This window comes from Streptomyces sp. C1-1 (assembly GCF_050214755.1).
In the GTDB taxonomy this organism is placed as follows: Bacteria; Actinomycetota; Actinomycetes; order Streptomycetales; family Streptomycetaceae; genus Streptomyces.
The window spans coordinates 2552217-2607948 of record NZ_CP189826.1; the positions used below are offsets into that span (position 1 = coordinate 2552217).

The window sequence follows — 55732 nt, forward strand, 5'->3', positions numbered from 1 at the left end:
CCGGTGAACGGCAGCCGGCTGGTGCGCCGGCGCGCGATGGCCGCGTACAGGCCGTGGTCCGGCAGCCGGTCGTCCGCGCCGAGCGGGCCGGTCAGCCGTACGGTGGCCAGCAGCCCCGGTTCACGCGGGTCCGGCAGGAGTGCCACCTCGGGACGCAGTCCGTGGTGCACGGCGGCGAGCCGGAGGTTGAAGACGGCGGCGCCCACGGACAGATGCCCGGCGCGATGGGTGGGGTCGGTCAGCGGCAGCGTCCGCTCCGGCACCGCGTGGACCTCCAACAGCCGGTCGCGGGCGTCCACGTGGAAGCGCCACGGCTGGGTGTTGTGGATCGACGGGGCCGCAACGGCCGCCGCGAGCAGCGACTCCACGGTCGCCGAGTCCAGGGCGTGGCTTGGGGCGTGCAGCACGGGTCCTCACTCCTTACGGTGCTCCCCGGTCCTTACGGTGCTCCCCGGCGGCCGGGCGGGCACGGGGGGCCGGCTCCGCGTCGGCTCCGCCGGACAGCAGCGCGGCCAGCTCCCGCTGGTGGGGGAAGGAACCGGGCCGGTAGCCGCACCAGGGCTCCTCGGCGAAGGGGTCGCCGGTGACGCCGTACGCCCGTGACCGGGAGCCGCCGCAGACCTCGCGGAACTCGCAGGCCCCGCAACGTCCTTGGAGCATGTCGGGTGCCCGAAGGCCGGTGAACAGCGGCGAGGTGCGATAGACCGACGTCAGCGGCGAGGTGCGCACGTTTCCCGCGCTCAGCGGCAGGAAGCCGCTGGGGTGCACGCTGCCCGTGTGGGAGACGAAGACGAAGCCGCGGCCGGCGTTGACGTCCAGCGGCGGGCGCCGCACCCGGCGCACTCCGCCGTCCAGGCCCAACTCGGTGACACGATCGCGCAGTTCGCGGTACAGCGGTCCCAGGCCGAGCGCCGCGACATGGTCGTCGCCGCGGTCCGCGAGGATCCGGCGCTGCAGGGCGACACGGCGGAAGTGGTGGGCCTCGGTGGTCTTGGCGGGCACGGTCAGGCCCACGTCGTGAACGAAGTTGAGCACGTCCTCGGTCTCGGCCGGGGTCAGTGCGCCGAGGTCGCGGCCGCGGCCGGTGGGCACCAGGAAGAAGGCGCTCCACAGCATCGCCCCGTGCTCGGCGACCAGCCGGACGATGTCGGGGAGGTCGTGCAGGTTGTGCCGGGCGACCGTGGTGTTGATCTGCACCTTCATGCCGAGGGAGCGGGCGGTGTCCCAGGCGTCGAGGGTCCAGCGGTAGACGCCGGGCACCCCGCGGAAGGTGTCGTGCACCTCGGCGGTGGAGCCGTCCAGACTGAGCGAGAGCCCGGAGGCGCCCGCGGCGTGCACGGCACGCAGCCGCTCCTCGGTGAGCGTGGGCGTGCCGGACGGCGAGACGGCGACCCGGACGCCGATCCGCCTGCCGTGGGCGATGAGTTCGGTGAGGTCGGGGCGCTGGAAAGGGTCTCCGCCGGTGATCACGAACAGCGGTGCGGGCTGCCCGAACTCGGCGACCTGACGCAGGAGGTCCTTGGCCTCGGCGGTGTCCAGTTCGCGGGGGTCGCGGCGCGGCACGGCCTCGGCCCGGCAGTGCAGACAGGCCAGCGGGCAGGCCCGGGTGGACTCCCAGATGACGATGAACGGGCGCTCCGCCGCGTCGTGCCGCTGGCGGCGCACGGCTCGTACGGCGGTGCTCACCTGCCCGCCCTCCCCCGTGCCCCGAGACTGTGTCCGGCCGCCCTGGAGTCAGGGCAGACGAGTCGGGCGGCCGGACGGTGACCGGCTCGGACCGTGCGCGGCGCCTGTGCCGAGGGACGGCGACGGAAACGGCCGCACAGGCGCGGGTTGCGGTGATGCACGGGATACCTCCGGGTCGGTCGCTGATCATCATGCGGAGTCGGAGCGGTACGGCGCCGCGGCCGACCAGTCCCTTCCGGGGGGCCGACGGTCCCTTGACCTACGGTCGGTCGAGTCAGCGCCGTTGCGTCCGCAGGGCGGTGGCTGTGGTCACGAGAGCCGCTCCCGTGCCGGTCAGCAGGGCGCCGAGGCCCATGACGAGGGTGGTGAGGTGCCAGGCCTGGCAGGCGGACAGCAATGAGCCGCGCAGGGTCTCGCCCATGAAGGCGGTCTGCCGCAGCCGGGTGAGCTTCTCGTCCTCGCCTCCGCCGGCGTGGAGTTCGTCGGTGATCTCCGCGTAGGTCCGGCCGCCGGTCGCGTGGGCGAGATGGTCCTTGATGAGATCGGCGTAGGCATGGGCTTCCTGACCGGTCTCCACCCGGCACCCGGTGTAGCGGGCCAGGTGGGCGGGGAGTCCGTGGTTGGGGAAGGTGATCCGCTGCGCGGTGAGTTCGGCTCGTATCTCCTTGCGGCCGCTGCGGCCTCGCAGCAGCATGACGGGCCCGGCGGCGGCCAGGGCGATGCCGACCAGGCCGATCAGGGTGTCGGTGTGGCGGGGCGCAGCCTTCATGACGGGTCTTCCTTCGTGCTCGGGGCGGTGTGAGGGGTGACGGGGGTGGCCGAGCCGGATCCGCCGGGCCTCGGGGCGTGCTGTTCCGCGCCCCGGGCCGACGGGAGGCGGTCGTGGAGTCGGGTGAGGAGGGTGGCCAGGGAGACGCCGGGGGCCATGGCCAGCAGGGGCAGTACCAGCCCGTTCTCCTTGGCGGTGTGCTCCTCGAACAGGACCTGCAACGCCCGGGCGTCGGCCACCGCGTCCGCGGGTGTCGCCTCGCGCAGCGCGTCCACGAGCGCGGCGAGACAGCGGTGTTCGGCCACCAGGCTCACGATCAGCAGCCGCGCGTCGGGCATGGTCCGCGCGGTGGGGTAGAGAACGGCCTCCTCGGCCGCCGCGTACGGCAGTACCTCACGGTCGCAGAAGGCCACGAGGCCGGCGCGGACCCGCTCGGCCGCACTCGGGTCGGTGGCGGCCGCGGTGGTCAGCAGTGCCACACGGCCGGCCAGTTCCACCGCCGTACGGGCTTGGTGTGCCTCGGCGGTCTCGAGAGCGATGGCGTCCTCGGGGGCCGACGCGACGGTGAGCGCGCTCATGACGGTGTCTCCAACGGGTCGACGGCCGGCGTGGCCGGCCGGTGCGGGCAGCGGCGGCGGCCAATGGATGCGCGCCGACGCGGGGCGGGTGCCGACGGCCGCCGGCGAGTACGGCGCGCGGTCGTGAACGCGCCTCGGCGTCCGCGGTTCGATCAGTGCTCAGAATGCAACGCCGGGGCCACCCTCCTCGCCCGCCGACCGGACCCCTGTCCGGGGACCATTGGGCCCTGTCGCCACCCCCGGAATGGGCCGGAAGGCCGCCCGGACAGGACCGCCGGCCCCAGGCGCACCAGGGGACGCGCCACCTAGCGTTCCGAGCCATGGAGAACGATCAAAACGCTCGGCGGGATCGGCCGCGCGGCGAGCAGGGCTGGCCGCTCGCGGCCCGGCGGCTGCTGACGCGGCGTGAGGTGTCGGCCGACGGCCGGGCCGTGTTCGGTGAGAACGACGGCAAGTGGGAGGGCTTCTACCGGGACCGCTGGGCGCACGACAAGGTGGTGCGCTCCACGCACGGCGTGAACTGCACCGGCTCCTGCTCGTGGATGGTGTACGTCAAGGACGGCATCATCACCTGGGAGCACCAGGCCACCGACTACCCGTCGATCGGCGCGGACTGCCCGGAGTACGAGCCGCGCGGCTGCCCCCGGGGCGCGTCGTTCTCCTGGTACACGTACTCGCCCAGCCGGGTGCGCTACCCGTATGTGCGGGGCGCGCTGCTGAAGCTGTGGCGCGAGGCCCGCCGGCGGCTGGGCGACCCGGTGGCCGCGTGGGCGGAGATCACCTCCGACCCGGCGAAGGCCCGCGCGTACAAGCGGGCGCGCGGCAAGGGCGGCCTGGTGCGTGCCGACTGGGACGAGGTGGCCGAGCTGGTCGCCGCCGCGCAGGTGCACACCGTCAAGGAGTACGGGCCCGACCGCGTCGCCGGGTTCTCCCCGATCCCGGCGATGTCGATGGCGTCGTTCGCCGCGGGGGCCCGGTTCATGTCGTTGATCGGCGGCACGCTGCTGTCGTTCTACGACTGGTACGCCGACCTGCCGATCGCCTCGCCGCAGGTGTTCGGCGACCAGACGGACGTGCCCGAGGCGGCCGACTGGTGGAACGCCGGCTATCTGGTCATGTGGGGCTCCAACATCCCCGTCACGCGCACACCCGACGCGCACTTCCTGACCGAGACCCGTTACAACGGCACCAAGGTCGTCGCGGTGAGCCCGGACTACGCCGACAACGTCAAGCACGCCGACGAGTGGCTCGCCCCGCACCCGGGCACGGACGGGGCGCTGGCCATGGCGATGGGGCACGTGATCCTGCGCGAGTTCCTCGTCGACCGCGAAGTGCCGTACTTCCGCGACTACTTGAGGTCGTTCACGGACGCGCCGTTCCTGGTGACCCTGCGCGAGAGCGCGAACGGTCTGGTCCCGGACGGGTTCCTGACCGCTGCCGACCTCGGGCACGACACGGAGCACGCGGAGTCCAAGACCGTGCTCCTCGACGCGGCCACCGGTGAACCGGTGGTGCCCAACGGCTCGCTCGGCTTCCGCTGGGGGGAGGCCGAGCGGGGCCGCTGGAACCTGCAACTCGGCGATGTGATACCCGAGTTGAGCCTGATGGAGTCGGCGGAGGAGACGGTCGGGATCGCCCTGCCGCGCTTCGACGAGGGCCCCACCGAGGGCGGTTCGGTGATGGTGCGCGGTGTGCCGGTCCGCACGGTCGGCGGCCGACTGGTGACCACCGTCTTCGACCTGATGCTCGCCCAGTACGGCGTCCACCGCCCCGGCCTGCCCGGCAGCTGGCCCGCCTCCTACGAGGACGCCTCGCAGCCGTACACCCCGGCCTGGCAGGAGACCGTCACCTCGGTGCCGGCCGAGCAGGCCGCGCGCATCGCCCGGGAGTTCGCCCGCAACGCGGAGCGCACCCAGGGCCGTTCGATGATCGCGATGGGCGCCGGCACCAACCACTGGTTCCACTCCGACACCATCTACCGGGCATTCCTGGCGCTGACGACCATGACCGGCTGCCAGGGCGTCAACGGCGGCGGCTGGGCCCACTACGTCGGCCAGGAGAAGGTCCGTCCCGTCACGGGGCTGCAGCATCTGGCGTTCGCCTTCGACTGGCAGCGGCCCACCCGGCACATGGCGGGCACCTCGTACTGGTACCTGAACACCGACCAGTGGCGCTACGAGGCCTTCGGGCCCGAGGAGTTGGCCTCGCCGCTGGGCACGGGACGCTTCAAGGGCAAGGGGTTCGCCGACACCCTCGCGCAGGCGGTGCGGCTGGGCTGGACGCCGGGCCACCCCGGGTTCGACCGCAACCCGCTGGACCTGGCCGACGAGGCCGCGGCCCAGGGGCGGCCGGTCGCCGAGCACGTCGTCGACGAACTGAAGTCGGGGCGGCTGAGGTTCGCCGTGGAGGACCCGGACGACCCGGCCAACTTCCCGCGCGTGCTGACGGTGTGGCGGGCCAACCTGCTGGGCTCCTCCGGCAAGGGCAACGAGTACTTCCTGCGCCATCTACTGGGCACGGACGCCGCCGTACGCTCCGCCGAGACGCCGCCGGAGCACCGGCCGCAGGAGGTGGTCTGGCACGACGAGGCGCCGGAGGGCAAGCTCGACCTGCTGGTCGCGATGGACTTCCGGATGACCTCCACCGGCCTGCTCGCCGACGTCGTCCTGCCGGCCGCGACCTGGTACGAGAAGGACGACCTGTCGTCGACGGACATGCACCCCTTCGTGCACGCCTTCACCCCGGCCATCGCTCCGCCCTGGCAGGCGCGCACCGACTACGACACCTTCCTGACGATCGCGGACCGGTTCAGCGAGCTGGCCGTCGAGCACCTGGGCACGCGCACCGACGTCATGGCGGTGCCGCTGCAGCACGACACCCCCGACGAACTCGCCCAGCCCGGCGGCGTGGTGCGGGACTGGAAGGCCGGCGAGTGCGAGCCGGTTCCGGGCCGGACCATGCCGAAGCTCGTCACCGTCGAACGCGACTACACGGCCGTGGCGCAGAAGATGCGGGCGGTCGGCCCGCTCCTCGACACGCTCGGCACGACCACCAAGGGCGTCACCGTCCACCCCGACCGGGAGATCGAGGACCTGCGCCACCGCAACGGCACCGTCCGCGAGGGCGTGGCCGCCGGCCGCCCGTCCCTGGCCACCGCCACCGACATGTGCGAGGCGATCCTCGCCCTGTCCGGCACCACCAACGGGCGGCTGGCCACGGAGGGCTTCCGGCGGCTGCAGGAGCAGACCGGCAGCGAGGGCCTGGTCGAACTGTCCGCCGAGCGGGAGGCCGAGCGGATCACCTTCGCCGACACCCGCACCCAGCCCCGGGCGGTCATCACCTCCTACGAGTGGTCCGGCTCGGAGACCGGCGGGCGGCGCTACTCGCCGTTCGTCATCAACACCGAGCACCGCAAGCCCTGGCACACCCTCACCGGCCGCCAGCACTTCTTCGTCAGCCACGACTGGATGACCGAGCTCGGCGAGCAACTGCCCGTCTACCGGCCGCCCTTGAACACGCCACGGCACTACGGGGACGAGCAGCTGCGCGACGGCCGGGCGGAGGTGACGGTGCGTTATCTCACGCCGCACTCGAAGTGGTCCATCCACTCCAACTACCAGGACAACAAGTACATGCTCGACCTGTCCCGCGGCGGTCCCGTGATCTGGATGTCGACCGCCGACGCCGAGAAGATCGGCGTGCGGGACAACGAGTGGATCGAGGCCTACAACCGCAACGGCGTCGTCGCCGCCCGCGCCGTGGTCACCCACCGCATGCCCGAGGGCACGGTGTACATGTACCACGCCCAGGACCGCAACGTGAACGTGCCGAAGACCGAGGTCAGCGGCAAGCGGGGCGGCATCCACAACTCCCTGACCCGGCTGCTGCTCAAGCCCACCCATCTCGCGGGCGGCTACGCGCAGTTCACGTACGCCTTCAACTACTACGGCCCGACCGGAAACCAGCGCGACGAGGTCACGGTCATCCGCCGTCGCTCGCAGGACGTGGAGTACTGACATGCCCCGTGACGGAGTCACTATCGGCCGGGTAATGGCACAAGTGGCGATGGTGATGAACCTCGACAAGTGCATCGGCTGCCACACCTGTTCGGTCACCTGCAAACAGACGTGGAGCAACCGCACCGGCGTCGAGTACGCCTGGTTCAACAACGTCGAGACCAAGCCCGGAGTCGGCTACCCGCGCCGCTACGAGGACCAGCAGCGGTGGAAGGGCGGCTGGATGCTCGACAAGCGGGGCCGGCTGGTCCTGCGCTCCGGCGGCCGGGTCAAGCGGCTGCTGTCGCTGTTCGCCAACCCCGACCTGCCGTCCATCGAGGACTACTACGAGCCGGTCACCTACGACTACGACAACCTCGTCGGCGCCCCGGCCGGGCAGGACATCCCGGTCGCCCGCCCCCGCTCCGTGCTGACGGGCCGGCCCACCGCCATCACCTGGGGCGCCAACTGGGAGGACGGCCTGGGCGGCGCACCCGAGCACGCCGGCGGCGACCCCAACCTCTCCGGCGAGTGGGCGCAGAAGGTGAAGTTCGAGTTCGAGCAGACCTTCCTCTTCCACCTGCCCCGCCTGTGCGAGCACTGCCTCAACCCCGCCTGCGTCTCCGCCTGCCCGTCGGGCGCGATGTACAAGCGGACCGAGGACGGCATCGTCCTGGTCGACCAGGACCGCTGCCGGGGCTGGCGGATGTGCGTGACGGCGTGCCCGTACAAGAAGGTGTACGTCAACCACGCCACCGGCAAGGCCGAGAAGTGCACGTTCTGCTTCCCCCGCATCGAGGCCGGCCAGCCCACCGTCTGCTCGGAGACCTGCGTCGGCCGGCTGCGCTACCTCGGACTTCTCCTCTACGACGCCGACCGCGTCGGCGAGGCCGCGGCCACCGCCGACGAACAGGACCTGCTGGACGCCCAGCGCGGGGTCTTCCTCGACCCGAACGACCCCGAAGTCGTCGCCGCCGCACGGGAGTCGGGCATTCCGGAGGACTGGCTGGCGGCCGCCCGCCGCTCCCCCGTGTACGACCTGGTCTGCCGCTACCGGGTCGCGCTGCCGCTGCACCCGGAGTACCGCACCCTGCCCATGGTCTGGTACGTGCCGCCGCTGTCCCCGGTGCTGGACGCCGTCACCGGTGCGGGCGGCGACCAGGACGACCCCGACCACGTCTTCGCCGCCGTCACCCGGCTGCGCATCCCACTGGAGTACCTGGCGGAGCTGTTCACCGCCGGCGACACCGACGTGGTGGCCGGCGTGCTGATGAAACTCACCGCGCTCCGCTCCCACATGCGCTCGCGCACCCTCGGTGAGCAGGCCGACGAGAAGGCGCTGGCGGCCGTCGGGCTCACCGCGGGCGAGGCCGAGGACCTGCACCGGCTGCTCGCCGTCGCCAAGTACGCCGACCGCTACGTCGTGCCGGCCGCCCACAAGGAGGACGCGGCCGCGCTGAGCGCCATGGAGAACCGCTGCCCGGTGGAGACCACCGGCGACCCCCAGCCCCGCAAGGTGATGCTCGGCATCCCCACCCTGCGCCGCGGATCCGACGGAGGACGAGCATGAGCCCCCTGCCGACGACCATTCCCGCACTCGTGCGCACCCGCGTCCGGGCCGCCGTGCGCCGCCCGTCCCGGCTCACGCCCGAGGAGACCGCCGGCCGGGCGCTGACCCTGCGGCTGGTGTCACTGCTGCTGCAGTACCCGGACGACGAACTGACCGACTCCCGGCGGGAGTTGGCGACCGTGGTGGCGGCCCTGCCGGACACCCCGGCGGCGGAGCACCTGGCAGGGTTCACCGACTGGTTCGCCGCGCAGGAGCCCGAGGCACTGCAACGGCACTACGTCGAGATGTTCGACCTGCGCCGCAAGAGCAGCCTCTACCTCACCTACTACCTGCACGGCGACACCCGGCGCCGCGGCATGGCCCTGCTCACCCTGAACCAGCGCTACCGCGCCGCCGGTTGGGACACGGACGGCGGCGAACTGCCCGACCACCTCCCGGTCGTCCTGGAGTTCGCCGCCCTGGCGGGCCCGGGCGGCGGTGAGGCGCCGCTGCGCCAGCACCGCCGCGGGCTGGAGCTGATCCACCGGGCGCTGACCGACGCCGACTCGCCCTACCGGCACGTCCTGGCCTCGCTGCTCACCCTGCTGCCCCCGCCCACCGAGGCCGACCGTGCCGCGGTCGCCCGGCTCGTCGCCGAGGGCCCGCCCAACGAGGACGTCGGACTCGACCCCTACGGCACCTACGGAGACGGCGAGTTCGCGCCTCCGGGCACGTTCGTGCCGCCGCCGCCCGCCCCGCCGACCCGGGTACCGCAAGCCCCGACCAGCCGCACGGAAGGCCTCCGATGAACGCCCCGCTCCCCCTGTCGGCCGGCGCCGCGGCGAGCAGCACCGATCTGCTGCTGTGGACCGCGTTCCCCTACATCTGCCTCGCCGTGTTCGTGGTGGGGCACGTCTGGCGCTACCGCCAGGACCAGTTCGGCTGGACCTCGCGCACCAGTCAGCTCCTCGAGCACCGCTGGCTGCGCTGGGGCAGCCCGCTGTTCCACCTCGGCGCCTTCGCCGTGATCGCCGGTCACGTCGTCGGTCTCGCCGTCCCCGCCTCCTGGACCGAGGCGGCCGGCATCGGCGAACACGCCTACCACACCACGGCCGTCGCCCTCGGTTCGGTCGCCGGGGTCGCCATGGTCACGGGCCTGGGCATGCTGTGCGCCCGCCGGCTGCTCGCCCGCCGGATCCGCCTCACCACCGACCGCAGCGACAAGCTGCTCTTCCCCCTGCTCTCCCTCACGGTCCTGCTGGGCTTCAGCGCCACCGCCGTGCACAACGTCCTCGGCGGCGGCTACGACTACCGGGAGACCGTCTCCGTCTGGTTCCGCGGCGTCTTCACCCTCCACCCGCAGCCCGAGGCGATCTCCGGGGCGCCGCTGCTGTTCCAGCTGCACGCCCTGAGCGCCTGCCTGCTCTTCGCCGCCTGGCCGTTCACCCGGCTCGTGCACGTGTGGAGCGCACCGGTCGGCTACCTGGTCCGGCCCTACCTGGTCTACCGACGGCGCGCCGGCACACCCCCGGCACCGGCGTCGGCCGTCCGTACGGAGTCCTCCTCCGGCTCGCGCCGCGCGGCATGAGCAGCGACCTCGCGCCCGCCCCGGACACGGCGCCCGCCCCGCGTACGCGCGCGGTGGGCGCCGGACGCCGTACCGGACTGGTCATGCTCCTGGCCGGGATCGTCGGCTGGTTCGCCTCCTTCCAGCTCACGGTGGACGACTGGCGGCTGCTGAAGAACCCTTCCTACCGGCCGCCGTGCAACATCAGTCCCGTGGTGAGCTGCGGCAGCGTCATGTCCAGCGCCCAGGGCAGTCTGTTCGGGTTTCCCAACATGCTGCTCGGACTGGGCGCCTTCGCCGCCGTGACCGCTCTGGGCGTCGCCGTGCTGGCCGGGGCCCGCCTGCACCCCCGGCTGTGGCTGGCGCTGGACGCCGGGGCGCTGGCGGGGGTGGTCTTCGTCCACTGGCTGATGGGCCAGTCCCTGTACGAGCTGAACAAGCTCTGCCCCTACTGCGCCGCCGTCTGGGTGGTCACCATCGCCCTGTTCTGGTACCTGACCCTGCACTGCCTGGAACGCCAAATCCTGCGCGCGCCACGCGGTGTGGTCACGGTCCTGCGGGACACCCACGGGCTGCTGCTCGCCGGCTGGTACGGGGTGATCGTGATGCTGGTCCTCACCCGTTTCTGGTCCTACTGGAGCGGCCTGCTCTGAGCGGCCCGCCGGACGGCGCGGCGCTGTCGCGGACCTCCCGCAGCGCGGGATGGCGCTGCCGTATCCGGCGCTCCAGCCGCTGGTGCAGGGTGAGCCAGGAGGCGGGGCAGCCGTGGCAGGCGCCGCGGAGGGAGACGGTGACGACGCCGTCGCGCACGCCGACGAGGTCGATGCCGCCGCCGTGGGAACGGACGAAGTCGCCCGTCTCCCCGGCCAGTACGTCGACGACCACGCCGTACAGCACGGCGTCCTCGTCTCGGGGGTCCGCGCCCGTCTCCACGATCCATCCGGCGGGGTCCTCGAGAGCCGTGTGCAGGGCGGTGCGCACCCGGGGGCCGTCCTCGGCCCAGGTGCGGCCGGGCCCGAGACGGGTGACGACCGCCGCGGCCTCCAGACGGACCCCGGCGAGGGTGCCGTCCGTGAGCAGCGCGGCCAGCGCCGCCGGTACCCGGGCGAGCGGGCCGGTGCCGGTGAGGGTCCCGGCCGGGACGATCCAGCGCAGCAGGTCGGGCCGGCCGGCCGTCGGCTGGGGGTGCAGGGGGACCATGGCGCGGCTCACCCGCCCCCCAGCAGGACGGTGACCGTGCGGGCCAAGTAGGCCATCAGCCAGGCCAGGACGGTCAGATAGCCGAGGGCGATCGCAGGCCACCGCCAGGTGCCGGTCTCGCGGCGCAGGACGGCGACGGTGGCCATGCACTGCAGCGCGTAGACGAAGTAGACCAGCAGGGCGGCGACGGTCGGCGCCGTGAACACCGGTTCCCCGGCGCGGGATTCGCCGGTGCGGGTCATGTTCCGCAGCGCCTGCTGCGGCTGTTCGGGGTCCTCGGCGGCGGCGACCTGCCCCAGGGTGGCGACGAAGGTCTCGCGGGCGGCCTGGGCGGACAGTACGCCGACGTTGATGCGCCAGTCGAAGCCCAGCGGGTCGAAGACCGGGGAGACCAGGCGGCCCAGGCCGGCGGCGTAACTGTGGTCGACGGTGTACGCGGACACCGCAACGGCGTCAGTGGTGTCCACGCCGGCCGCGCGCAACTGCGCGTCCGTGTGCAGGGGCAGGTTCAGCAGCAGCCACAGCAGGACGCTGGTGGCGACGATGACGGTCGAGCACTTGCGCAGGAAGGCCCGCGCGGAGGACCACATCGCCACCAGCACCGCGCGCGGCGCGGGCAGCCGGTAGGGCGGCATCTCCATGAAGAACGGCACGGCCGGGCCGCCGCGGTCGCCGATCCTCTTGAACGCCCAGGCGGCGAGCATCGCGGAGACGGCGCCCAGCAGGTACAGGCCGAACATGACCAGGCCCTGCGCGCCGAACGGGCCGACCCGGGTGGCGGGGTCGACCAGCAGGCCGATGAGCAGGACGTACACCGGGAGCCGCGCCGAGCAGGTCATCAGCGGGGCCGCCATCATCGTGGCCAGGCGGTCCCTGGCCGAGGGCAGGGTGCGGGTCGCCATGATGCCGGGGACGGCACAGGCGAACGACGACAGCAGCGCCACGAACGCGCGGCCCTCCAGACCGAAGCGGGACATCACCCGGTCCATCAGGAACGCCGCCCGCGCCATGTAGCCCACGCCCTCCAGCAGGGCCAGGAGCAGGAACAGCAGCACGATCTGCGGCAGGAAGACCACGACGCCGCCCACACCGCCGATCAGGGCGTCGCCCAGGAGTCCGGACAGCCATGGATTGCCGACGTGGGCGTGCACCCGGCCCGACAGCCATGCGAACAGCGCCTCGATCCAGTTCTGGACGGGGGCGGCCAGGGTGAAGACGGTCTGGAAGAACAGCGCCATCACCGCGAAGAACACCACGGTCCCCCACACCGGGTGCAGGAGCACGGCGTCCACGCGCCGGGTGACCAGGTGGCGTTCGGGGGGCCGGTAGCCGGCGTAGGCCAGGACCGATTCCGTCCAGGCCTCCCGCTCGCCCGCGTCGGTGGGCGGCGGCACGGCCGGCGTCGGCCAGGCGCGCCAGGTGGTGAGCAGTTCGCGCAGCCGCTCGATGCCCCGGCCGCGGTGGCCGACGACGGGCAGCACCGGCACACCGAGCGCCTGCGCGAGGGCGTCGACGTCCAACAGGCCCTGCCGACGGGCCAGTTCGTCGGTGAAGGTCACCACCACGCAGGCGGGCAGCCGGCGGGCCAGGACCTGGGCGACGAGTCCAAGGGAGCGGCGCAGCGTGGTGGCGTCCACGACGACCAGCAGCGCGTCGGGGCGCTCCGTGCCCGCCGACCGGCCGTCCAGGACGTCGACGGTGATCTGCTCGTCGGGGCTGATCGGCTCCAGGCTGTAGGTGCCCGGCAGATCCTCCACCACGTGGCGGTGCCGGCCCGACCGGGACGTCCCGACGAAACGGGAGACCGTCACGCCGGGGTAGTTGCCGGTCTTGGCGCGCAGGCCCGTCAGCCCGTTGAAGACGCTGGTCTTGCCCGAGTTGGGGGCACCGACCAGGGCGATCCGGGGAGTTCCGGTCAGGACCGGCCGGCCGCCGTCGGCGTCGTGGCAGCCGGCGCTCACCGCTCCGCCTCGGTGACGCGCACGCACGCCGCCTCGGTCCGGCGCAGGCACACCTCGTAGTCCTTGACCCGGTACAGCACCGGATCGCGCAACGGAGCACGGCGTACGACCTCCACCACCGCGCCGGGCGCGAAGCCGAGGTCGTGCAGACGCCGGACGACCGCGGGGGCTCCGTCGGCGACGACCTCGGTCACCGCCGCCCGCGCACCGGGGTCCAGATCCGCCAGGGAGCGCGGCGCGGCCGCCGCGACGGCGTTCCCGCGGCCGCCGCCCGCGTCCTCGTCGGTTTGGCCGATCCGGCCGATCTCGTCGGTGTCGTCGGTCTGGTCGACTGCCCTCATGTGCGTCTCCACCACATCGCGCCGGGAGCGTTGGTGAGGCAAAGCTAACCTCACTTGTCGAGCGGTGGTGTCGGTCTCCCGGCCCTGGAACACGGGTCCTTCGGTCCTTTGGACCAGGACCAGCGGGCCTTGCCCGACCCCCGGGGGCGAGCACATGGTCCGGCCGCCTCCCCGGCACGGGAGGCGGCCGGCCGTGACCGGGACGGCAGGCCGCCGCTCCCCTCCGCGGCCTTCAGGTATGGAGAACGCTCGGCGCACGGGTGACAGCGACCTTCGGCGGCTCCTGCCGTCCGGTTCCGGGAAGAAGCATCGCCGACCTCCGCGGGCGGCACACGTGCCGAACAGCCCTACCGGCAGGGGCTGTTGGTCCCGTGCGGGGCCGCCGCCGACCGTGTCCCCCGCTGGCCGCCGCCCCTCCCTGCGCGGACACTGGTCACCATGCGGAAACTGTCACTGGACGCACTCGCCCGCGAACACCTCGAACGCGCCACGGCCGCCACCACCGGCCGCAGTGCCACCACCGTGTACGGGGGCCACGAACACGTCCTCCGCCAGACCGTTCTCGCCCTGACCGCCGGCACCGAGCTGGCCGAGCACGAGAGCCCCGGCGAGGCCACGCTGCTGGTCCTGCGCGGCCGGGTCCGCCTCAGCAGCGGCGACACGTTCTGGGACGGCAGGTCCGGCGACCTCATCACCATTCCCGACGCCCGCCACAGCCTGACGGCGGTCGAGGACGCCGTCGTCCTGCTCACCGTGGCCAAGGCCTGACGCGCGAGGGTGGACGCCGAACGTGTTCAGAGGTCGTTCGGTGCGCCCAGGCCGGTGAGTGCTCCGACCGGGTCCAGGTCGGGTGTGCCACGGGGCCACCAGTCGTCGTGGCCCGGTTCGGACTCGTAGGCGTACCACAGGCCGTCGCGGCCGAGGCGGAGCTGGACGTGGCCCCGGGGGTGGGTGAGGTGGTTGTGCCAGGGTCGGAAGGCCGGGAGGTCCGCGGCGAGGAGCAGGGGGCGGGCACGGTCGAAGCGGCCGGCCGGCGGGTCCCAGGGCTCCTCCAGGACGGCGAGCCCTTCCGGACCGCCCTGCCGCCAGGCGGCGACGGCCCGTGCGAGCTCGGCCGGGGTACGGCCGGACGCGGAGGCCAACGAGGCGTACAGGGACCGGGTGGCCGCGGTGAGGCCGGAACCCGGGCGGGCGGCGGCGACACGGACCGCGTCCTGCCACAGCGTCAGCTCGGCCACGGGATCGCGGCCGGTGCTGAGCAGGGCGTGCGCGCGGGCCGCGGCGTCGGTCGCCAGCTGGTCCAGCGCGAAGGGGTCGGGGCCGCCCGGCGCCGCCGGGTAGACGGGGGGCTGCCCGGGGTGCGGGAGCGCGGGCAGCGGCGGCGGCAGGGGCGGGAGTCGACCGGCGGCCAGGACGGCCTCGGCGGCGCGGACACCGGGCAGTTGCGCCGGTTCCCGCTCCTGGGCGGCGCGGGCCGCCCGGGCCGCGTTCAGCCGGGAGAGGGCGTCGAGCAGTTCGCGCTCACCGCGGCCGCGCAGCAGGAGCAGCACGAAGGGGTCGGCGTCGAGCAGCCGGGCCGTCTGGTAGCACAGGGCGGCGGCGTGCTTGCAGGGGTGGCCGCGGTCGGGGCAGCTGCAGTGCGGGTCGAGGTCGCGCGGCCCCGGCAGCAACGGCACCCCGCAGTCGGCCAGCGAATGCGGCAGCTCCTTGTCGAGCAGCGCGGCGATGTGTCCGGTCCGCTCGACGGCGGCGTCCAGGAAACGCTGCCAGTCGGCGTCCTCCAGCGTGCGCAGCCGTACCTGCACCCGGTACGGGCGCGGGCGGCTGCCCTGGACGTACGCGAGCACCAGCCCCGGCGTGACGGTGATGGCGTCCACGTGCCCCTGCTCGGCATAACTCCGGCCCCGGGCGAGCCTCTTGGCGTCCAGCGCGCCTTCCTCCAGGGCCGTGACCCACGCGTTCCCCCACCAGGTCCGCGCGAACGCCCCGGAGGCCGGGGGCGGCAGCGCGGGGAACGTGCGCCGCAACTCCCCGTCGCGCGACGGGGCGGCCATCGAGAGGGACGCCGGAGGTGACGGCTCGGCGGAAGCGGGACCGCCGGAGCCGAGGCCGCCGGAAGACACCGCGTCCGGGCCGGGCACCACGGGGGCCGCAGGCCGAGCGTCCGCCTCGGCCGAACCTCCCCCGACGGTGGGGTCGTCGAGGTCGGTCCCGTCTTCCTGCGGGTCCTCGTCGGAAGGCATGCGGAACGCTCCGGCCAGCAACTCCCGCACGGCACGCGCCTGACCACCCGGCGCCCGCCCGGCCGCGACTCCCCGCGTCGCCTCACCCCCGGGAGCCCGCCCGGCCGCACCTCCGCGCGCCGTCTCGGCTGTCCGCTCGGCTCGACGCGGCCCCCACGCGGGCCTGCCGCCCGCCCGCTCACCGACCTCCTCGTTGCGGGCCGCCCGGCTGCGGGCTGCCCGCAACGCCTCCCGCGCGGCGTCGGCGCCCCGGCCCGACCGACCACCAGGCGATGTGCTCGACGGCTCCGCTCCTCCCGCCTCCGAGGCATCGCCCTCCTCCCCCTCGGGCGATCCATCCGCGGCGAGGGCCCGTCGCAGGGCCGCACGGGCGGCGTCACCGGGTCGCACCTCGGCATGCCGAGGCCCCTCGGACACCTCCTCGACGGCCTGACCGGGTACGGCCCCATCTCCCGTATCCGCGACGGTCGTTGCCCCTTGCGCCGAGGCGGGCCCGTCCGGCGGCGGCATCCGTGTTCCGGTCCCGGCGGCCTCCTCCTCGTCCCGGAGCCGTCGCTCCCGTGCCTCCCGCAGGGCGCGGCGGGCCTCGTCCGCCGGGCTCGGGGTCATGACGGCCTCCTGAGGGACACGAGGTCGGAGAGTTCACGGTCGGTCAGTTCGGTCAGCGCCGACTCGCCGGAGCCGAGGATGGCGTCGGCCAGGGCGCGCTTGGCCTCCAGCATCTCGGCGATGCGGTCCTCGACCGTGCCCTCCGTGATGAGGCGGTGGACCTGCACCGGCTGGGTCTGGCCGATGCGGTAGGCACGGTCGGTGGCCTGCTCCTCCACGGCCGGGTTCCACCAGCGGTCGAAGTGGACGACATGCCCGGCGCGGGTGAGGTTCAGGCCGGTGCCCGCCGCCTTCAGGGACAGCACCAGCACCGGGGTCGCGCCGTTCTGGAAGCGGTCCACCATGCGTTCCCGCTCGGGGACGGGCGTGCCGCCGTGCAGCAGGTCCACCGGGACCGCGCGGGCGGCGAGGTGGGCGGTGATCAGCCGGGCCATGCCGACGTACTGCGTGAAGACGAGCGCCGAGCCGTCCTCGGCGAGCAGCGTGTCCAACAGCTCGTCCAGGAGGGCGAGTTTGCCGGAGCGGGCGAGCAGGCGGCCGTCGGACACCGCGGCCGTCTCCTCCTTCAGGTACAGGGCGGGGTGGTCGCAGATCTGCTTCAGGGCGCCGAGCAGCTTCAGCACCAGGCCCCTGCGCGCGATGCCCTCCGACGTCTCGATGGCCAGCATCGACTCGCGGACCACCGCCTCGTACAGCGCGGCCTGTTCGCGGGTGAGCGGTACCGGGTGGTCCGTCTCCGTCTTGGGCGGCAGCTCGGGGACGATGCCCGGGTCGGACTTCTTGCGGCGGAGCAGGAAGGGGCGGACCAGGCGGGCGAGCCGCTCGACCGCCTCCGCGTCCTCGCCGTTCTCCACCGCGCGCGCGTGCCGGGCGCGGAAGGACTTCAGGGGGCCCAGGAGTCCGGGCGTGGTCCAGTCGAGGAGGGCCCAGAGCTCGGAGAGGTTGTTCTCGACGGGTGTGCCGGTGAGGGCGACGCGTGCCGGGGAGGGGATGGTGCGCAGTGCCTTCGCCGTCGCGGAGTACGGGTTCTTCACGTGCTGTGCCTCGTCCGCGACGACCATGCCCCAGCGCTGCTCGGCGAGCCGTGGTGCCGCGGTCCGCATGGTGCCGTAGGTGGTGAGGACGAAGCCGCCGGAGAGGTCCTCCAGGCTGCGGTCGGGGCCGTGGAAGCGGCGGACGGGGACGCCGGGCGCGAAGCGGGTGATCTCCCGCTGCCAGTTGCCGAGCAGGGAGGCCGGGCAGACGACCAGGGTCGGCTCGCGGTGGGCGCGCTCGAGGTGCAGCGCGATGACCGTGATCGTCTTGCCGAGCCCCATGTCGTCGGCGAGGCAGCCGCCGAGGCCGAGGGAGGTCATGAGGTCCAGCCAGGCCAGGCCGCGCAGTTGGTAGTCGCGCAGGGTGGCGTGCAGGCCGGCCGGGGGTGCGGCGGGCCGCACCCCGGTGGTGAGGCGGTCGCGCAGGGCGGCCAGCGCGCCGACCGGGACCGCCTCGACCGTCTCGCCGTCGACCTCCGCGCTGCCGGTGAGTGCGACGGACAGCGCGTCGACCGGGTCGAGCAGGCCGAGCTCCCGCTTGCGGGCCCTGCGGACCAGGGCAGGGTCGACCAGCACCCAGCGGTCCCGGAGGCGGACGACCGGGCGGTGCGCCTCGGCGAGGGTGTCCATCTCGGCCTCGGTGAGCGGATCGCCGCCGAGCGCCAACTGCCATCGGAACTGCAGGAGTTCCTCGCTCTCGAAGAAGCCCGTGCCGTCGGTCGCCGAGCCCGGGGCGGGGCGTACCACCGCGGCGGCGGAGAGGTCCTGGGCCAGGTCCCGGGGCCAGTGCACGGCGACGCCCGCCGCCGCGAGGCGGGTCGCCGCGACGCCGAGCAGGTCGCTCAGCTCCTCGTCGTGCAGGGCGAGGACGTCGGGCACGTCCTGTTCGGCGAGCCGGTCCAGGGGCGGCCAGATGCGGGCCGCGCGCCGTACGGCGAGGGCGGCGTCCACGCGTGCGCGCGGGCCGAACGCGGCGTCCGCCTCGCCCGCCCACAGGGCCGCCGCGTCGACGACGAGGGTGGGGTCGGCGAGGCTGTGCACCTGGACGATCGCGGCGCCCGCCGTGCGCACCGACTCCTCGCCGTCGAACAGCTCGTAGGCGGACAGGTCCAGGCGGAGGGAGACGCGCACGCCCGCGTCCATGCCGGCGGCGACCTCCGCGGCCCAGCCGTGGGCGTCGGGCAGGCGCTGCGGGCGGCGGTCCGCGAACGGCCTGCCGCAGGCGTGCGGGGCGGCCGGAGTGCGGGGCAGGGTGTCGGCGACGGCGTCCAGGAAGGCGCGCATCAGCGCCTCCGGCTCGGGCAGCAGCAGCGGCCCGGGGCCGGGCAGCGGGACCGCGTGGCCCTCGTGGGGCAGGGCGGCGGCGACCGCCCTGAGGTGCGCGATGTCGTCCGGGTCCAGGGGGCCGGCCCGCCAGGCGTCGTGGCCGGTGGCCGTCAGGCCGGGCAGCAGACGGCCGCGGGCGACGAGCCGCAGCGCGTGCAGTGCGGCCGCTCCCCAACAGGCGGTGGCGGGGTGGGCGGCCGGGTCGCGGCGGGCGCGGACCAGGAGGGGCAGGGCCTCGCCGACGGGAAGGGTCAGCGCGGGGGCGGTCCTGCGCCGTACGCCGGACGCTCCGTGCGGTCGTACGACCGTGAGCTCGGTGTCCTCGGCGGGCAGCGGGTCGCCGTCGGGGTCCCAGAAGGCGATCCGGCCGTCCCTGGGCAGGGGCGCGGGCAGGAAGACGGCCGCGAGTCGGACGGGGACCCGCGCTCCCGCGTGTTCGGCCACCACAGCCGTGTCGCCCATACGACCTGTCACCTCCCGGCCCGTGTGTCGGATCAGACGTCTTCGACTCTACGGGCGGGGTCTGACAATCGGCCCCGACGGCCCGGCCGGGGCCGTCGGGCTAGGGAACCGTGCGGGAGACGACGTAGAAGAACGGGTTGTTCGCGTCGGACATGTTCACGACGACGTCCTGGGTGGGCGCCGGGTCCTTCTGCTTGTGGACCAGGCCGTACCAGGGGCCGGGGCGGGTGAACCGCCAGCCGGTGATCTTCTGGTCGCGCGCGCTGATGGTGATGTCGTCGCGCTTGAGGTCGGCACGGCTGACGCCCATGTCGTGGAGGAAGACGTCGAGGTTGCGGACCGGGGTCTGGAACTGGACGTAGAGCCGGCTGGTCTTCCAGTTGTTCGTCTCGTAGTAGGCGACCTTGCCGGAGGGGTGCGGCATCGGCACCTGGTAGATGCGGCGCTGGACCTTCGACGGCCAGCCCCTGGTGAGGCCGGTCGCCGAGTACTTGGCCTCCTTGTCCTTGCCGCTGTTGCGGCTCTGGTTCGCGGAGATCACCAGGTAGCCGGCCGGGACGCCGATGAGCAGCACGATGATGATCAGGGTGATCGCCCGGCGGCGGATCATGTGGCGGCGGTCCTCGGAGGGCTGCCGGGGCTCGTCCGGGGGCGCCGCCTGACGCGGCAGCGATGCCGTCATGCGGTGTCCCGGGTGGAGCGGCGGCCCTCGGTGTACCGGGCGTACCGCTCGTAGCGCTCGACCCGGCGCCGGTTGGCGCGGCGGAAGCGGCGGGCGACGAGCCGGGCCAGGTCGGCGGCGCCCACCATGCCGGCCTCCGGGCCGAGCTGGGCGCGCACGATACGGGCCTCGGGGCGGTAGCCGCGGCCGGTGAGCTGGCGCTTGAAGGCGTCGCGGGCGGGGGCGATGAGCAGGTCGTCGGCCGCGGAGACGCCGCCGCCGATGACGAAGCAGGAGGGGTCGAGGGCCGCGGCGAGGTTGGCGATGCCGACGCCGAGCCACTGGCCGATGTCCTGGAGCAGCTCGATGCACATCGCGTCGCCCTCGCGGGCCAGCTCGGTGATCATCGGGCCGGTGATGTCGCCGATCTGCCCCTTGACATGCTCGATGATCCCGTACGCCACCGGCGAGTCGGCGGCGGCCAGCTCCTTGGCCTCGCGGACCAGGGCGTTGCCGGAGCTGTACTGCTCCCAGCAGCCGCGGTTGCCGCACGGGCAGCGGTGTCCTCCGGGGACCACCTGCATGTGCCCGAACTCGCCCGCCACTCCGTACTTGCCGCGCTTGACCTGGCCGTCCTCCAGGATCGCGCCGCCGATGCCGGTGCCGAGCGTGATCATGACCAGATGGTCCTCGCCGCGGCCGGCGCCGAAGCGCCACTCGGCCCAGGCGGCGGAGTTGGCGTCGTTGTCGACCAGGACGGGCACGGCGAGACGGCCGGCGAGGCGGTCGCGCAGGGGCTCGTTGCGCCAGGAGAGGTGGGGGGCGAACAGGACGCGGTTGCGGTCGGCGTCGACCCAGCCGGCCGCGCCGATGCCGACGGCGTGCACGTCGTGGCGGTCGGACAGGTCCAGGACCAGTTCGACGATGGTGTCCTCGACGACCTTGGGGCTCTTGGACTTGTCCGGGGTCTCCGTGCGGAGCTTCTCCAGGATGTTGCCGTCGGCGTCGACGACGCCTGCCATGACCTTGGTGCCCCCGATGTCGATGCCGACCGTCGGCACGCGGGGTGCGGTCAGGTGCGAGCGGCGCTCTCGCGTGCCGACCGTGCGCAGGGCCGGGGCGCGCCGGGAGCCTATGGGGGCCGTGAAGTTGCCGTAGGTGCTCATCAAGGCCCGATTGTGCCGCACGCTCACGCTGGGTGCCGAGCGGGGGAGCAACCGGAGGTGTGTGATGTGCGCCCGTCGGCGGTTCGACGGGGCTGGTCACACGGTTCTCGGGGCCCGCCCGACGTGCCATTGTCGTGACTTTATGACAACGGCCCGCCCGACCGCCCGTCCTCAGCCCCGCACGAGCAGCTGGAACTCGAAGGAGTAGCGGCTCGGCCGGTACGTGTGCGTGCCGTACTCGACCGCCCTGCCCGTGTCGTCGAACGTGACGCGCTGCATCGTCAGCAGCGGGGCGCCCTCCTGCTCCGCGAGGCGCTCGGCCTCCACCAGGGTGGCCGCGCGGGCGCCGATGGTCTGCCGGGCGCTGTGCAGGGTGATGCCGACGGCCCGCATCATCCGGTAGAGGCCCGTGGCCTCCAGCTGCGCCGTGTCCAGGTCGAGCAGGCCCGGCGGGATGAAGTTGCACAGGTACGCCATCGGCTCGCCGTGCGCCAGACGCAGCCGTTCCACCTGGTGGACCTCGCTGTCCTCGGCGACCCCCAGGGCCGCGGCGACCTCGGCGGTCGCCGGGACGACGGCGTTGACCAGCACCTTCGTCGCGGGGCGCTGGCCGGCCGCCTCCAGGTCGTCGTAGAGGCTGGAGAGTTCCAGCGGGCGTTTGACCTGGCTGTGCACGACCTGGGTGCCGACGCCGCGGCGGCGCACCAGGAGGCCCTTGTCGACGAGGGACTGGATGGCCTGGCGGACGGTGGGGCGGGACAGGCCGAGCCGGGCCGCCAGCTCGATCTCGTTGCCCAACAGGCTGCCGGGCGTGAGCGCTCCGTGCTCGATCGCCGCCTCGAGCTGCTGCGACAGCTGGAAGTACAGCGGGACGGGAGAGCTCCGGTCCACGCTGAGCTCGAGCGACACGGTCGGGTCCACTTCAGGTTTCGGCACGGGCCGAGCGTAGCTCCACACGTTGTTGACGGGAAGTTGTGTAGTTCGATTGTCCGGACATACACATTGACAGCGTGGCCACCAAACCCCCACTTTGTTTTCATGCGCATCGGGGTCATCGGTACGGGGCGGATCGGCGCCATTCATGCGAACACGCTGAGCCGCAATCGTGAGGTCGGATCCCTGATCCTCACGGACGCGGATCCCGCGCGTGCCCAGGAGCTCGCGCTCCGCCTGGGCGAGACGGCGGCGCCGGGAGTGGACGAGATCTTCAAATGGGGCGTCGACGCCGTGGTGATCACCGCCTCGACGGCCGCCCACGCCGAACTGATCGGTCGGGCAGCACGCTCGGGGCTCCCGGTGTTCTGCGAGAAGCCCATCGCCCTGGATCTGCCGGGCACGCTCAACGCGATCTCCGAGGTCGAAACCGCCGGGACGATTCTGCAGATGGGGTTCCAGCGCCGCTTCGACACCGGGTACGCGGGCGCCCGGGACGCGGTGCGCTCGGGCCGGCTCGGGCGGCTGCACACGGTCCGCGCTCTGACGTCCGACCAGGCCCCTCCCCCGCCCTCGTGGCTGCCGCTGTCCGGCGGGCTGTACCGGGACACCCTGATCCACGACTTCGACATGCTGCGCTGGGTGACCGGGCGCGAGGTCCTCGACGTGTACGCGGCCGCGTCGGACGCCGGGCCGCCCATGTTCCGGGAGGCGGGCGACGTCGACACGGGCGCGGCGCTGCTGACCCTGGACGACGGCACGCTCGCGACGGTCACGGCGACGCGGCTGAACGGCGCCGGGTACGACGTGCGCATGGAGCTGGCCGGGGAGCTCGACCAGATCGTCGTCGGCCTGGACGACCGTACGCCGATCGCGTCGACGGAGCCGACCGGACCGCCGGCCGCGGACAAGCCGTGGTCGGGGTTCCTGGAGCGCTTCGGGCCCGCCTACGAGACCGAGCTGGGCGCGTTCGTCGAGGTCGTGCTCGGGCAGCGGGCGAACCCGTGCGACGGCCGCGAGGCCCTCCAGGCCCTCAGGATCGCCGAGGCCTGCGAGATCTCCCGGCGGGAGCGCAGACCGGTGGCGCTCGCGGAGATCCCGGGGCGGGTGGAGTCGGCGTTCCGCTGAACGGCCCGGCGCGGGCCGGCGCCACGAGGGCCCGGCCCGGCACGGGCTGCGGCTACCAGCGCACGGGAAGGCTGCGCACCCCCCGCATCAGCATGCCCGGCAGCCAGTCGCCGGGCGGGCCGTCGGAGGCGAGACCGGGAGCCCGCTCCAGCAGGGTCCGGATCGCCGTACCGGCTTCCAGGCGGGCCAGCGGGGCGCCCAGGCAGTAGTGGATGCCGTGGCCGAAGGCCAGATGGCCGCGGGTGTCGCGGTGGAGGTCGAAGCGGTCCGGGGCGGGATAGCGCGAGGCGTCGCGGTCGGCGGCGCTCAGGCCGATCATCACGGCGTCACCCCGCACGATCTTCGTCCCGGCGATCTCCAGGGTCTCCGCGGCGAACCGGAACGTGGCGTTCTCCACCGGGCCCTCGTAGCGCAGGGTCTCCTCCACCGCCGCGTCGACGAGGCTCATGTCGGCGCGCAGGGCGGCGAGTTGGTCGGGGTGGGTGAGCAGGGTGTGGACGGCGCCGCTGATCAGGTTGACCGTCGTCTCGTGGCCCGCGATCAGCAGGACGAAGGCCATGCCGCGCAGTTCTCCCGGGGAGAGCCGGTCGCCGTCCTCGGCCGTGGTGCGGACCAGGTCGCTCAGCAGGTCGCCGGTCGGGCCCGCGCACCGCTTGTCCTCGATCAGCTCGGTGAGGTAGGCGGCGAGCCGCGCGAAGGCGTCGTACTCGGTCTCCGGACTGCTCGGCGCCACCGCCTCCGTGGACATGCGGCGGAACTCCCCGCGGTCCATCTCCGGCACACCCAGCAGCTCGCAGATCACCGTGATCGGCAGCGGGTACGCGAAGGAGTCCACCAGGTCGGCCCGGCCGTGCGGCAGCATCGCGTCGAGCAGTTCGTCCGTGATCTGCCGGATCCGCGGCCGCAGTTGCGCCACGCGGCGCGCGGTGAAAGCGCGGGAGACCAGGGAGCGCAGCCGGGTGTGCTGGGGCGGGTCGGTCACCAGCAGGTGCTTGCCGATGAGCTCCTCGTCCAGGAACTCCGTGCCGATCCTGCTGCCGTCCTTGACCAGGCGCGGGTCGCCGAGCGCCGCGCGGGCCTCCTCGTAACCGACGACGAGCCAGGTCTCGTGGTGGGCGTCGACAGCCGGCAGCCGCACCCGGTGCACCGGCCCGCGCTCGCGCAGTCGCGCGTACACCGGATGCGGGTCGGTGCGGAAGCCGTCGCCGAACTCCCCCAGGTCGATCAGTTCCGCCATGTGACTCGAACCTGCCCTCCCCCACCCCCCGCCGGTGGTCCCCGGTACCCGGACAACGCGCGGTGGCCTCAGCTAGTGCCCGTCGTTTGGATCAGCTCGGCGTCGCGCGGCCTGGCACGCACATCTGCCGCGTTGTCGTCACTCGCCGACTCCCCCACTCCCGGCTTCGCTCGAGCGGGGGGACCCCCATCGCGTCGACTCCCTCCTCCGCCTTGCAGCTGCGATGCGGGCTGGGCCCCAGCGGCGCAGGACGCGGACCTTGATGATGCGTCGCTCGGTGCGTGTCGGTGTGCGGCGCGGGCTGTGGCGCGGGCGACTGGAGAGATCCGTCATCCCGGCGGGCCCCTGCTCGCGGTAGCGGTCGGCCCACCGTTTCGCTGTGGTGGGCGAGACTTGGAAGCGTTCGGCCGCGCGGCGGAGTGGCCAATGGGCGTCGACCACGCACTGCGCCAGGCGCAGGCGGCCGGTTTCGGACAGGGGTGCGTTGCGGTGGACCATGTAGGTCTTTCTGGCTCGGAGGATGACAATGGCCGGGTGCACGAGTGATGTCTCGTGCACCCGGCAATGAGCGGACGTGTCCGCGTGACCACGGGCGAGGGCAGTCTGCGGCGGCTCCTCAGTTGCTGGTCAGGACGATGCGCTGACTGGGCGAGACGTGCATGCCCCAGGCTTCGTCGACCTGCCGCAGCGGCATGGCCACCGACTCACCGGTCAGCGCGCCGGTACTGATCTCGTGGGCGAGTGCGGGCAGCTCGGCCAGGATGACGTGGGTGCCTACGGAACCCTGGCCGCTCCCGCGAAGGTTGAGATTGCCTGCGCGCAGGAAGGCGGAGGGCAGGTTGATTTCCTGGCCGGCCATGGAGCCAATCTGGACCCAGTGCAGTGCCTTTGATCGGTCGGTGCGGGCCTTGAGGATCGCCGGGATGGCCTGTTCGGTGGGCTGGCCCCACAGGTAGTCGAGGACGACGTCGATGTCTCCGGCTTCGCGGCCGAGCGTGGTCGCGGTCTCGTCGTCGCCGTTGAGCGGGACGACCGCGTCGGCGCCGAGGTCCTTGAGGAGTTGCAGGCGCTCGTGGGAGCGGCCCGCTCCCACGACGCGGTCGGCGCCGAGGAGTTTGGCGATCTGCACGGCGAGGCGACCGGCGTTGCCGGTGGCGCCCATCACCAGCACGCTGGCGCCGGGCTGGAAGTTCAGCCGTCTGCGCAGCGCCACCCAGGACGACATGCCGGGGTTCATTGCCGCCGCGACCGCGAGGAAATCGGTGTCCGCGGGCAGCGTGATGGCACGTCGGCGGTCGACGACGGCCTTCTCGGCCATGGTGCCCACGGCGCCGTCGGGGGCGACGAAGTACAGCAGCTCTCCGTCGTTGGTGCGGCCCACGGCATCGATGCCGGGGACCATGGGCAGCGAGCCGTCGGAGGTGTAGTGGGAGCCATCGGCGGCGGACCGCACACGCGGGTGCAGCCCGGCGGCCACCACATCGACGAGGATCTCGTGCTCGCCCTGCGGGGAGGGGGTCTGGAACGTCTCGAAGCGAGGCGGGGCGTCGAAGGATCGGACAACGGCCGCATACATACGCGTCTCCCATCTGGGCCGGCATGGTGAGCCGGCCACGGGTCCGACACACCTCTTTAGTTTGTGCCACGTACTAAAATCGAAGATAGTACGTGCCGCACACTAAGTCAAATGGGTGTTTTGTCTGATCAGCGCGGCTGCGGCGGTTGCCCGACGCGGCACGTCGCGCGCCCGAGTCAGGAAGCGTCGTGGGAGGTGAGGATCTCGGAGATGCTGCTCACCAGCCGCTGGCGGGTGCGGTCCGACAGGGGGGCGACGAGCCCGTTGATCTCCCGCTCGATGTCGCGCGCGCAGATGTTGACGATGGCTCGGCCGTGGGCGGTGAGGCTGACGGTAACGGACCGCCCGTCGCGAAGGTCCCTGGCTCGCTGGACAAGGTCGCGCTTTTCCGCGCGGGAAACGAGCCCGGTGGTAGAGGACTTGTCCAGCCCGAGGTGGCCGGCCAGGGCGAGCATGCTTGGTTCGCGGTCGCGCAGCACACCCAGCATCCGGATCTGCACCACGGACAGGTCGTGCTCCGCGCCGATTCTGCCGAGGATTTGGTGCACGCGGAACGACAGCTGAACGAGCGCGTCGACCGTGGCGTTCGCGGGGATGACCTCGGTTTCGTGCGCCGCCGGTTGTGTGCTGTTCATGCAGTCATTGTATCGAGTAGTGCGTGACGCAAACTACTTCGCGGCGAGCCCGACGCCGACCCAATCCGTCTCGGGATAGCGGCGAGCGACACCGCCGCTCCGTCAGGACGCCTGTCGACTGAGCCCGTCACCAACCTCCGTCGACAGAACACCTAGTGCCCGTTCTCCTCCGGCTCCTCCAGGAGTCCGGCGTCGTAGGCCAACAGGGCGATCTGTACCCGGTTGTTGAGATCCAGCTTGGCGAGGATGCGGGAGACGTGGGTCTTGACGGTGGCGACGCTCATGAAGAGGTCCGCGGCGATCTCCGCGTTGGACAGGCCCCGGCCGACCGCGACGGCGACCTCGCGTTCGCGGTCGTTGAGCAGCGCGACGCGTTCACGCGCGCGTGCGCGTCGCGTGTCGGCGGCGTTGCCCACGGCGTGCTCCACCAGCTGGCGGGTGACGGTGGGCGACAGCACGGGGTCGCCGGTCGCGACCCGGCGCACGGCGTCGACGATCTGGGCGGGCGGGGTGTCCTTGAGGACGAACCCGGCGGCCCCCGCGCGCAGGGCGCGCAGGACCTGCTCGTCGGCGTGGAAGGTGGTCAGGACGACGACCTGCGGGGCGTCCTTGCGGGCGCGCAGCCGCTCCGTGGCCGTGAGGCCGTCCACCGACGGCATCCGGATGTCCATGAGGACGACGTCGGGCCGGGTGCGGTCGACGAGCGCCTCGACCTCGGCGCCGTCGGCGGCCTCGCCGACGATCTCGATGTCGTCCGCACCACCCATCATCAGTGACAGGCCGGCCCGCACCAGGGGGTCGTCGTCGACGAGGAGCAGTCTGATCGCAGTCATGGGCTTACGTAATCACGGTCGCGGTCACCGGTGTTGGCGCCGTTGCGTGACGATGGTCTCGGCGCCCTCGTCCCCGGGCGGACCCGCATGACACACGAACCCCACGCAGCCGTCATCCCCAGGGCAGCCATGCACGCACCCGGAAGCCGCCGTTGGCGTCCGTGCCGTGTTCCAGGCGTCCTCCGGCCAGCGTGGCCCGTTCCGTCAGCCCGATCAGGCCCTGCCCGGAGCCGGGGACGGGGGGCACCTCGCCCTCGGGCGGCGGGTTGCGCACGGTCACCGTCAGGCCCTCGCCGGGGGTGCCCGACAGCGTCACCGTGACCTCCGTGCCGGGGGCGTGCTTGCGGGCGTTGGTCAAGGCCTCCTGGGCGATGCGGTAGGCGGTGCGGCCGACGGAGGCCGGAACGGTGGCGGGGTCGGTGACGCGGCTGTCGAGGGTGACCTTCATGCCGGCCTCGCGGGACTCGGCGACGAGCGTGTCCAGGGCGGCGAGCGTCGGCTGGGGACGTCCCGTCTCGTCGGGCTCGCCCGCGCGCAGTACGCCGATGATCTCGCGCAGGTCCTGCAGGGCCTCGTGCGCGCTCTCCCGGATCACGCCGGCCGCCCGGGCGATCTCCTCGCGGGGCGCGTCGGGCCGGAACTCCAGGGCGCCCGCGTGCACGCTCAGCAGCGTCAGCCGGTGGGCGAGCACGTCGTGCATCTCCCTGGCGATGGCCTCGCGGGCCAGCCGCTGCGCCTGCTCCGCCCGCAGCCGCGCCTCCGTCTCGGCGCGCCGGGCGCGGTCCCGCAGGCTCAGCATGAGCTGCCGCTTGGACCGTACGAACATGCCCCAGCCGATGACGGTGACGCTGAGCAGTTCGGCGAAGGCGACCGCTCCCGCGTACGGCAGGTCGGGGTCCGGGCGCATCCAGTAGAACAGCGGGACCAGCGCGAGCTGGACGCCGCCGATCCAGGCGACGTACCGGAAGGGCCGGTGCACGGCGAGGGTGAAGAGGGCGATCATGGCAGCGCCGCCCGCCGTGTTCGACAGCAGGCCGACCGGGATCATCGCGACGGCCAGACCGAGCGGCCACCGTCGGCGCAGCCACACCGCCGCACAGGCGAGCGCGCCGAGCAGCTGGTCGAGGACGGCGAGGGAGTGCGAGGTGTGCGGGTCACCGTTCAGGGTGTCGGCGGCCGCGAGGCCGATGGCCACGGCGAGCAGGAAGCAGGTGAAGTCGACGATCCAGTCGCGGGCGGTGCGCCGGGGGCGCCCCGACCGCCCTGCGTCGGGGTCGATCTCATGGAGCAGGGCGGAGGGGAAGAGCCATCTGCGCCGCCCTGCGACGCCCGCCACGGCCGGCGTCGGTCTGTCGTCGCTCACGGTCGACAAATCTACGCAGCCGCGGGCCCCGGCACCTCCCTTCGCGGGCGATCGCCGACCAAAGTCGCGGGACCGCAGACTTTGGGCGCGGACGACCGCGCGGGAGCCGTACCTCCGTCGGTCACGGCCCGCCCCGCGGACGATGTGCGTGGGGGGTCCGCGGGGCGAGGGTCGTGCCATGAAGCAGTTGCTGGAGGTACTCGGTTTCGTCGCCCTGGTCCAGGGCGTGCTGGGCCTGGTGCACGAGTTCACCCGCTGGCATGTGGGACTCGTGCAGAGGGTCGGTTTCCTCGACCGGTACGGGGTCTACGCGAGCGTCGCCCTGGTGGTGCTGGCGTTCGCGCTGTTCGCGGCCGCGGAGAGCCGGAAGTCCGGCTGACCCGGAAGGCCCGCTGAGCCGGAACTCCCGCTGAGCGGCGGGCCCGGCTCAGCGCGCGGAGTCCCTCAACAGCCGAAGTCGATCAGGTCGAACGTGGCGTAGTGGTCCGAGGTGTAGTAGTCCTCCTGGTACTCCTCACCGGTGACGATGCGGCGGGCGCCGCGCGTGGACGAGCCGGGCGTCTTGACCGTGTACTCGTGGTAGTAGCCGGACGGCTGGCCGGGCAGGACGCCCTCCGAGTTGCGGAAGACGGTGCCGTCCTGCGAGTACGGGTAGGGGCCGCCCGACGCGATCAGGTCGAGCGTGTCGTACGCCTGGGAGGGCAGGTCGCCGTAGCAGATGGTGCCGACCGCGGCGGACGCCGGAGTCGCCGCGACCGTGCCGCCCACGAGGAGGGCGGAAAGAAGGGCGGCTGCGGCGCCGATACGAGTGGCGCGTGGGGGGAATCTCATGCCGACATGATGACGCGCGTAGAGAGTGGCATGTCAATGACAACTTCGGGGATTTTCCCGTCGAGTCCGATGAGTTTTCCGCGAGTTAACGTGGGGCCGCGCACCTCCACACGGCCCCCACAACGCTTCGGTCAGCCGTTCTCCGGCAGCTCGTAGGAACCGTACTCGGGCCGCCCGGCCGGCTCGTACGTCTGCAGGGAGACGCCCGTGGAGGTGACACGGCCGCCCGCGTGCCGGAACCTCGTCGGCACCGCTCCCTCCTCGAACAGGCGCAGGCCGGAGCCGAGCACCACGGGGAAGGTCAGCAGGTGGAGCGTGTCGACGAGGTCGAGCGCGAGCAGGGACCGGACCAGGGCGCCGCTGCCGTGCACCTGGAGCTCGCCGTCGGTGTGCTCCTTGAGGGCGGTGACCTCCTTGGCGAGGTCGCCGCCCAGCACGGTGGTGCCGGCCCAGGAGGGGTCGGTGAGGGTGGACGAGGGGACGTACTTCGGCAGCGCGTTGAGCTTGGCCGCGATGGGGTCGGCCGGGTCGGTCGCCTTCGGCCAGTACCCCGCGAAGATGTCGTAGGTACGGCGGCCGAGGAGGAAGGCGGCGGAGCGGTCGAAGACCTCGGTGACGAACCGGCCGAAGTCGTCGTCGCCGAAGACGAAACTCCAGCCGCCGTGCTCGAAGCCGCCCCGGGTGTCCTCCTGAGGACCGCCGGGCGCCTGGTAGACGCCGTCGAGCGTGACGAAGATCGTGGAGACGAGCTTGCCCATGACGGGTGCCTGCTTCCTGATGGTGGGGTTGCTTTCATCACCTCAGACCCCACCGTCGCCCGCAACTCATCGGCGGCCCCCGCGGGACTCACCCCGCGTGCGTGGAGAACAGTCCTCCGGTCGGGCCCTGCTTGTCGCCGCCCTGTGCCTTCTTCAGGGCGTTGGCCAGGCTCTCGATGGTCAGCGACTGCAGGATGACGCGGCCGTTGCCCTCCAGGGTGGCCAGGGAGAGGCCCTCGCCGCCGAAGACGGCGTTCATCATGCCCTGGCGGTTGAGGCCGCCGATGCGCTGGACGCCGTACTGGATGCCCTCCTCGAAGGCGACGACGCAGCCCGTGTCGACCTCGATGCGGCCGCCGAAGTCGGCCGGGTTCAGGTCGATGAAGTTGCCGGCGCCCGCGATGATCACCGTGCCGCGGCCGGTGAACTTCTCCAGGACGAAGCCCTCGCCGCCGCTCCTGCCGGTGCGGCCGCCCTGGAAGGCGATGCCGAAGTCGACGGTGGACTCGGCCGCCACGAAGGCGTCCTTCTCGGCGAACCACGCGCGCGTGCCGTCCAGCTCCAGGGCGCGCATCTCGCCGGGGAGCACGCCCGCGAAGCCGACGGTGCCCTCGCCGCCCTGGGAGGTGAAGTACTGGAACGCCAGCGACTCGCCCGCGAGCACGCGCTGGCCGGCCTGCATGGCGGTGCCCATGGCCTGGCGCAGCATGCCGCCCATGCCGCCGCCCCCGCCCTGCTGCTGCCCGCCCCCGTTCGACGGGCCGGACAGGCGGGTCTCCATGGTCACGTTGGTCGTCTTGAACAGGAACTTGCCGGCCTCGCAGTACACGGTCTGACCGGGGTGCAGGCTGACCACGGCCATCTGCATGGCGTTGCCGACGATCTCTTGCTGAAGTGTCACACCCGGAGAACGTCGGAGGGGGCGCGCGGAGTTCCGCGGCGTCGGCCGCCCGAGGTGCGTGTCCGACGGCCGCCGGCGCGCGGGCGCGGCGGCCGCTGGGATATCCCCATGACTACGACTCACGGGAAGACCCACGGCACTCTGGACGGCAAGGTCGCCCTCGTCACCGGGGGCGGCCGCGGCATCGGTGCGGCGTCGGCCGTGCGGCTGGCCCGGGAGGGCGCGGACGTGGCGGTGACCTATGTGAACGGCAAGGAGGCCGCGGAGGACGTCGTACGGCGGGTGGAGGCCCTGGGGAGGCGGGCGGTGGCCCTGCGTGCGGACTCGGGGGACGCGGCGGAGGCGGCCGGGGCGGTGGAGCGCGCCGAGGAGCTGCTCGGCGGGCTGGACGTACTGGTGAACAACGCGGGCGTGGGGGTCCTCGGGCCGCTGGAGGACCTGTCGCTCGCCGACGTCGACCGGGTGCTGGCCGTGAACGTGCGCGGGGTGTTCCTGACCTCTCAGGCGGCGGCAGCGCGGATGCGGCCGGGCGGCCGGATCATCACCATCGGTACGTGCATGGCGCAGCGCGTGCCGGGGCCGGGCGGAACCCTGTACGCGACGAGCAAGTCGGCCCTCGTCGGTCTGACGAAGGCGCTCGCCCGCGAGCTGGGCGCGCGGGGGATCACGGCGAACATCGTGCATCCGGGCCCGACCGACACGGACATGAACCCGGCGGACGGGCCGTACGCCGCCGCACAGGCGGCGATGACGGCGGTCGGGCGGTTCGGCACGCCCGAGGAGGTGGCGTCCACGGTCGCCCACCTGGCAGCGGCCGAGTACGTCACCGGGGCGGAGTTCGCCGTCGACGGCGGCCACGCGGCGTGACGCGCGCGGGGCACGTCGATGCCGTCCAGCGGACGCCACCCGGCATGACACGCACCGGGCGCACCGACGCCGTCGAGCCGACGCCACCCGGCGTGTCGTGTGCGCGGCGCGCACCGGCGTAGACGGGCCGGGGCGCACCGGAGCAGTCGGGCCGGTGCGCCCCGACCGGTCAGCCGCCCAGTTCCTGGTGGCGGGCCGTCAGGCGGGCGGCGCCGTCCTCGGTGAGGGAGCCGTGCAGCCGCAGGCGGGAGATGCCGCCGTCGGGGAAGATGTCCACGCGCGCGTGCGTGCCGACGGCCGGGGCCGGCAGGACGAAGCGGTGATCGGTGTCGGGCTGGAGGCGGGTGCGCGGGAGGATCTCGGTCCACTCGCCGTCCTCGCCGTCGCGCACCGACACCGACGCCCAGCCCGCGCTGTTGCCCTTCAGGTAGGCCGTGTCGATCTCGACCGCGCGGATCTGCGACTGCGCGGCGAGCCGGTAGCGGATCCAGTCGTTGCCCCGGTCGCGGCGCCGGCGGGTCTCCCAGCCGTCGTCCATCTTGCGGGAGCGCCCCGGCTGGATGGTGTTGGTGGCCGGCGAGTAGAACAGGTCGGAGGCGTCCTCGACCCGGCCGCCGTTCTCCAGGGCGACGACGTCGAACGTGCCGAGGGTCGCCAGCCACGCCGGGTCCGGTACGACCTCGCCGTACACACGCAGCCGTGCGATGCCGCCGTCGGGGTGCTGGTTGACGCGCAGGTGGGTGAACCGCTGCTCGACGGAGACGGCGAAACCGTTCGCCGCGTGGCCGCCGACCGGTGTGCGCGGCACGAGGGTCGTCCACTTCACGTCGTCCCCGAGGAGTTCCTCCGGCGACGGGGAGCCCGGTACCGAGGCTCCCTCGACGGACACCGCCTGCGGGTAGTTGCCGCGGAAGTGGGCGGTGTCGACGACGATGCCCCGGACGACGCCGGGCGCGCCGAGGCGGACCAGCGCCCAGTCGTGGTCCTCGGCCGTGGGCCACGGGTGTGCGGCGCTCGCGCCGCGTCGGCGGCGGGTCTCCCAGCCGTCCATGACCTTGCCCTTGTGCCCGAAGTGCTCGGGGTCGAACTCGGCGCGCCCGGGCACCAGCAGGTTCTCCCGCTGGGCGAAGAACTCGTCGTTGGCGGCGATGACACCGGAGCCGAGCCGGCGGTCGGCGAGGTCGGCGTACCGGGTGAAGGGGAAGTCGGCGGTGCGGTAGTCCGCGTACGGGTCACCGCCTCCGTAGGGGTTCGCGTCGCCGGTGAAACTCGGAATCGCCGTCACGGTGATCAGGGGTTCCTTTCGTGAGTCGGCCGCCGCGGGTGCGGGCGGATCAGGGGACACGGGTCAGCAGGCGGCCCTTCGGGTCGGTGAACTGGCCGTCGCAGACGATGCGTTCGCCGCGCAGCCAGGTCGACTTCACGACGCCGTACAGGGTCTTGCCGGCGTACGCGGTGACGCGGTTTCGGTGCTGGAGGGCCGCCGGGTCCACGGTGAAGGTCTCGTCGGGGGCGAGGACCGCGAAGTCGGCGTCGCGGCCGGGGGCGATGGCACCCTTGCGGGTGTCCAGGCCGACCAGTTCGGCCGTCCGCGAGGACATCCAGCGAACCACGTCCTCCAGGGTGTGGCCGCGCCCCCGGGCCGCCGTCCACACGGCCGCCAGGCTCAGCTGGAGGCCGGAGATGCCGCCCCAGGCGGTGGCGAAGTCGCCGGTCTTCAGGTCGGCCGTGGACGGGGAGTGGTCGGTGACCACGCAGTCGATGGTGCCGTCGGCCAGGGCCTGCCACAGCAGGTCCTGGTTGGCGGACTCCCGGATGGGCGGGCAGCACTTGAACTCGCTGGCGCCGTCCGGGACTTCCTCGGCGGTGAGGGTGAGGTAGTGGGGGCAGGTCTCGACGGTGACGCGGACGCCCTCCGCCTTCGCCTCGGCGATCAGCGGCAGCGCGTCGCTCGACGACAGGTGCAGCACGTGCACGCGCGCGTCGAGGCGCCTGGCCTGGTCGATCAGCTGGGCGACGGCCGTGTCCTCGGCGTCGCGCGGACGGGAGGCGAGGAAGTCGGCGTACCGGGGGCCGCCGTGCTGCGGGGCGGCGTCCAGGTGGTGCGGGTCCTCGGCGTGCACGATCAGCAGCCCGCCGAAGGAGACGATCTCGGCCAGCGACCGGGCGAGCCCGTCCTGGTCGAGGTGCGGGAACTCCTCGACGCCGGACGGGGACAGGAACGCCTTGAAGCCGAAGACGCCGGCCTCGTGCAGCGGGCGCAGGTCCTTGACGTTGTCGGGCAGGGCGCCGCCCCAGAAGCCGACGTCGATGTGCGCCTTGTCGGCGGCGACGGCCTGCTTCGTACGGAGGTTCTCGACCGTCGTGGTCGGCGGGAGGGAGTTGAGCGGCATGTCGACGAGGGTGGTGATGCCGCCGGCCGCCGCCGCGCGCGTGGCGGTCCAGAAGCCCTCCCACTCGGTGCGGCCGGGGTCGTTGACGTGCACGTGGGTGTCGACCAGACCGGGCAGCAGGACGTGGTCGCCGAGGTCCTCCAGGCGTGCGCCGGGCGGCAGTTCGGCGTCGTGGGGCAGTACGGCCGTGATCGTGCCGTCGGCGACCGCGACGCAGGCGGCGCGCGTCCCCTCGGGCGTGATGACGCGTGTCGAGCGCAGCACCAGTTCTACGTCGGACACCCGGACCCCTCTCTGCCGCCGCCGTTACGTCCAGGAAACGGGATTTACTTCCACGTAACGGAATTCAACTTTCTGTTGAAGGAGTCTTCACTCCCGCCCCGGTGTCGTCAAGGGCACACTTCCCGGGAGCGCTTCCGACGCCCACACTCTGGACGTTTCCACAAAGCGGAATTAGAATTCCAGCAATCAGAACGTAGCTACGTACGAGCGGGGAGTCAACCGGCTGCCGGGTAGGCTTTGGCCCCTCCCGCCAGTCCCGAAAGGAACGCGCCGTGCCGACGTCCAGCGCCAGCACCACCGACTCCGCCAAGTCCAACGGTGGCGGGGTCCAGTCCCTCGAGCGCGCCTTCGACCTGCTCGAGCGGATGGCCGACGCGGGCGGCGAGGTCGGCCTGAGCGAGCTGTCCGCGAGCAGCGGGCTGCCGCTGCCCACCATCCACCGCCTGATGCGCACGCTCGTGGCCTGCGGATACGTCCGTCAGCAGCCGAATCGCCGGTATGCGCTCGGTCCCCGCCTGATCCGCCTCGGCGAGTCGGCCTCCCGCCTGCTCGGCACCTGGGCCCGCCCCTACCTGGCCCGCCTGGTCGAGGAGACCGGCGAGACGGCGAACATGGCCCTGCTCGACGGCGACGAGATCGTCTACGTCGCCCAGGTGCCCTCGAAGCACTCGATGCGCATGTTCACCGAGGTCGGGCGCCGGGTGCTGCCGCACTCCACGGGTGTCGGCAAGGCCCTCCTGGCGAACACCCCGGACGAGGAGGTCCGCGCGCTGCTCGCCCGGACCGGCATGCCGGCCGCGACCGAGAAGACGATCACCACGCCGGAGGGCTTCCTGGCGGCCCTGGCGGACGTGCGGCGCCAGGGCTACGCGATCGACGACAACGAACAGGAGGTCGGGGTGCGCTGCCTCGCGGTGTCCGTGCCCGACTCCCCCACCTCCGCAGCGATCTCCATCTCCGGCCCGGCGGGCCGGGTGACGGAGGCGGTGACGGAGCGCATCGTGCCGGTGCTGCAGCAGGTGGCGGTGGAGCTGTCGGCGGCGCTGGCGAGCACCGGCGGCTGACGCGGCCGAACAGGATCCCGGCGAACGGGATGTGACGTTCCGTCAGCGCCGCGGCGGTTCGCCGAACAGTTCCACCGCGTTGCGGACCTCCGACAGGCCGCGCGAGAGCGCGCTGACCGATCCGATGGCGCCGGCGATCAGCAGCAGCGAGCGGCGCAGCCGGGGGATCTCGGGGGCGCCGTCGATCGTCATGGCCGCGAGGGCCGCCAGTTCGTCCTCGGCGATGCAGCGGTCGGGGAACTCGGCCGGATGCGCGGCGAGTTCGCGGCGCAGCCTGGACACGGCGGACCGCAGTCCCGCCACCCTCGGATCATCGTCGCTGCCGGTCACCGGTCTCTGCCCCAAGCTCCGCAACACAGCTCTCCCCCCTCGCACGCCCCTGTGCGCCGTCGTGTGACGGTGCTCCCGCCGAGCGGTCCCGGGGCGTTGGTCGGGCGCCGGGGGACGCGGGTCAGTAAACGCCACCCGGTGCGGGGCGCGCCACAGTGCGGACCGAAATTCAGCCCCTGGAAACCGGGCACTCGCCCGGGCGTCAGGTATGCAGGACGCATGACGGAGAAAGCGCACGAGGCCGCCGGACTGCTCCTCGCCGCCGGGGGCGGCCGACGGCTCGGCGGACGCCCCAAGGCACTCCTCGAACACCGCGGGCGACCACTGGTCGAGTACGCGCTCGGCGTGCTGCGCGCGGCCGGCTGCGCCCGCGTCCACGTCGTCCTGGGGGCGCGGGCCGACGAGGTGCGCCGGCGGGCGGAGCTGGGGGGGTGCGTGGTCGTGGAGAACCCTGCATGGGAGGAGGGCATGGGGTCCTCGCTGCGGGCCGGGCTGCACTCGCTCGCCGGGACGGGCGCGGGGGCCGCCCTCGTCTCGCTCGTCGACCAGCCCGGGATCGGGGTGGAGGCGGTGCGGCGGGTACTCGCCGGGTACGCGGACGACGGTTCGCTCGTGTCCGCCGCGTACGACGGGGTGCGCGGGCATCCGGTCCTCCTCGGCGCCTCGCACTGGGCGGGGATCGCCGAGAGCGCGAGCGGGGATCGCGGGGCCCGCGCCTACCTCCGGGCCCACCGGGAGGCGCTCACGCTCGTCGAGTGCGGAGACGTGGCACGGCCGTACGACATCGACACGGAGGCCGATCTGATCCACCTTGAGTGAGCGAGGTGGCACCGTGCGCCATCTTTGCTCGACCCGGAGAATCTCGACATCAACAAACCATTGAAGTTCCACGATGAGGAAACTAGTATCCACTGTTCAGAAGCGCCCTGCTGCTCCCGGGGTGCTGCTCGCCGTACCCGGAACGACTGGCACCCGGTGCCACCGCTGAAGGAAGTGACAGCTCATGTCCACACCAGCGCCGTCCCCGCTGGCCATCGTCGACGCCGAGCCCCTGTCCCGGCAGGAGGAGGTCCTCACCGAGGCGGCGCTCGCCTTCGTGGCCGAGCTGCACCGGCGGTTCACGCCGCGCCGTGACGAACTCCTCGCCCGCCGCGCCGAGCGCCGCGCCGAGATCGCCCGCACCTCCAGCCTCGACTTCCTCCCGGAGACCGCCGCGATCCGCGCCGACGGCTCCTGGAAGGTCGCCCCCTGCCCCGCGGCCCTCGAAGACCGCCGCGTGGAGATCACCGGTCCCACCGACCGCAAGATGACCATCAACGCCCTCAACTCGGGCGCGCGGATCTGGCTCGCCGACTTCGAGGACGCCTCCGCGCCGACCTGGGAGAACGTGGTCCTCGGTCAGGTCAACCTGGCCGACGCCTACACTCGGAACATCGACTTCACCGACGAGACGTCCGGCAAGTCGTACGCCCTGCGCCCGAACGAGGAGCTGGCGACGGTCGTCATGCGCCCGCGCGGCTGGCACCTGAACGAGCGCCATCTCATCGACGCCGACGGCGACCAGGTCCCCGGCGCCCTCGTCGACTTCGGCCTGTACTTCTTCCACAACGCCCAGCGCCTGCTCGACCTCGGCAAGGGCCCGTACTTCTACCTCCCGAAGACCGAGTCGCACCTCGAGGCCCGGCTGTGGAACGAGGTGTTCGTCTTCGCGCAGGACTACGTCGGCATCCCGCAGGGCACCATCCGCGCCACCGTCCTGATCGAGACGATCACGGCCGCGTACGAGATGGAGGAGATCCTCTACGAACTCCGCGACCACGCCTCGGGGTTGAACGCCGGCCGCTGGGACTACCTGTTCTCCATCGTCAAGAACTTCCGTGACGGCGGCGCCAAGTTCGTCCTGCCGGACCGCAACGCGGTCACGATGACGGCCCCGTTCATGCGGGCGTACACCGAACTCCTCGTCCGTACCTGCCACAAGCGCGGCGCGCACGCCATCGGCGGCATGGCGGCCTTCATCCCCTCGCGCCGGGACGCCGAGGTGAACAAGGTGGCCTTCGAGAAGGTCCGCGCCGACAAGGACCGCGAGGCGAACGACGGTTTCGACGGCTCCTGGGTCGCCCACCCCGACCTGGTCCCGATCGCCATGGAGTCCTTCGACAAGGTCCTCGGCGACCGGCCGAACCAGAAGGACCGGCTGCGCGAGGACGTGCACGTCGAGGCGGCCGACCTGATCGCGATCGACTCCCTCGACGCGAAGCCGACGTACGCGGGTCTGGTCAACGCCGTCCAGGTGGGCATCCGTTACATCGAGGCCTGGCTGCGCGGTCTCGGCGCGGTCGCCATCTTCAACCTCATGGAGGACGCGGCCACCGCCGAGATCTCCCGCTCGCAGATCTGGCAGTGGATCAACGCGGGCGTCGAGTTCGAGAACGGCGAGAAGGCCACCCCGGAGCTGGCGCGCAAGGTCGCCGCCGAGGAACTCGACAACATCCGCGGCGAGATCGGCGAGGAGGCCTTCGCGGCCGGCCACTGGCAGCAGGCCCACGACCTGCTGCTGACGGTCTCCCTCGACGAGGACTACGCGGACTTCCTCACCCTGCCCGCGTACCAGCAGCTCAGGGGCTGACGCCGTCCACCGGCGCCCTCACCCGAGGTGCACCGACCAGTCCTGTTCGGCCGCGGGCTTGCCGTGCAGGTCGGGGACCTGGCGGAGCCACGCGGGGCGTCCCTGCTGGTTCTTGGCCGCCCGCCGGGCCTCCTCGGCGGCGAGCTCCTCGCGGCTGGGGAAGTCGGTGGGCAGCCACTGCGCCGAGGCCCGCACACGCGCGTGCAGGTACGCCACATACGCCTCGCGGGCCTCGGCGGGCGAGGCGTGGTCGGTGAGCCAGGCGTCGGGGACCTCCGCGACGACCTCACGCAGCAGTTGCTCGGTCACCCTGGGCGCGAGCTCGGCGTCGGCGGCGCGCACGTCCGGGCCGTAGTGGCCGAGGGCGTGGTGACGGAAGTCGTAGGCCTTGGCGGGGTCGGTGCCGTCCCAGCGGTGATGGAAGACGAGGGCGGCGCCGTGGTCGATGAGCCACAGCCGCGGGGGCACCGTGCCGAGGGTCGGCCAGACCATCAGGTTGGAGCTGTGGACCGTACGGTCGACGTTGACGGTCAAGGCGTCCAGCCAGACGATCCGGCCCGCCTCCAGGGGGTCCACCGGGAACACCTTGGCGACCTCGGGTGTGAAGTCCTTCGCGCCCGGCAGGTAGTCCATGCCGAGGTTGAGGCCGTCGCTCGCGGCATGGAGGTCGCGGACCTCCTGGTGCGGCTCGCCGTCGGCGATCGCCGGGTCGAAGTGCACGAGGACCAGCTCGGGGAAGCGCAGTCCCAGCGCGCGGGCCAGCTCACCGACGATCACCTCGGCGACCAGCGCCTTGCGGCCCTGCGCGGAGCCGGTGAACTTCACGACGTACGTGCCCAGGTCGTCGGCCTCGACGACTCCGGGCACGGAGCCGCCGGACCGCAGCGGGGTCACGTATCGAACAGCAGTCACGTCGCGCAGCACACCCGCCAGGGTATGTCAGCGCTCACCCGGCCAGCGGATTCGGCAGCGGCAGATAGCGGGCATCCGCCCCGTCGGCGCCCGTCCAGCGCAGCAGCAGGTTGGTCTTGCCGGGCAGGGTCGGGGCGGCGAGGAGGTCGGTGACCTCGGGCAGGTCGTGGCAGGAGAGTTCGCGGCGGGCGGCGGGCCAGGGGTCGAGGCCGGGCCGGCGTTCGGCCAGGGCGCCCGCGACCTCGGTGAGGTGGTTGACCACCAGGCAGTACACCAGGCGCTCCCAGCCCGCCGCCCGGGACACCTCCGGCAGCAGCTTGACGCCCTCCGCGTCCCGGAACAGGGCCTGCACCGGAGTGCCGCCCGCGTCGACGGCGACCAGCGTGTTCTGCAGATGGGCCTCCAGTACGACGCCGTGCTCGGCGAAGGCGGTCAGCGCCGGCGGCACCACGGCCCGCAGGTACGCCTCCCACCAGGCCGCCGGATCGCCGGCCGTGTCGAGCGGGCTGCCCGCGAAGCCCTCCACCAGACCGGCGGCGAGCAGCGGGGTCGCGCCGGGCTGCACATGCCCGCGCAGTCCGTCGCGGACCAGGACGGCGAGTTCCTCGAAGGCGAATCCGGCCGTGCGGTAGCCGCGGTCGCCCAGCCAGGCGGCCGGTCCGTCCATCGCGGCGAACGCGGCCGTGACGGCCGTGTCGGTCCGGCGGAGCCTGAGCAGGTCGTGGCGCCACAGCCGGCGGATGTCGTTGGTGATGCGGACGTCGAGGCTGAACTTCAGGAACAGGTCGTGCGCGGGGGCGTACAGCGTGCGGATCGCGGCCGTCGGCCAGGCGTCGAATCCGGTCGTGCCCAGCCGGACCAGGCGGCCGTCGGCGAAGGCGGGTGCGAGGTCGACGAGGTCGAGCTGCCAGGGGTGGGCCGGCAGCAGACGGTAGCCGGGCGGCGCTTCGCCGAGCGCGTCCAGCGCGGAGGTGTCGCCCTCCTCGACGACCGTGTCCTCGCGCACGCCGAGCAGCACCAGCGGGAAGCGGGCGTGCGCCTCGGGGGCGTAGGGCAGCCAGCCGGCGACCGGACCGCCGCCCCGCGCCTTGGGCGCCGGGTGGTGGGGGTGGCCGGTGATGAGGGACTGCTCGGAGCGCAGGTACGGGTCCTCGGGCGCCGTCGCCCGGGCGCGGGCGGCGAGCAGCGCGGCCACGGCGTCCCGGCTGTCGATCATCTCGGCGGGCAGTTCGTGGTTGGACAGGCCGGTGTGCCGGCGCAGTTCCTCGCCGACGAGCTTGACGAGCTCGGTGTGGCCGATGCGGTGCCAGCCTCCGGCCGCGAACACCTCGGGAGCGGCCGGACGCCGCTCACCGCGCACCCGGAGCAGGCGGCCGGTGCCGGGCAGCCGGTAGGTGCGCGGTGCGTCCTGGCCCGGTCCCGCGGTCGCGCCGTCACCCGCTCCGGGTTCCGCGACGGGTTCCGCCACCTCACGCAGCAGACAGTTCAGGAGCGGCACGGCCGCGTACGCGTCGGCGCGGTCGGCGTCGTGGCCGGCATGAGGGGGGATGAGATCCACGCGATCCACTCGTTCCCTAAAGGTCCGTTCGGGAGAAGATGATCAGTATGTACGCCGTCGACACCTGCCCGTGACGCCCTGTTCGTACCCGAGGAGCACGCCCGTGGACCGTTCCCACCCCGCGGAGACCGAGGTCGCCGACGAGCTGGCCGTCGTACGTCCCGGCCTGCTGTCACGGTACGCGGCCGAGCTGCCGGGCGCCCGGGCGGCCGTGCTGACCCGGCTGTGGCGGGCCCTCGCGCACGAGCCGCTGCCGTGGGTCGTGGGGCGGGAGGCCGGCCGGGAGGGCCTCACCCTGCGCCTCGCCGACGGCCGCCGGCTGCACGGCCCGGCAGCGGACCCGTACGCGACCGACGCGTACGTCACCGTCGTACGGCTCGACGGCACGGCGTACGACCATCCGGCGCGGCTGATGACCGACCTCGCCGTACCGCACGGCACCGGCTTCACGGTCGAGCTGGGGCACAGCGTGGCCTCGACGGCGCTGTCCCGGGCCGACCGGGCGCCGCTCACGGACGTGTGGCCGACGACCGACCGGGAGTGGGAGCAACGGGTGGTGGACGGGCATCCGTACCACCCCAACTGCCGTTCGCGGCCCGGCTTCTCGGTCGCCGAACAGCTGGCGTACGGGCCCGAGCACCGGCCGGTGGTGAAGCTGGGGACGGTGCCGGTGCGCCAGGAGGAGTGCCTGGTGACGGGGGTGTGGCCGGACGAACTGCGCGACGGGGGACGGTTGTTGCTGCCGGTGCATCCGTGGCAGGCGGCACATGTGCTCAAGCGGAGCTGCGAGGACGGATTCGAGGCGCACCCGCTGATGTCGCTGCGCACGCTCGCCGTGCCGGGCGGGCCGCACGTCAAGACCGCGCTCAGCGCCCGGCTGACGTCCTCGGTACGGGACATCTCGGTCTACTCGGTGGGCATGTCGGCGACGTTGTCGGCCTTCGGGCAGTCGCTGGCGGCGCGTTCGGACGGCTTGTTGCACGTCACCCGGACGCTGGGCGCGGCGGCGGCCGACTCGCCCGACCTCGCCGCCGTGCTGCGCGAGTCGCCGCAGACGTACGCGGCGACGGACAGGGGTGAGCGGGTGGTGCCGGTGGCCGCGCTGGCCACCACCGCACTGCCGTCGTCGCCGTCCTGGCTCGCCGAGTTCACCCGCCTCGCCCTCACCGTCGGCCTGCGCCTGCTGGAGCTCGGTGTGGCTCTGGAGGCGCACGGTCAGAACCTGCTCGTCGTCCTCTCCGACACGGGTGCCCCGGTGCGGCTGGTCTACCGCGACCTCGCCGACATCCGCGTCAGCCCGGCACGGCTCGCCCGGCACGGTGTCCCGGTCCCGGAGCTGACCGGACGGATCGTCACGGACGACGAGACCGCCCTGCGGCGCAAGCTGTTCGGCTCCCTGGTGGCGGGCGCGCTCGCCGGTACGGCGGGTTCGACGGCCGCGCTGGGCGCGGCTCTCGAGACGGCCGTACGGGATCTGCCGCGCACGGCCGACACCGTGGCCCTGCTCGAAGAGCCGGTCCCGACCAAGGCGTTGACGCTGATGCGGATGTCGCCGGGGACGCCCGGCGACCAGTGGACGCTGCTGCCCAACCCCCTGCGCTGACCGGTCGTTTTGGATCACGGCCCACCTGATCAATAGGATCCGCCGATGATCAGAACACAACGGCTGGCGGCAGGAGTGTGCGCCCTGCTCGCCACCTTGGCGGCCGGGCTCGCCTTCCCGGCCGCGGCGGAGGCCGGCGAACCCACGAGCGGGGCGAACGCCAAGGTCGACCTCGTCCTCGACGTCAGCGGTTCCATGCGGACCCGGGACATCGACGGCGGCACCCGGATGGCGGCGGCGAAGCAGGCGTTCAACGAGGTCCTCGACGCCACGCCCGAGGACGTCCAGCTCGGCATCCGCACGCTCGGGGCCGACTACGCGGGCAACGACCGGCAGACGGGCTGCAAGGACACCGCGCAGCTGTACCCGGTCAGCACGCTGGACCGCACCGAGGCGAAGACGGCGGTGGCGACCCTCTCGCCGACCGGCTGGACCCCGATCGGCCCGGCGCTGCTGAAGGCCGCGGACGACCTCGCCGACGGTGACGGCTCCAAGCGGATCGTGCTGATCACCGACGGCGAGGACACCTGCGCCCCGCTCGACCCGTGCGAAGTGGCGCGCGAGATAGCGGCCAAGGGCATCGGCATGACCATCGACACCCTCGGCCTGGTCCCGAACACCAAGCTGAACAAGCAGCTCAGTTGTATCGCGGAGGCCACCGGGGGCACGTACACCTCGGTCGAGCACACCGACGAACTCACCGACAAGGTGAACCAGTTGGTGGACCGAGCGGCCGACCCGGTGGTGACCCCGGTGGCGACCGAGGGCGCCACGCAGTGCACGGACGCGCCGACGCTGAAGTCGGGTCTGTACACCGACCGCGAGGAGTTCGGGCAGCAGCGCTGGTACAAGGTGGACCTCGACCCCGGCAAGGAGCTGCGCGCCTCCGTGAGCGTGGCGGCGGACCGGGCCGTGAACCCGTCCTACGGTGTGCTGCTGCGGGCGGTCACGGTGCACGGCCGGGAGATCGTGCGGGGCGAGTCGGCGGGCAACGGCCGTACGGACGCGATCTCGGCGGGGCTGCGCTATCCGAAGGCGGAGAGCGACGCGGACGACGCTCCCGCCGAGACGGTGTGCCTTCAGGTGACCAACTCCTTCTCGCCGGCCGCGGGCGTGAAGACCACGCCCGGTATGCCTCTGGAGCTGACCGTGGACGTCGTCGACGGCCCCTCGAAGGCGAGCGACGTGGCGTCGTTCGGTCTCGGGCGCGGCTGGTGGCTGCTGGGTGTGCTGGTGCTGGCCGGCTTCGTTGCCGGTCTGCTGTGGGGCTGGCTGTCGCGCTGGCGGGTCGCGGTCTGGAGGACCAACTGATGCGGATCACACGGATGCTGGGCGCGGCGGCGCTGCTGTTCGGGCTGACGGTCACCCCGGCCGTCGCGGACTCCTCCCCCTCCCCGAGCGCCTCGGGCGACGACTCGGCGCCGACGTCGGCGGGCACGTCGTTCCGTACGGCGACCGAGGTCGACCAGGGGCAGCGGGCCACGGCGAGCGCCTCCACGGGTGACTACCTGTACTGGTCGTTCCCCGCGGACGCCGGACAGCGGCCCACGGTCGAGGCGACGGTGAAGCTGCCGGCCACGCACGCGGCCCAGACCTGGCAGGTCGACGTCTACGACGGCCTGCGCCGCCGTCAGGCCTGCCAGTACGGGGCGCAGACGCGGACGGCCGAACAGGGCTCCACGTCGGTCGAGTTGGCCTGTGTGCTGCGCACGGTCCGCGCCTGGTCGGAACCGTGGGCCGACGACCCGCTGCCGGGCACCTACTACATCCGGCTGACGGCGCTGAACCTGACGACGGCCGACCTCGGCCAGCCGGTGAACGCGTCCGTGCGGGTCGGCTCCAAGGACATCGGCGGCTCGGCGGCGGTGGACGGCTCGCTGGCGAAGCCGCTGGTGCCGGGCATCGCGGTGTCGTCCAAGTCCGATGCCCAGGACGGCGACTCGTCCAAGGCGGCGGTGCTGTCCAGCATCGAGCCCGACGGCGGCTGGACGTCCGGCTGGTGGTCGGACCGCTGGGTGTGGACCGGGATCGGCGCGGTGCTCGCCGCTCTCGCCGGGATCGGCGGCTACACGCTGACCCGCGGGTCGGGGCGCCCCTCACGGGTGCCGCCCGGGGCCTGACGACCCCTCGGGGAGCCCGCCGTACTTCGGTACGGCGGGCTCTTCTCATGCCTCCCGCAGGGACTTGGCCACGGCCCCGTCGCCGGTGACCGTGACGCGCCCGTCCCGCACCGCGTCGGGCAGGCTCAACTCCCCGCGTCCGATGGCCGCACCCGTCCCGGCGTCCAGGACCAGCCGCGCGTCCGGCTCGCCGGGAGCGGGGCCGTCGCCGTACACGCGGCCTTCCTCGGCGCCGACGAAGAGGTGGAAGTCGCCCTCCTCCAGGCCGACTTCGACGATCCCTTCGCCCTCCAGCGCGCGCAGCAGGGGCAGCGCGAACCAGTGGGCGCGCAGGGCGTCCGTGGGCCGCCGCTCCCCCAGCTCCCGCTGCCCCCACACGCTGAGCGCCTGCAGCACGGGCAGCAACTCCCGTCCCCGCGGCGTGAGTTCGTAGACGTAGGCGGCGCCGGGCGGCGGCAGCCGGCGCCTGGTCGTCAGCCCGTCGCGCTCCATGTCCTTCAGCCGCGAGGCGAGTACGTCCGTGCTCACGCCCGGAAGGTCCGCGTGCAGGTCCGTGTAGCGGCGGGGTCCGGCCAGCAGCTCCCGGACGATCAGCAGGGTCCAGCGGTCGCCGACGGCATCGAGCGCGCGGGCGGCGGAACAGTACTGGTCGTAGCTTCGGCGTCGTGACATGCGACGCAGTCTAGACATGTCATTGGACTTTCCAAGCACCCACTTGGTAAAACCAAGCAACACCAGATACCGGAGGGACGCATGGAGTTCCGGCAGTCGAACAAGCTCAGCGAGGTCTGTTACGAGATCCGCGGCCCGGTGATCGAGCACGCCAACGCGCTCGAGGAGGCGGGCCACAGCGTGCTGCGCCTGAACACCGGCAACCCCGCGGTGTTCGGCTTCGACGCGCCGGAGGAGATCCTCCAGGACATGATCCGGATGCTCCCCCAGGCACACGGCTACACCGACTCGCGCGGCGTCCTGTCCGCCCGCCGGGCGGTCGCCCAGCGCTACCAGACCCTCGGCCTGGAGGTCGACGTCGACGACGTCTTTCTCGGCAACGGCGTCTCGGAGCTGGTGTCGATGGCCGTGCAGGCGCTGGTCGAGGACGGCGACGAGATCCTCATCCCCGCCCCGGACTTCCCCCTGTGGACGGCGGTCACCACGCTCGCGGGCGGCAAAGCCGTGCACTACCTCTGCGACGAGCAGTCCGACTGGAACCCGGACCTGGCCGACCTGGAGTCGAAGATCACGGACCGCACCAAGGCCGTGGTCCTCATCAACCCCAACAACCCCACCGGCGCGGTCTACCCGAAGGAGGTCGTCGAGGGCATCCTCGACCTCGCCCGCCGGCACGGCCTGATGGTCTTCGCGGACGAGATCTACGACCAGATCCTCTACGACGACGCCGTCCACCACTCCGCCGCGGCCCTCGCCCCCGACCTGGTCGTCCTCACCTTCTGCGGGCTGTCGAAGACCTACCGGGTGGCCGGCTTCCGCTCGGGCTGGCTGGTGGTGACCGGCCCGAAGCAGCACGCGAAGAACTACCTGGAGGGCCTGACCATGCTGGCCTCCATGCGCCTGTGCGCCAACGCGCCCGCCCAGTACGCCATCCAGGCGGCGCTCGGCGGCCGCCAGTCCATCCGCGACCTGACCACGCCGGGCGGCCGGCTGTACGAACAGCGCAACGTGGCCTGGGAGAAGCTCAACGAGATCCCCGGGGTGTCCTGCGTGAAGCCGAAGGGCGCGCTGTACGCGTTCCCCCGCATCGACCCCAAGGTGCACAGGATCCACGACGACGAGAAGTTCGTCCTGGACCTGCTGCTCCGGGAGAAGATCCAGGTGGTCCAGGGCACAGGCTTCAACTGGCCCGCCCCCGACCACTTCCGCATCCTCACCCTGCCCCACGCCGACGACCTGGAGGCCGCGATCGGCCGGATCGGACGCTTCCTCAGCGGTTATCGGCAGTAGCGCACCACCCTGCCGGAGCCCCGCGCGGGCCGGTTGTCAGACCCCCGCCGTAGCCTTCGAAGCAGGTGGGATCAGGGCCCGAGGCAGGGAGGAGCACGCCGTGACACGACCGCCGACCGCCGCGCAGCGGCGTGTCATCGACGCCGCCGATCCCGTCACCGGGCGGCTGAGGGGTACCGAGGCGCAGCTGGCGGCGCTGGTGAAGCAGGGGCTCGCCTTCCGGCACCCGCGGCCGCCGCACGACCACTTCCTGACGCCGGCCGGGCACCGGATACGCGAGGCCGAGGAGGCCGCCTCCCCTGCCTCCCCCACCTCCCCTGCCGAGCCCGAGGCGCCCGCGGCCGGCGGCGGGTTCGCCGCGCGGGTCGGGGGCGAGGAGGAGGCTCCGCAGGCCGGCCCGGCCCGGGTCCGCGAGGTGCACAGCGCCTGGCAGGGGCTGCTGGAGCTGCGCCGGATGACCAACCGGGACGGCGCCACGGACCGGCCCTGCGGCTGGGAGCGCACGCATCTGGTGCAGGCGGCGGCGTTGGCCCTGGAGGCGGCCGGGCACCGTCCGGCCGGGGCGGGCCCGGAGGGCTATCGGGTGCGCGCGACACCGCAGCCGGAGGCGGTCGCCGTGTACGAGCCGACGGAGGAGGCCCGGCGGGCGTGCGCTGCGACGCTGGAGCGGGCGGGCTGGCAGGTGGGCGAGTACGCGGAACCGCGCACAGGAAGGCGTTATCTACTGGCCTCCCCGCGCAGGGCGTGATGAACATGCCAAGATCAGGTGATCGTCGCACCCGGCACGAGAGTCAGTACGCGAAGGGAACGCAGTGAGCGAGCCGTTTTCCGTCCCGGTGACCGTCCGCGGATACGAGACAGACGCACTGGGCCACCTCAACCAGAGCGTGTATCTGCAGTACGCGGAGCACGCCCGTTGGTCCATCCTCCAGGCCGCCGGAGTGGGCCCCGCCGAGTTGCTCGCCAAGGGCGTCGGGCCGGTGGTCCTGCGGACGACCGTCGACTACGTGCGCGAGCTGCGCGCCGGCGACGAGGTGTCGGTGACGTGCGGCTTCGAATGGGGCGAGGGCAAGACGTTCCAGGTCGCGCAGACCATCACCAGGACGGACGGCATGGTGTCCGCCGAACTGCGCTCGGTGGGCGGCCTGTTGGACCTCAAGGAGCGCAGGCTGATCGCCGATCCGCGGGGATACTTCCGGGCGCTGACGAACCGGCCCGAGCTGTTCGGCCTCTGAGTCACGCCTCCCGCGTCCGCATGTGCACATGCCCGTCGAGCGGGAAGGCGGGCGGCTCGGCGGGCAGCAGCGCCGTGAGCTCGTAGCGGCATTTGCGCGCGACCGCGCAGGACGCCTCGTTGTCGGTCTGGTGCACGAGTTCCAGGCGGGTGAGTCCGTCGTCGGCGAACACCGCGAAGGCCCAGTGCGTCAGCGCCTCCAGGGCCCGCGGCGCGACCGCCCGGCCGCGGGCACGGGCGGCGGTCCAGTAGCCCACCACCGCCGAAGGGGCGCCGGCGGTGGGGCGTTTGAGGACCACATGGCCGACGGGCGCGCCCTCCCCCGTGCCGTCGGCGGCGGTCTCCGCGACGGCGAAGGCGAACCGCTCGCCCGTCTCCCAGCCGCGCCGCTGCTCCCGCACCCAGCTCGCCGCGCCGCTCTCGTCCTCGACGGCGAAACTCGTCCAGCGCCGCAGGGCGTCGTCGCCCCGCAGGCCGAGCAGCGCGGGGGCGTCGGCCGGGTCCCAGGGGCGCAGCACCAGCGCCGGAGCCGAAGGGGTGGCAGGCGCGTTCAGCCGTGCGGTGATCCTCTCCATGCACGGAGCCTACGACGGCCCTCTCGGGGCGGGGGGACGGCCCCGGGCCGAAATCGGATGCGGCAGGCCGCGTTCACCTGCGATGATCCGCGGTCATGTCCGCACGACGCGCGAAGCCCAGCCGCTACATCTCCGTCGACATCGAGGCCGACGGCCCCATCCCCGGGCCGTACTCGATGCTGAGTTTCGGCGCCGCGGTCGCCGGGACGCAGGATGCCGACAACTTCACCGCCGCCGACCCCGAGGAGCGGACCTTCTACCGCGAACTGCGGCCCATCACTGAGGAGTTCGTGCCGGAGGCGCTCGCCGTCAGCGGGCTCGACCGGGAGCTGCTGAAGACCGAGGGAGCCGAACCGGCCGTCGCCCTCGCCGAGTTCGCCGACTGGGTGCGCGAGGTGAGTGCCGGGGCCCAGCCCGTGATGTGCGGCTACCCGGCCCCGTACGACTGGACGTTCCTGTACTGGTACCTGATCCGGTTCACCGGCGCGAGCCCGTTCGGGCACTCGGGCTGCCTGGACATGAAGACGCTGTACGCGACGAAGGCCGGGCTGCCGCTGCGGGCGGTCGCCAAGGGAACGATGCCCCGGCACCTGCTCTCGCGCCGGCGGCACACGCACCACGCCCTGGACGACGCGATCGAGCAGGCCGAGTTGCTCGCCAACCTCATGAACTGGCCGGGTCCGGCCGGGTCGGCACCGGCAGCTGGTTGAAGGCGTAGTACAGGGCGAGCAGGCCGTGCGCGGCCAGGGTGAGCGGTGCCGAGACGAAGGCAAGGCCCACCGTGACCGGGTAGCCGAGGGAGCCGAGGGCGAAGCGGGCCCGGGTGGCGCGGGCCGCCGCGACGTCGACGCGGTCGTCGAAGAGGTGCCCGGTGCGGGTCAGATGCCACCACAGGGCCTGGAAGGTGAGCGCCATGACCACCATGACCAGGCTGTAGACGGCCGCGGCGACGTGCGAGGGCGCGTCCTCGCGCAGGTACCGCGCGAGCATCGCGGTCGGCCAGGGCACCGCGGCCACCACCATCAGCACGAGCAGGTTCAGGAACATCAGCGTGCGGTCCACGCGGGCGACGTAGCTGAACAGCTGATGGTGGTTGATCCACATGATGCCGATCACCAGGAAGCTCACCACGTAGGCGGCGTACGACGGCCACTGCGCGCCGAGGGCGTGCCACAGACCGCCGTTGTCGCCGACCTCCGGAACCTTGATCTCCAGGATGAGCAGGGTGATGGCGATGGCGAAGACGCCGTCGCTGAAGGCCTCGACGCGGCCGGACTCATTCATGGGAGACAGCGTGCACCATCGCGGGTGCCTCCATCGGGTGTGTCACCTCCTGGGCGTCGCGGCCCCTGCCGAGGTGGTTGAAGACCAGGTTCAGCACCACCGCGGCCACACAGCCCGTCGAGATGCCCGAGTCCAGCACGATCCGCGCCGTCTCGGGGAAGGCGTGGTAGAACTCCGGCGCGGTGATCGGAATGATGCCGACGGCCAGCGAGACGGCGACGATGAGGACGTTGTTGTCCTTCTCCAGGCCCGCCTTGACGAGGGTCTGGATGCCGCTGGCCGCGACCGACCCGAACAGGACCACGCCCGCGCCGCCGAGCACCGGGCGCGGTACGACGGCGATGAGCGAGGCGGCCATCGGGCACAGCCCCATCAGGACCAGGAAGCCTCCGCCGGTGGCGACGACGTAGCGGCTGCGGATGCGTGTCATGGCGACCAGGCCGATGTTCTGGGCGAAGGCGCTGCACATGAAGCCGTTGAAGAGGGGGCTGAGGGCCGAGCCGAGGGTGTCGGCGCGCAGGCCCGCGGCGATCGTCCCTTCGTCGGCGGGACGTTCGACGATCTCGCCGAGCGCCAGCATGTCGGCGGTCGACTCGGTCATCGACACCACCATCACCACGCACAGGGACAGGATCGCGGCGAGGTGGAACTGCGGTGCGCCGAAGTGGAACGGCGTCGGGAAGCCGATCACGTCCGCGTCCGCCACCGGGCCGAAGTCCGTGACGCCGAAGGGGATCGCGATCAGTGTGCCCGCGACCATGCCGAGCAGGACGGCGATCTGCTTGACGAAGCCGCGGGTGAAGCGGCGCAGGAGCAGCACGAGCAGCAGCGTCACGGCGGCCAGGGTCAGGTACTTCGCCGAACCGTAGTCCTTCGCACCGGGGTTGGGGCCCTGCGCCCAGCCGAAGGCGACCGGCAGCAGGGAGACACCTATGAGGGTGATGACCGTGCCGGTGACGACCGGCGGGAAGAAGCGGACCGCCTTGCTGAAGAACGGGGCGGCGATGAAACCGAGCAGCCCTGCGACGATGACCGCGCCGAAGATGATCGGCAGCGCGTCGGACTTGTCCTTGGTGGAGGCGACCACCGCGGTCATGGGGGCGACGCCGGCGAAGGTGACGCCGTTGACGAAGGGCAGCCGGGCGCCGATCTTCCATACGCCCAGGGTCTGCAGGAAGGTGGCGAGGCCGGCGGTGAAGAGGCAGGCGCCGGTGAGGAAGGTGAGTTCGGTGGCGGAGAGGCCGACGGCCGCGCCGACGATCAGGGGCGGGGCGACGACTCCCGCGTACATGGCGGCCACGTGTTGCAGGCCGGTGGTGGCCATTTTGAATGCGGGGAGCTTTTCGTCGACGGGGTGGGCGGTCACGGCGGTTCCTCCGGGTCAGCTAACACGTCGGCTCTGACGTGGGTTTCTTGGAGGTGGTGCGCGGTCGTGCGGGACCGGGGATGCCTGTAAGGAAAGTGACGGTGCCCGTTCCGGGGCGCGCACGTCCATGCGCGCCCCGGAGACGGCCGCCATGGAACCGTTGGGGTCCACGGCTACCGGTCGAGGGCCGTCCCCCTCGACCGGAGATCTTCGACCGCTCAGGCCTGCGCGGCGATCCGCGCCAGGCGCTGGGCCTGCTCGCGGGTGGAGCGGGCGATCGCGTCCTCGTCGACGTGCAGCAGGCGGTCGTGCTCCACGATCTGACGGCCGTTGACGAAGGAGGCGGTCACCGGGGCCGCCGCTCCGAAGACCAGCGCGGTGACCGGGTCGGCGATGGAGGCGTGGGCGAGGGTGTCCATCCGCCACAGCACCAGGTCGGCCAGCTTGCCGGGTTCCAGCGAGCCGATCTCGCGGGCACGGCCCAGCACTTGGGCGCCTCCGTAGGTGCCGAGGCGCAGCGCCTGGCGGGCGTTGAGCGCGGCCTCGCGGTGGGCGCCGAGGCGGTTGATGAGCAGGGCGTTGCGCAGTTCGGTGTGCAGTTCGCCGGACTCGTTGGACGCCGTGCCGTCGACGCCGAGGCCGACCGGGACGCCGGCCGCCAGCATGTCCGGGACGCGGGCGATACCGGCCGCCAGGCGGGCGTTGGACGAGGGGCAGTGGGCGACACCGGTCTTCGTACGAGCGAAGGCGGCGATGTCGGAGTCGTTCATGTGGACGCAGTGCGCCATCCACACGTCCTCGCCGAGCCAGCCGGTGGACTCGAAGTAGTCGGTCGGGCCCATGCCGAACAGTTCGTGGCAGAACTTCTCCTCCTCGACCGTCTCCGAGCCGTGGGTGTGCAGGCGCACGCCGAGGCGGCGGGCCAACCGGGCTCCCTCACGCAGGAGTTCGGTGGAGACGGAGAAGGGCGAGCAGGGGGCCACGGCCACCTGGGTCATCGAGTCGAAGGAGGCGTCGTGGTGCTCCTTGACGGTCGCCTCGGTGGCGGCGAGGGCGCCTTCGAGGGTCTCGACGGCGAAGTCCGGGGGCAGGCCGCCGTCCTTCTCGCTGCGGTCCATGGAGCCGCGGGCGAGGGTGAAGCGGACGCCCGTCTCGCGGGCGGCGCGGATGATGGCGCCGGACAGGTCGCCGGAGTCCTTGGGGAAGACGTAGTGGTGGTCCATGGCGGTGGTGACGCCGCCGCGGGCCATCATCGCGAGGGAGCCCTGCGCCGCCGAGTAGCACATCTGCTCGTCGATGCGCGCCCAGGTCGGGTACAGGGCGACGAGCCAGTTGAAGAGGTTGTGGTCGGTGGCCAGGCCGCGGGTGATCCACTGGTAGAAGTGGTGGTGGGTGTTGACCAGCCCGGGGGTGACCAGATGACCGGAGGCGTCGATACGGCGTGCGACGTTCTCCAGGCCCTCGGGGGCCCTGCCCGCACCGAGCGTCTCGATGCGGTTGCCGGCGATGACGACGTGGCCGTGCGCGTACTCGGTGTCGTTCGCGTCGACGGTCGCGATCGCACAGTTCTCGATGACGATGCGCCGGTCTGCTGCCATGTTCCGTCCTTTGCGCTTCGGTGGAGAGGGCACGGCAGGACCCCGGGAGGTTTGAGTGCCGCGGCCGGTTCGAACACCTCACCGGCCGCGGGTGCCGCGTTGTGCAGTTCTTACAGGTTCGTCAGGTCCACGGGGATCTTCGGCTCGCAGCCGTCCCGCAGGATGGTCGCCTCGATCAGCCCGTACGGGCGATCGGCGGCGAAGTACACCTCGTTGTCGTTCTTCAGCCCGAAGGGCTCCAGGTCGACGAGGAAGTGGTGCTTGTTCGGCAGCGAGAAGCGGACCTCGTCGATCTCGCCGCGGTTGTCGATGATCCGCGAGCCCATCTGGTAGAGCGTCTGCTGGAGCGACAGGGAGTACGTCTCGGCGAAGGCCTGGAGCATGTGCTTCCTGGTCTGCTCGTAGGACTCCTCCCAGTTGGGCGCCTTCTGCTCGCCGTCGGTCCAGTTGAACCGCCAGCGCGCCGAGACCGAGGTGGCCAGGATGCGGTCGTAGGCCTCCTGGAGCGTCGTGTACTTGTCCTTGACGTAGCCCCAGAACTCGGAGTTGGTCGAGTTCATCACCGTCAGGTCCTTCAGACCGGATATGACCTCCCACGACGAGCCGTCGTAGGTGATCTGCGTCAGCCGCGTCTCCTGGCCCTTCCTGACGAAGGAGTGCCCGACCTCGTCCGCGCCGATGAACTGGGAGTTGGCGTCGGAGGCCGCGATCCGCTCCCAGGCGTACTCCTCGATGCGGATGCGGGCCCGGTGGATGGGCTGCTGCGAGGTCACGAAGTGCCGGGCGAGGTGGATGCCGAACTGCTCGGCGGACTCGATGCCGTGCTCCTTGGCGAACGCGAACACCGTGTTCTTGGTGGTGTCGGTCGGCAGGACGTTGGCGTTGGAGCCGGAGTAGTGGACCTCGTCCATGTCGCCGGAGAGGGCGACCGAGACGTTGAGGTCCTTGATGTGGTGGGTGGCGCCGTCCCGCGTGATCTTCACGACTCGGTTCTCGGCCTTGCCGTACTGGTTCTGTCCCAGCATCACCGGGTGGCCAGGGCGGGAATTGACGGTCATTTAGCTAGCTCCCTCGGTAAACGGAGTAGCCGAACGGGTTGAGCAGCAGCGGTACGTGGTAGTGCTCGCCCGGCGCGACGGCGAACGTGATCGCCACCTCCGGGAAGAACACGCCGGGTCCGCTGTCCCGATTCGCGGGGGCGTCCTGCTGCGCATCGGCTTGCTTCTTCTCGAAATACGGCTCCACGGCGAAGTCGAGCCGTACGTGGGTGGTCCCCTCCGGCAGGGCCGGCAGGTCCTTGCACCGCCCGTCCGCGTCGGTAGCCGAGCCGCCCAGGGCCCGCCAGTCCGCCTCGCGCCCGCTGCGGACGGAGAGCCGGACGGCGACCGCCTCGGCGGGGCGGCCGACGCTGGTGTCCAGGATGTGGGTGGACACGGAAGCGGTGGTGCTGGTGCTCATGGGTCAGGCGTCCTCTTCGACGAGTCGTCCCAGTCGGATGCGGTTGATCTTGCCGAGCTCGGTGCGGACGATCTCCCGCTCCCGCTCGGGCGGGTTGCCGAGCCGCTCCGCGACCGCGTCGCGCATCTGCTCGGCGGTGCGGCCGGTGGCGCAGATCAGGAAGACATGGCCGAACCTGTCCTGGTAGGCCAGGTTCAGTTCGAGCATCTGCGCCTTGAGTTCCTCGGAGGCGCCGGCCATGCCGCGCTGCTCCCGGGCGGAGGTCGGGTCGCCCGGTTCGGGGCGGCCGATGGGCGGGTGGCCGGCCATGGCCTCCTCCAGGTCGGCCGTGGTCAGCTCGGCCATGGCGGCGTCGCCGGCGGCGAACAGGTCCTCGGTGGTGGCGTAGGGGCGGGCGGCCAGCACCCGCTTCGCCCAGGCGGTGGAGGCACACACCGCGTGGAGGGCGGCGTGGGCCGCGGGCTCCCCCAGTGCGTTGAACCGGGCCAGGCCCGGGGGCGTGGAAGTCGAAGTCACGGGAGCCTCCGTGGCCGCGAAGGGCCTTCGTGCTGAACGGGCTGCGGAACAGCTAACGCCTTGCGGCGACATGCAGTCAACACTTTGTTGAAAATTCGGAGTGACAAACCCGTGAAGCGGTCCCGGGGCGGTCCGAGGGCAGAGCCCGGGGGGCGGGGCTCAGCCCTCCTTGTCGCGGTTGAGGTAGTTGTACACCGTGAACCGGCTGACGCCGAGGGCGCTCGCCACGGTCTCCACGCCGTGCCGTACGGAGAAGGCGCCGCGCGCCTCGAGTATCCGTACGACCTCCTGCTTGGCCTTTCGGTCGAGGTCGGCCAGCGGCTTGCCCTGCTTGCGCTCCATGGCGGCCAGGATGTGGTCGAGGGAGTCCGCGAGCTGGGGCAGGCGTACGGCGACCGCGTCGGCGCCCTCCCAGGCGAGGACGACGTCGTCGGGGCCGGCCTCGTCCGGCGGCAGCATCTCCCCGCCCATGGCGTCGACGAGCGGCTTCACGGCCGTGATGAACGGTTCGTCCCCGGTGCCGGTCACTCCCCGCCCTCCCCGATCACGTTGAGCTGCAGGGTGACACGGGTGGCGCCGGCCTCGAGGGTCTTGCGCAGCAGGGCGTCCACGGCCGTCAGTACCGCGTCGGCGCCGCCT

At 72.4% G+C, this 55732-nt stretch carries 54 protein-coding genes and 1 pseudogene (2 of these 55 only partly in view); 19 read left to right on the plus strand and 36 right to left on the minus strand.

What is annotated here, in order from left to right; all coding sequences use genetic code 11:
* From ACQF4J_RS11630 to ACQF4J_RS11645, 4 genes are all read right to left on the minus strand, one after another.
* Window positions 1-404, minus strand: partial view of an Acg family FMN-binding oxidoreductase gene (locus ACQF4J_RS11630; protein WP_427168581.1) — the 5' end (the start) only. It extends 574 nt beyond the left edge of the window; the window shows 404 of its 978 coding nt (coding positions 1-404); the start codon lies at window positions 402-404; its stop codon lies off the left edge, out of view.
* Window positions 405-420: 16 nt separating this feature from the next.
* Entirely contained in the window at window positions 421-1686 is a 1266-nt protein-coding gene (locus ACQF4J_RS11635) for a TIGR04053 family radical SAM/SPASM domain-containing protein (RefSeq protein ID WP_351567350.1), read from the minus strand.
* Window positions 1687-1960: 274 nt separating this feature from the next.
* Window positions 1961-2455 (minus strand): hypothetical protein, encoded by a 495-nt coding sequence (locus tag ACQF4J_RS11640; RefSeq protein WP_351567347.1) that lies wholly within the window; start codon window positions 2453-2455, stop codon window positions 1961-1963.
* On the minus strand, window positions 2452-3033 hold the full coding sequence (locus tag ACQF4J_RS11645; RefSeq protein ID WP_427165576.1) for a hemerythrin domain-containing protein: 582 nt from the start codon (window positions 3031-3033) through the stop codon (window positions 2452-2454). Before ACQF4J_RS11645 ends, ACQF4J_RS11640 begins: the two co-directional genes overlap by 4 nt.
* A 320-nt stretch (window positions 3034-3353) precedes the next feature.
* On the opposite strand from ACQF4J_RS11645, the gene ACQF4J_RS11650 reads away from it, so the two are divergent.
* Genes ACQF4J_RS11650 through ACQF4J_RS11670 form a run of 5 tightly spaced genes read left to right on the plus strand, consistent with a single transcriptional unit; the run spans window position 3354 to window position 10797 of the window.
* Window positions 3354-7049: a nitrate reductase subunit alpha gene (locus ACQF4J_RS11650; protein WP_351567344.1), complete on the plus strand. Its 3696-nt coding sequence runs from the start codon at window positions 3354-3356 to the stop codon at window positions 7047-7049.
* A gap of 1 nt (window position 7050) precedes the next feature.
* Window positions 7051-8598, plus strand: a complete 1548-nt coding sequence (gene narH, locus ACQF4J_RS11655; protein WP_351803214.1) for a nitrate reductase subunit beta — start codon at window positions 7051-7053, stop codon at window positions 8596-8598.
* The gene (narJ, locus tag ACQF4J_RS11660) at window positions 8595-9386 is read left to right on the plus strand and encodes a nitrate reductase molybdenum cofactor assembly chaperone (RefSeq protein WP_351567342.1); all 792 of its coding nucleotides are present in this window, start codon (window positions 8595-8597) and stop codon (window positions 9384-9386) included. The genes narH and narJ overlap by 4 nt, the downstream gene beginning before the upstream one ends.
* A complete protein-coding gene (narI, locus tag ACQF4J_RS11665; protein ID WP_351803217.1) occupies window positions 9383-10165 on the plus strand; it encodes a respiratory nitrate reductase subunit gamma in 783 nt (260 codons plus the stop codon). The genes narJ and narI overlap by 4 nt, the downstream gene beginning before the upstream one ends.
* A complete protein-coding gene (locus tag ACQF4J_RS11670) occupies window positions 10162-10797 on the plus strand; it encodes a vitamin K epoxide reductase family protein (protein WP_351567330.1) in 636 nt (211 codons plus the stop codon). The genes narI and ACQF4J_RS11670 overlap by 4 nt, the downstream gene beginning before the upstream one ends.
* On the opposite strand, the gene ACQF4J_RS11675 is transcribed toward ACQF4J_RS11670, so the two are convergent.
* Genes ACQF4J_RS11675 through ACQF4J_RS11685 form a run of 3 tightly spaced genes read right to left on the minus strand, consistent with a single transcriptional unit; the run spans window position 10760 to window position 13646 of the window.
* Window positions 10760-11344 carry a NifU family protein gene (locus tag ACQF4J_RS11675; protein ID WP_351803221.1) on the minus strand — a complete coding sequence of 195 codons (585 nt, stop codon included), beginning with the start codon at window positions 11342-11344 and terminating at the stop codon, window positions 10760-10762. The two genes, ACQF4J_RS11670 and ACQF4J_RS11675, sit on opposite strands and share 38 nt — an antisense overlap.
* Before the next feature lie 8 nt (window positions 11345-11352).
* On the minus strand, window positions 11353-13305 hold the full coding sequence (feoB, locus tag ACQF4J_RS11680; protein WP_351803223.1) for a ferrous iron transporter B: 1953 nt from the start codon (window positions 13303-13305) through the stop codon (window positions 11353-11355).
* A complete protein-coding gene (locus ACQF4J_RS11685) occupies window positions 13302-13646 on the minus strand; it encodes a FeoA family protein (RefSeq protein WP_351567321.1) in 345 nt (114 codons plus the stop codon). Before ACQF4J_RS11685 ends, feoB begins: the two co-directional genes overlap by 4 nt.
* A 438-nt stretch (window positions 13647-14084) precedes the next feature.
* On the opposite strand from ACQF4J_RS11685, the gene ACQF4J_RS11690 reads away from it, so the two are divergent.
* The gene (locus ACQF4J_RS11690; protein ID WP_351803225.1) at window positions 14085-14414 is read left to right on the plus strand and encodes a cupin domain-containing protein; all 330 of its coding nucleotides are present in this window, start codon (window positions 14085-14087) and stop codon (window positions 14412-14414) included.
* Between the two features lie 26 nt (window positions 14415-14440).
* Here the strand turns inward: ACQF4J_RS11690 and ACQF4J_RS11695 are convergent, their stop codons facing one another.
* From ACQF4J_RS11695 to ACQF4J_RS11715, 5 genes are all read right to left on the minus strand, one after another.
* Window positions 14441-16498, minus strand: a complete 2058-nt coding sequence (locus tag ACQF4J_RS11695; protein WP_351567316.1) for an SWIM zinc finger family protein — start codon at window positions 16496-16498, stop codon at window positions 14441-14443.
* On the minus strand, window positions 16495-19320 hold the full coding sequence (locus tag ACQF4J_RS11700; protein WP_427165577.1) for an SNF2-related protein: 2826 nt from the start codon (window positions 19318-19320) through the stop codon (window positions 16495-16497). Before ACQF4J_RS11700 ends, ACQF4J_RS11695 begins: the two co-directional genes overlap by 4 nt.
* Before the next feature lie 100 nt (window positions 19321-19420).
* Entirely contained in the window at window positions 19421-20002 is a 582-nt protein-coding gene (locus ACQF4J_RS11705; protein WP_351803231.1) for a sugar kinase, read from the minus strand.
* Window positions 19999-21147, minus strand: coding sequence for an ROK family glucokinase (locus tag ACQF4J_RS11710; RefSeq protein ID WP_142147448.1), 1149 nt, complete (start codon window positions 21145-21147; stop codon window positions 19999-20001). Before ACQF4J_RS11710 ends, ACQF4J_RS11705 begins: the two co-directional genes overlap by 4 nt.
* Before the next feature lie 171 nt (window positions 21148-21318).
* Complete coding sequence (locus tag ACQF4J_RS11715) at window positions 21319-22056, minus strand: GntR family transcriptional regulator (protein ID WP_351567682.1); 738 nt, start codon at window positions 22054-22056, stop codon at window positions 21319-21321.
* A 129-nt stretch (window positions 22057-22185) separates the two neighbouring features.
* Here ACQF4J_RS11715 and ACQF4J_RS11720 point away from each other — a divergent pair, with 129 nt between their 5' ends.
* A complete protein-coding gene (locus ACQF4J_RS11720) occupies window positions 22186-23208 on the plus strand; it encodes a Gfo/Idh/MocA family protein (RefSeq protein ID WP_351567307.1) in 1023 nt (340 codons plus the stop codon).
* Window positions 23209-23260: 52 nt separating this feature from the next.
* Here the strand turns inward: ACQF4J_RS11720 and ACQF4J_RS11725 are convergent, their stop codons facing one another.
* From ACQF4J_RS11725 to ACQF4J_RS11750, 6 genes and pseudogenes are all read right to left on the minus strand, one after another.
* Window positions 23261-24445 carry a cytochrome P450 family protein gene (locus ACQF4J_RS11725; protein WP_427165578.1) on the minus strand — a complete coding sequence of 395 codons (1185 nt, stop codon included), beginning with the start codon at window positions 24443-24445 and terminating at the stop codon, window positions 23261-23263.
* A 219-nt stretch (window positions 24446-24664) separates the two neighbouring features.
* Window positions 24665-24943 (minus strand): annotated as a pseudogene (locus tag ACQF4J_RS11730) (helix-turn-helix domain-containing protein); the annotation flags it as partial.
* A 118-nt stretch (window positions 24944-25061) separates the two neighbouring features.
* Window positions 25062-26021 (minus strand): quinone oxidoreductase family protein, encoded by a 960-nt coding sequence (locus ACQF4J_RS11735; RefSeq protein WP_351567301.1) that lies wholly within the window; start codon window positions 26019-26021, stop codon window positions 25062-25064.
* A 176-nt stretch (window positions 26022-26197) separates the two neighbouring features.
* On the minus strand, window positions 26198-26656 hold the full coding sequence (locus ACQF4J_RS11740; protein WP_351567298.1) for a MarR family winged helix-turn-helix transcriptional regulator: 459 nt from the start codon (window positions 26654-26656) through the stop codon (window positions 26198-26200).
* 152 nt (window positions 26657-26808) lie between these two features.
* Window positions 26809-27489 (minus strand): response regulator transcription factor, encoded by a 681-nt coding sequence (locus ACQF4J_RS11745; protein WP_351567295.1) that lies wholly within the window; start codon window positions 27487-27489, stop codon window positions 26809-26811.
* Between the two features lie 112 nt (window positions 27490-27601).
* Window positions 27602-28861: a sensor histidine kinase gene (locus tag ACQF4J_RS11750; RefSeq protein WP_351567292.1), complete on the minus strand. Its 1260-nt coding sequence runs from the start codon at window positions 28859-28861 to the stop codon at window positions 27602-27604.
* Between the two features lie 169 nt (window positions 28862-29030).
* On the opposite strand from ACQF4J_RS11750, the gene ACQF4J_RS11755 reads away from it, so the two are divergent.
* A complete protein-coding gene (locus ACQF4J_RS11755) occupies window positions 29031-29231 on the plus strand; it encodes a hypothetical protein (RefSeq protein WP_351803233.1) in 201 nt (66 codons plus the stop codon).
* A gap of 65 nt (window positions 29232-29296) precedes the next feature.
* Here ACQF4J_RS11755 and ACQF4J_RS11760 read toward each other — a convergent pair whose 3' ends face one another.
* From ACQF4J_RS11760 to ACQF4J_RS11770, 3 genes are all read right to left on the minus strand, one after another.
* A complete protein-coding gene (locus ACQF4J_RS11760; RefSeq protein WP_351567287.1) occupies window positions 29297-29683 on the minus strand; it encodes a ribonuclease domain-containing protein in 387 nt (128 codons plus the stop codon).
* Between the two features lie 131 nt (window positions 29684-29814).
* Window positions 29815-30441 (minus strand): dihydrofolate reductase family protein, encoded by a 627-nt coding sequence (locus ACQF4J_RS11765; protein WP_351567284.1) that lies wholly within the window; start codon window positions 30439-30441, stop codon window positions 29815-29817.
* Between the two features lie 88 nt (window positions 30442-30529).
* On the minus strand, window positions 30530-31342 hold the full coding sequence (locus ACQF4J_RS11770; RefSeq protein WP_427165579.1) for an AIM24 family protein: 813 nt from the start codon (window positions 31340-31342) through the stop codon (window positions 30530-30532).
* Window positions 31343-31450: 108 nt separating this feature from the next.
* On the opposite strand from ACQF4J_RS11770, the gene ACQF4J_RS11775 reads away from it, so the two are divergent.
* Window positions 31451-32209 carry an SDR family oxidoreductase gene (locus ACQF4J_RS11775; protein WP_351803237.1) on the plus strand — a complete coding sequence of 253 codons (759 nt, stop codon included), beginning with the start codon at window positions 31451-31453 and terminating at the stop codon, window positions 32207-32209.
* Between the two features lie 169 nt (window positions 32210-32378).
* Here ACQF4J_RS11775 and alc read toward each other — a convergent pair whose 3' ends face one another.
* A complete protein-coding gene (alc, locus tag ACQF4J_RS11780; RefSeq protein ID WP_351803239.1) occupies window positions 32379-33494 on the minus strand; it encodes an allantoicase in 1116 nt (371 codons plus the stop codon).
* Between the two features lie 49 nt (window positions 33495-33543).
* Window positions 33544-34884 carry an allantoinase AllB gene (gene allB, locus ACQF4J_RS11785; protein WP_351567272.1) on the minus strand — a complete coding sequence of 447 codons (1341 nt, stop codon included), beginning with the start codon at window positions 34882-34884 and terminating at the stop codon, window positions 33544-33546.
* Window positions 34885-35156: 272 nt separating this feature from the next.
* On the opposite strand from allB, the gene ACQF4J_RS11790 reads away from it, so the two are divergent.
* Window positions 35157-35948 (plus strand): IclR family transcriptional regulator, encoded by a 792-nt coding sequence (locus ACQF4J_RS11790; RefSeq protein WP_351567269.1) that lies wholly within the window; start codon window positions 35157-35159, stop codon window positions 35946-35948.
* 42 nt (window positions 35949-35990) lie between these two features.
* Here ACQF4J_RS11790 and ACQF4J_RS11795 read toward each other — a convergent pair whose 3' ends face one another.
* Window positions 35991-36305, minus strand: a complete 315-nt coding sequence (locus ACQF4J_RS11795; protein ID WP_351567266.1) for a DUF5955 family protein — start codon at window positions 36303-36305, stop codon at window positions 35991-35993.
* 192 nt (window positions 36306-36497) lie between these two features.
* On the opposite strand from ACQF4J_RS11795, the gene ACQF4J_RS11800 reads away from it, so the two are divergent.
* Both ACQF4J_RS11800 and aceB read left to right on the plus strand, forming a co-directional pair.
* The gene (locus ACQF4J_RS11800; protein WP_427165580.1) at window positions 36498-37097 is read left to right on the plus strand and encodes a nucleotidyltransferase family protein; all 600 of its coding nucleotides are present in this window, start codon (window positions 36498-36500) and stop codon (window positions 37095-37097) included.
* 184 nt (window positions 37098-37281) lie between these two features.
* Window positions 37282-38907, plus strand: coding sequence for a malate synthase A (gene aceB, locus ACQF4J_RS11805; RefSeq protein ID WP_427165581.1), 1626 nt, complete (start codon window positions 37282-37284; stop codon window positions 38905-38907).
* Window positions 38908-38925: 18 nt separating this feature from the next.
* Here aceB and ACQF4J_RS11810 read toward each other — a convergent pair whose 3' ends face one another.
* Window positions 38926-39831 (minus strand): HipA family kinase, encoded by a 906-nt coding sequence (locus tag ACQF4J_RS11810; RefSeq protein WP_351803241.1) that lies wholly within the window; start codon window positions 39829-39831, stop codon window positions 38926-38928.
* Between the two features lie 22 nt (window positions 39832-39853).
* Entirely contained in the window at window positions 39854-41386 is a 1533-nt protein-coding gene (locus tag ACQF4J_RS11815; RefSeq protein ID WP_427165582.1) for an IucA/IucC family protein, read from the minus strand.
* A gap of 94 nt (window positions 41387-41480) precedes the next feature.
* Between ACQF4J_RS11815 and ACQF4J_RS11820 the strand changes: the two genes are divergently transcribed.
* Genes ACQF4J_RS11820 through ACQF4J_RS11830 form a run of 3 tightly spaced genes read left to right on the plus strand, consistent with a single transcriptional unit; the run spans window position 41481 to window position 45100 of the window.
* A complete protein-coding gene (locus ACQF4J_RS11820) occupies window positions 41481-42980 on the plus strand; it encodes an IucA/IucC family protein (protein ID WP_351803245.1) in 1500 nt (499 codons plus the stop codon).
* Window positions 42981-43025: 45 nt separating this feature from the next.
* Window positions 43026-44291, plus strand: a complete 1266-nt coding sequence (locus ACQF4J_RS11825) for a VWA domain-containing protein (protein WP_351567241.1) — start codon at window positions 43026-43028, stop codon at window positions 44289-44291.
* Window positions 44291-45100, plus strand: coding sequence for a hypothetical protein (locus ACQF4J_RS11830; protein WP_351567238.1), 810 nt, complete (start codon window positions 44291-44293; stop codon window positions 45098-45100). Before ACQF4J_RS11825 ends, ACQF4J_RS11830 begins: the two co-directional genes overlap by 1 nt.
* A 45-nt stretch (window positions 45101-45145) precedes the next feature.
* Here the strand turns inward: ACQF4J_RS11830 and ACQF4J_RS11835 are convergent, their stop codons facing one another.
* Entirely contained in the window at window positions 45146-45772 is a 627-nt protein-coding gene (locus ACQF4J_RS11835) for a winged helix-turn-helix transcriptional regulator (protein WP_427165583.1), read from the minus strand.
* An 81-nt stretch (window positions 45773-45853) separates the two neighbouring features.
* Between ACQF4J_RS11835 and ACQF4J_RS11840 the strand changes: the two genes are divergently transcribed.
* From ACQF4J_RS11840 to ACQF4J_RS11850, 3 genes are all read left to right on the plus strand, one after another.
* On the plus strand, window positions 45854-47062 hold the full coding sequence (locus tag ACQF4J_RS11840) for a pyridoxal phosphate-dependent aminotransferase (RefSeq protein ID WP_427165584.1): 1209 nt from the start codon (window positions 45854-45856) through the stop codon (window positions 47060-47062).
* Between the two features lie 100 nt (window positions 47063-47162).
* Entirely contained in the window at window positions 47163-47810 is a 648-nt protein-coding gene (locus ACQF4J_RS11845; RefSeq protein ID WP_427165585.1) for a hypothetical protein, read from the plus strand.
* 64 nt (window positions 47811-47874) lie between these two features.
* Window positions 47875-48297 (plus strand): acyl-CoA thioesterase, encoded by a 423-nt coding sequence (locus ACQF4J_RS11850; protein WP_427165586.1) that lies wholly within the window; start codon window positions 47875-47877, stop codon window positions 48295-48297.
* A 1-nt stretch (window position 48298) separates the two neighbouring features.
* On the opposite strand, the gene ACQF4J_RS11855 is transcribed toward ACQF4J_RS11850, so the two are convergent.
* Entirely contained in the window at window positions 48299-48871 is a 573-nt protein-coding gene (locus tag ACQF4J_RS11855) for a GNAT family N-acetyltransferase (RefSeq protein ID WP_351567225.1), read from the minus strand.
* 95 nt (window positions 48872-48966) lie between these two features.
* On the opposite strand from ACQF4J_RS11855, the gene ACQF4J_RS11860 reads away from it, so the two are divergent.
* Complete coding sequence (locus ACQF4J_RS11860) at window positions 48967-49581, plus strand: exonuclease (RefSeq protein WP_427165587.1); 615 nt, start codon at window positions 48967-48969, stop codon at window positions 49579-49581.
* On the opposite strand, the gene ACQF4J_RS11865 is transcribed toward ACQF4J_RS11860, so the two are convergent.
* The 8 genes from ACQF4J_RS11865 to ACQF4J_RS11900 all read right to left on the minus strand — a co-directional run.
* Window positions 49535-50155: a TMEM175 family protein gene (locus tag ACQF4J_RS11865; RefSeq protein WP_351567219.1), complete on the minus strand. Its 621-nt coding sequence runs from the start codon at window positions 50153-50155 to the stop codon at window positions 49535-49537. The genes ACQF4J_RS11860 and ACQF4J_RS11865 overlap by 47 nt on opposite strands.
* Window positions 50148-51521 carry a nucleobase:cation symporter-2 family protein gene (locus tag ACQF4J_RS11870; RefSeq protein ID WP_427165588.1) on the minus strand — a complete coding sequence of 458 codons (1374 nt, stop codon included), beginning with the start codon at window positions 51519-51521 and terminating at the stop codon, window positions 50148-50150. Before ACQF4J_RS11870 ends, ACQF4J_RS11865 begins: the two co-directional genes overlap by 8 nt.
* 218 nt (window positions 51522-51739) lie before the next feature.
* Window positions 51740-53119: an 8-oxoguanine deaminase gene (locus ACQF4J_RS11875; RefSeq protein WP_351567213.1), complete on the minus strand. Its 1380-nt coding sequence runs from the start codon at window positions 53117-53119 to the stop codon at window positions 51740-51742.
* A gap of 110 nt (window positions 53120-53229) precedes the next feature.
* Window positions 53230-54177 carry a factor-independent urate hydroxylase gene (gene pucL, locus ACQF4J_RS11880; protein WP_427165589.1) on the minus strand — a complete coding sequence of 316 codons (948 nt, stop codon included), beginning with the start codon at window positions 54175-54177 and terminating at the stop codon, window positions 53230-53232.
* 4 nt (window positions 54178-54181) lie between these two features.
* Window positions 54182-54577, minus strand: a complete 396-nt coding sequence (gene uraH / locus ACQF4J_RS11885; RefSeq protein WP_351567207.1) for a hydroxyisourate hydrolase — start codon at window positions 54575-54577, stop codon at window positions 54182-54184.
* A gap of 3 nt (window positions 54578-54580) precedes the next feature.
* Window positions 54581-55093: a 2-oxo-4-hydroxy-4-carboxy-5-ureidoimidazoline decarboxylase gene (uraD, locus tag ACQF4J_RS11890; protein ID WP_351567204.1), complete on the minus strand. Its 513-nt coding sequence runs from the start codon at window positions 55091-55093 to the stop codon at window positions 54581-54583.
* A 159-nt stretch (window positions 55094-55252) separates the two neighbouring features.
* Window positions 55253-55621 (minus strand): helix-turn-helix domain-containing protein, encoded by a 369-nt coding sequence (locus ACQF4J_RS11895; RefSeq protein WP_351567201.1) that lies wholly within the window; start codon window positions 55619-55621, stop codon window positions 55253-55255.
* Window positions 55618-55732: the end of a hypothetical protein gene (locus ACQF4J_RS11900; RefSeq protein WP_351567198.1), read on the minus strand. It continues 137 nt past the right edge of the window; only the last 115 of its 252 coding nucleotides appear in the window; its start codon lies beyond the right edge, outside the window; it ends in the stop codon at window positions 55618-55620. The genes ACQF4J_RS11895 and ACQF4J_RS11900 overlap by 4 nt, the downstream gene beginning before the upstream one ends.

Coding starts and splice junctions, on each gene's coding strand:
- ACQF4J_RS11640 (WP_351567347.1), bottom strand. CDS start 2,455: ATGAAGGCTGCGCCCCGCCACACCGACACCCTGATCGGCCTGGTCGGC.
- ACQF4J_RS11645 (WP_427165576.1), bottom strand. CDS start 3,033: ATGAGCGCGCTCACCGTCGCGTCGGCCCCCGAGGACGCCATCGCTCTC.
- ACQF4J_RS11650 (WP_351567344.1), top strand. CDS start 3,354: ATGGAGAACGATCAAAACGCTCGGCGGGATCGGCCGCGCGGCGAGCAG.
- narH (WP_351803214.1), top strand. CDS start 7,051: ATGCCCCGTGACGGAGTCACTATCGGCCGGGTAATGGCACAAGTGGCG.
- narJ (WP_351567342.1), top strand. CDS start 8,595: ATGAGCCCCCTGCCGACGACCATTCCCGCACTCGTGCGCACCCGCGTC.
- narI (WP_351803217.1), top strand. CDS start 9,383: ATGAACGCCCCGCTCCCCCTGTCGGCCGGCGCCGCGGCGAGCAGCACC.
- ACQF4J_RS11670 (WP_351567330.1), top strand. CDS start 10,162: ATGAGCAGCGACCTCGCGCCCGCCCCGGACACGGCGCCCGCCCCGCGT.
- ACQF4J_RS11675 (WP_351803221.1), bottom strand. CDS start 11,344: ATGGTCCCCCTGCACCCCCAGCCGACGGCCGGCCGGCCCGACCTGCTG.
- ACQF4J_RS11685 (WP_351567321.1), bottom strand. CDS start 13,646: ATGAGGGCAGTCGACCAGACCGACGACACCGACGAGATCGGCCGGATC.
- ACQF4J_RS11690 (WP_351803225.1), top strand. CDS start 14,085: ATGCGGAAACTGTCACTGGACGCACTCGCCCGCGAACACCTCGAACGC.
- ACQF4J_RS11695 (WP_351567316.1), bottom strand. CDS start 16,498: ATGACCCCGAGCCCGGCGGACGAGGCCCGCCGCGCCCTGCGGGAGGCA.
- ACQF4J_RS11700 (WP_427165577.1), bottom strand. CDS start 19,320: ATGGGCGACACGGCTGTGGTGGCCGAACACGCGGGAGCGCGGGTCCCC.
- ACQF4J_RS11705 (WP_351803231.1), bottom strand. CDS start 20,002: ATGACGGCATCGCTGCCGCGTCAGGCGGCGCCCCCGGACGAGCCCCGG.
- ACQF4J_RS11710 (WP_142147448.1), bottom strand. CDS start 21,147: ATGAGCACCTACGGCAACTTCACGGCCCCCATAGGCTCCCGGCGCGCC.
- ACQF4J_RS11720 (WP_351567307.1), top strand. CDS start 22,186: ATGCGCATCGGGGTCATCGGTACGGGGCGGATCGGCGCCATTCATGCG.
- ACQF4J_RS11725 (WP_427165578.1), bottom strand. CDS start 24,445: ATGGCGGAACTGATCGACCTGGGGGAGTTCGGCGACGGCTTCCGCACC.
- ACQF4J_RS11735 (WP_351567301.1), bottom strand. CDS start 26,021: ATGTATGCGGCCGTTGTCCGATCCTTCGACGCCCCGCCTCGCTTCGAG.
- ACQF4J_RS11740 (WP_351567298.1), bottom strand. CDS start 26,656: ATGAACAGCACACAACCGGCGGCGCACGAAACCGAGGTCATCCCCGCG.
- ACQF4J_RS11745 (WP_351567295.1), bottom strand. CDS start 27,489: ATGACTGCGATCAGACTGCTCCTCGTCGACGACGACCCCCTGGTGCGG.
- ACQF4J_RS11755 (WP_351803233.1), top strand. CDS start 29,031: ATGAAGCAGTTGCTGGAGGTACTCGGTTTCGTCGCCCTGGTCCAGGGC.
- ACQF4J_RS11760 (WP_351567287.1), bottom strand. CDS start 29,683: ATGAGATTCCCCCCACGCGCCACTCGTATCGGCGCCGCAGCCGCCCTT.
- ACQF4J_RS11765 (WP_351567284.1), bottom strand. CDS start 30,441: ATGGGCAAGCTCGTCTCCACGATCTTCGTCACGCTCGACGGCGTCTAC.
- ACQF4J_RS11775 (WP_351803237.1), top strand. CDS start 31,451: ATGACTACGACTCACGGGAAGACCCACGGCACTCTGGACGGCAAGGTC.
- ACQF4J_RS11800 (WP_427165580.1), top strand. CDS start 36,498: ATGACGGAGAAAGCGCACGAGGCCGCCGGACTGCTCCTCGCCGCCGGG.
- aceB (WP_427165581.1), top strand. CDS start 37,282: ATGTCCACACCAGCGCCGTCCCCGCTGGCCATCGTCGACGCCGAGCCC.
- ACQF4J_RS11825 (WP_351567241.1), top strand. CDS start 43,026: ATGATCAGAACACAACGGCTGGCGGCAGGAGTGTGCGCCCTGCTCGCC.
- ACQF4J_RS11830 (WP_351567238.1), top strand. CDS start 44,291: ATGCGGATCACACGGATGCTGGGCGCGGCGGCGCTGCTGTTCGGGCTG.
- ACQF4J_RS11835 (WP_427165583.1), bottom strand. CDS start 45,772: ATGTCACGACGCCGAAGCTACGACCAGTACTGTTCCGCCGCCCGCGCG.
- ACQF4J_RS11840 (WP_427165584.1), top strand. CDS start 45,854: ATGGAGTTCCGGCAGTCGAACAAGCTCAGCGAGGTCTGTTACGAGATC.
- ACQF4J_RS11855 (WP_351567225.1), bottom strand. CDS start 48,871: ATGGAGAGGATCACCGCACGGCTGAACGCGCCTGCCACCCCTTCGGCT.
- ACQF4J_RS11860 (WP_427165587.1), top strand. CDS start 48,967: ATGTCCGCACGACGCGCGAAGCCCAGCCGCTACATCTCCGTCGACATC.
- ACQF4J_RS11865 (WP_351567219.1), bottom strand. CDS start 50,155: ATGAATGAGTCCGGCCGCGTCGAGGCCTTCAGCGACGGCGTCTTCGCC.
- ACQF4J_RS11875 (WP_351567213.1), bottom strand. CDS start 53,119: ATGGCAGCAGACCGGCGCATCGTCATCGAGAACTGTGCGATCGCGACC.
- pucL (WP_427165589.1), bottom strand. CDS start 54,177: ATGACCGTCAATTCCCGCCCTGGCCACCCGGTGATGCTGGGACAGAAC.
- uraH (WP_351567207.1), bottom strand. CDS start 54,577: ATGAGCACCAGCACCACCGCTTCCGTGTCCACCCACATCCTGGACACC.